Origin of the sequence: Achromobacter pulmonis (genome assembly GCF_902859765.1) — a bacterium.
GTDB lineage: Bacteria > Pseudomonadota > Gammaproteobacteria > Burkholderiales > Burkholderiaceae_B > Achromobacter > Achromobacter pulmonis.
The window spans coordinates 55,837-113,507 of sequence record NZ_CADIJV010000008.1; the positions used below are offsets into that span (position 1 = coordinate 55,837).

The 57,671-nt window shown below is 68.0% G+C and carries 44 protein-coding genes, 1 tRNA gene and 1 pseudogene (2 of these 46 only partly in view); 22 read left to right on the forward strand and 24 right to left on the reverse strand.

The features are described from left to right. The 4 genes in view from ltnD to otnC are tightly spaced (at most 31 nt apart) and all read right to left on the reverse strand, a layout consistent with a single transcriptional unit that may run on beyond the window. Nucleotides 1-132, reverse strand: the start of a protein-coding gene (ltnD, locus tag HV701_RS09310; RefSeq protein ID WP_175132789.1) for an L-threonate dehydrogenase. Its footprint begins 774 nt before the window's first position; only the first 132 of its 906 coding nucleotides appear in the window; its start codon is at nt 130-132; the stop codon falls past the left edge of the window. Beyond that, the gene (gene denD / locus HV701_RS09315; RefSeq protein ID WP_175132790.1) at nt 129-1,106 is read right to left on the reverse strand and encodes a D-erythronate dehydrogenase; all 978 of its coding nucleotides are present in this window, start codon (nt 1,104-1,106) and stop codon (nt 129-131) included. The genes ltnD and denD overlap by 4 nt, the downstream gene beginning before the upstream one ends. Continuing rightward, nucleotides 1,103-1,894, reverse strand: coding sequence for a 2-oxo-tetronate isomerase (otnI, locus tag HV701_RS09320; protein ID WP_175132791.1), 792 nt, complete (start codon nt 1,892-1,894; stop codon nt 1,103-1,105). The genes denD and otnI overlap by 4 nt, the downstream gene beginning before the upstream one ends. Nucleotides 1,895-1,925: 31 nt before the next feature. Continuing rightward, nucleotides 1,926-2,564: a 3-oxo-tetronate 4-phosphate decarboxylase gene (gene otnC, locus HV701_RS09325; protein ID WP_175132792.1), complete on the reverse strand. Its 639-nt coding sequence runs from the start codon at nt 2,562-2,564 to the stop codon at nt 1,926-1,928. A gap of 318 nt (nt 2,565-2,882) precedes the next feature. Between otnC and HV701_RS09330 the strand changes: the two genes are divergently transcribed. The 4 genes from HV701_RS09330 to HV701_RS09345 all read left to right on the forward strand — a co-directional run bounded on the left by HV701_RS09330 (nt 2,883) and on the right by HV701_RS09345 (nt 6,750). Next, on the forward strand, nt 2,883-3,317 hold the full coding sequence (locus HV701_RS09330) for a SecDF P1 head subdomain-containing protein (protein ID WP_175132793.1): 435 nt from the start codon (nt 2,883-2,885) through the stop codon (nt 3,315-3,317). Between the two features lie 284 nt (nt 3,318-3,601). Further along, nucleotides 3,602-5,047, forward strand: coding sequence for a gluconate:proton symporter (locus HV701_RS09335; RefSeq protein WP_175132794.1), 1,446 nt, complete (start codon nt 3,602-3,604; stop codon nt 5,045-5,047). Between the two features lie 11 nt (nt 5,048-5,058). Continuing rightward, nucleotides 5,059-5,922 (forward strand): serine hydrolase, encoded by an 864-nt coding sequence (locus HV701_RS09340; RefSeq protein WP_175132795.1) that lies wholly within the window; start codon nt 5,059-5,061, stop codon nt 5,920-5,922. A gap of 12 nt (nt 5,923-5,934) precedes the next feature. Next, nucleotides 5,935-6,750, forward strand: coding sequence for a carbon-nitrogen hydrolase family protein (locus HV701_RS09345; protein WP_175132796.1), 816 nt, complete (start codon nt 5,935-5,937; stop codon nt 6,748-6,750). Nucleotides 6,751-6,812: 62 nt separating this feature from the next. Here HV701_RS09345 and HV701_RS09350 read toward each other — a convergent pair whose 3' ends face one another. Beyond that, nucleotides 6,813-7,430: a class I SAM-dependent methyltransferase gene (locus HV701_RS09350; RefSeq protein WP_175132797.1), complete on the reverse strand. Its 618-nt coding sequence runs from the start codon at nt 7,428-7,430 to the stop codon at nt 6,813-6,815. Nucleotides 7,431-7,709: 279 nt separating this feature from the next. After that, nucleotides 7,710-7,976 (reverse strand): hypothetical protein, encoded by a 267-nt coding sequence (locus HV701_RS09355; RefSeq protein ID WP_175132798.1) that lies wholly within the window; start codon nt 7,974-7,976, stop codon nt 7,710-7,712. Here HV701_RS09355 and HV701_RS09360 point away from each other — a divergent pair. The 6 genes from HV701_RS09360 to HV701_RS09385 are packed head-to-tail and all read left to right on the forward strand — an operon-like array spanning nt 7,968 to nt 27,280. Continuing rightward, the gene (locus HV701_RS09360; RefSeq protein ID WP_175132799.1) at nt 7,968-9,338 is read left to right on the forward strand and encodes a TolC family protein; all 1,371 of its coding nucleotides are present in this window, start codon (nt 7,968-7,970) and stop codon (nt 9,336-9,338) included. The genes HV701_RS09355 and HV701_RS09360 overlap by 9 nt on opposite strands. Beyond that, a complete protein-coding gene (locus HV701_RS09365; RefSeq protein WP_254595148.1) occupies nt 9,335-11,515 on the forward strand; it encodes an ATP-binding cassette domain-containing protein in 2,181 nt (726 codons plus the stop codon). Before HV701_RS09360 ends, HV701_RS09365 begins: the two co-directional genes overlap by 4 nt. Further along, nucleotides 11,512-12,744, forward strand: a complete 1,233-nt coding sequence (locus HV701_RS09370; protein ID WP_175132800.1) for a beta-barrel domain-containing protein — start codon at nt 11,512-11,514, stop codon at nt 12,742-12,744. Before HV701_RS09365 ends, HV701_RS09370 begins: the two co-directional genes overlap by 4 nt. A 60-nt stretch (nt 12,745-12,804) precedes the next feature. Continuing rightward, nucleotides 12,805-25,038, forward strand: coding sequence for a hypothetical protein (locus HV701_RS09375; protein WP_175132801.1), 12,234 nt, complete (start codon nt 12,805-12,807; stop codon nt 25,036-25,038). 10 nt (nt 25,039-25,048) lie between these two features. After that, nucleotides 25,049-25,942, forward strand: coding sequence for a hypothetical protein (locus tag HV701_RS09380; RefSeq protein ID WP_175132802.1), 894 nt, complete (start codon nt 25,049-25,051; stop codon nt 25,940-25,942). Nucleotides 25,943-25,951: 9 nt separating this feature from the next. Then, nucleotides 25,952-27,280: a hypothetical protein gene (locus HV701_RS09385; protein ID WP_175132803.1), complete on the forward strand. Its 1,329-nt coding sequence runs from the start codon at nt 25,952-25,954 to the stop codon at nt 27,278-27,280. A gap of 247 nt (nt 27,281-27,527) precedes the next feature. Here the strand turns inward: HV701_RS09385 and HV701_RS09390 are convergent. Further along, nucleotides 27,528-27,604: transfer RNA gene (locus HV701_RS09390), tRNA-Pro, on the reverse strand. 184 nt (nt 27,605-27,788) lie between these two features. Then, on the reverse strand, nt 27,789-28,754 hold the full coding sequence (gene ispB / locus HV701_RS09395; protein ID WP_175132804.1) for an octaprenyl diphosphate synthase: 966 nt from the start codon (nt 28,752-28,754) through the stop codon (nt 27,789-27,791). Between the two features lie 483 nt (nt 28,755-29,237). Here ispB and rplU point away from each other — a divergent pair, with 483 nt between their 5' ends. From rplU to proB, 4 genes are all read left to right on the forward strand, one after another. Beyond that, nucleotides 29,238-29,549 (forward strand): 50S ribosomal protein L21, encoded by a 312-nt coding sequence (gene rplU / locus HV701_RS09400; protein WP_175132805.1) that lies wholly within the window; start codon nt 29,238-29,240, stop codon nt 29,547-29,549. 35 nt (nt 29,550-29,584) lie between these two features. Then, on the forward strand, nt 29,585-29,845 hold the full coding sequence (gene rpmA / locus HV701_RS09405; RefSeq protein ID WP_006216229.1) for a 50S ribosomal protein L27: 261 nt from the start codon (nt 29,585-29,587) through the stop codon (nt 29,843-29,845). Nucleotides 29,846-30,113: 268 nt separating this feature from the next. After that, entirely contained in the window at nt 30,114-31,250 is a 1,137-nt protein-coding gene (obgE, locus tag HV701_RS09410; protein WP_175132806.1) for a GTPase ObgE, read from the forward strand. A gap of 58 nt (nt 31,251-31,308) precedes the next feature. Then, nucleotides 31,309-32,445: a glutamate 5-kinase gene (gene proB, locus HV701_RS09415; RefSeq protein WP_175132807.1), complete on the forward strand. Its 1,137-nt coding sequence runs from the start codon at nt 31,309-31,311 to the stop codon at nt 32,443-32,445. Nucleotides 32,446-32,457: 12 nt separating this feature from the next. Here proB and HV701_RS09420 read toward each other — a convergent pair whose 3' ends face one another. Next, on the reverse strand, nt 32,458-33,099 hold the full coding sequence (locus HV701_RS09420; RefSeq protein WP_236755554.1) for a winged helix-turn-helix domain-containing protein: 642 nt from the start codon (nt 33,097-33,099) through the stop codon (nt 32,458-32,460). Between the two features lie 139 nt (nt 33,100-33,238). Between HV701_RS09420 and HV701_RS09425 the strand changes: the two genes are divergently transcribed. Then, nucleotides 33,239-33,688 (forward strand): helix-turn-helix domain-containing protein, encoded by a 450-nt coding sequence (locus HV701_RS09425; RefSeq protein WP_175132809.1) that lies wholly within the window; start codon nt 33,239-33,241, stop codon nt 33,686-33,688. Nucleotides 33,689-33,757: 69 nt separating this feature from the next. On the opposite strand, the gene HV701_RS09430 is transcribed toward HV701_RS09425, so the two are convergent. Then, complete coding sequence (locus tag HV701_RS09430; RefSeq protein WP_175132810.1) at nt 33,758-34,324, reverse strand: SecDF P1 head subdomain-containing protein; 567 nt, start codon at nt 34,322-34,324, stop codon at nt 33,758-33,760. Nucleotides 34,325-34,704: 380 nt separating this feature from the next. Here HV701_RS09430 and thiC point away from each other — a divergent pair, with 380 nt between their 5' ends. Then, nucleotides 34,705-36,618 (forward strand): phosphomethylpyrimidine synthase ThiC, encoded by a 1,914-nt coding sequence (thiC, locus tag HV701_RS09435; RefSeq protein ID WP_175132811.1) that lies wholly within the window; start codon nt 34,705-34,707, stop codon nt 36,616-36,618. A 172-nt stretch (nt 36,619-36,790) separates the two neighbouring features. Here thiC and HV701_RS09440 read toward each other — a convergent pair whose 3' ends face one another. The 7 genes from HV701_RS09440 to gpmA form a co-directional block, all read right to left on the reverse strand. Then, nucleotides 36,791-38,203, reverse strand: coding sequence for an FAD-binding oxidoreductase (locus HV701_RS09440; RefSeq protein WP_175132812.1), 1,413 nt, complete (start codon nt 38,201-38,203; stop codon nt 36,791-36,793). Further along, nucleotides 38,200-38,919, reverse strand: a complete 720-nt coding sequence (locus tag HV701_RS09445; RefSeq protein ID WP_175132813.1) for a FadR/GntR family transcriptional regulator — start codon at nt 38,917-38,919, stop codon at nt 38,200-38,202. The genes HV701_RS09440 and HV701_RS09445 overlap by 4 nt, the downstream gene beginning before the upstream one ends. An 88-nt stretch (nt 38,920-39,007) precedes the next feature. After that, a complete protein-coding gene (locus tag HV701_RS09450; RefSeq protein WP_175132814.1) occupies nt 39,008-40,198 on the reverse strand; it encodes a GGDEF domain-containing protein in 1,191 nt (396 codons plus the stop codon). Between the two features lie 127 nt (nt 40,199-40,325). Continuing rightward, entirely contained in the window at nt 40,326-41,081 is a 756-nt protein-coding gene (locus HV701_RS09455) for a HesA/MoeB/ThiF family protein (protein WP_175132815.1), read from the reverse strand. Then, nucleotides 41,078-42,523: a S41 family peptidase gene (locus tag HV701_RS09460; protein ID WP_175132816.1), complete on the reverse strand. Its 1,446-nt coding sequence runs from the start codon at nt 42,521-42,523 to the stop codon at nt 41,078-41,080. Before HV701_RS09460 ends, HV701_RS09455 begins: the two co-directional genes overlap by 4 nt. A 42-nt stretch (nt 42,524-42,565) precedes the next feature. Continuing rightward, nucleotides 42,566-44,146: a murein hydrolase activator EnvC family protein gene (locus HV701_RS09465; RefSeq protein ID WP_175132817.1), complete on the reverse strand. Its 1,581-nt coding sequence runs from the start codon at nt 44,144-44,146 to the stop codon at nt 42,566-42,568. A 3-nt stretch (nt 44,147-44,149) separates the two neighbouring features. Next, nucleotides 44,150-44,902 (reverse strand): 2,3-diphosphoglycerate-dependent phosphoglycerate mutase, encoded by a 753-nt coding sequence (gene gpmA / locus HV701_RS09470; RefSeq protein ID WP_175132818.1) that lies wholly within the window; start codon nt 44,900-44,902, stop codon nt 44,150-44,152. Between the two features lie 161 nt (nt 44,903-45,063). Between gpmA and HV701_RS09475 the strand changes: the two genes are divergently transcribed. From HV701_RS09475 to HV701_RS09495, 5 genes are all read left to right on the forward strand, one after another. Beyond that, nucleotides 45,064-45,486, forward strand: coding sequence for a rhodanese-like domain-containing protein (locus HV701_RS09475; RefSeq protein WP_175132819.1), 423 nt, complete (start codon nt 45,064-45,066; stop codon nt 45,484-45,486). 49 nt (nt 45,487-45,535) lie between these two features. Beyond that, the gene (grxC, locus tag HV701_RS09480) at nt 45,536-45,793 is read left to right on the forward strand and encodes a glutaredoxin 3 (protein WP_175132820.1); all 258 of its coding nucleotides are present in this window, start codon (nt 45,536-45,538) and stop codon (nt 45,791-45,793) included. 61 nt (nt 45,794-45,854) lie between these two features. Next, entirely contained in the window at nt 45,855-46,388 is a 534-nt protein-coding gene (gene secB / locus HV701_RS09485; RefSeq protein ID WP_175132821.1) for a protein-export chaperone SecB, read from the forward strand. Between the two features lie 18 nt (nt 46,389-46,406). After that, entirely contained in the window at nt 46,407-47,456 is a 1,050-nt protein-coding gene (locus tag HV701_RS09490) for an NAD(P)H-dependent glycerol-3-phosphate dehydrogenase (RefSeq protein ID WP_175132822.1), read from the forward strand. Between the two features lie 76 nt (nt 47,457-47,532). Next, a complete protein-coding gene (locus HV701_RS09495) occupies nt 47,533-48,528 on the forward strand; it encodes a Bug family tripartite tricarboxylate transporter substrate binding protein (RefSeq protein WP_175132823.1) in 996 nt (331 codons plus the stop codon). Between the two features lie 73 nt (nt 48,529-48,601). Here HV701_RS09495 and HV701_RS09500 read toward each other — a convergent pair whose 3' ends face one another. Both HV701_RS09500 and HV701_RS09505 read right to left on the reverse strand, forming a co-directional pair. Then, nucleotides 48,602-49,072, reverse strand: coding sequence for a tRNA (cytidine(34)-2'-O)-methyltransferase (locus tag HV701_RS09500; protein WP_175132824.1), 471 nt, complete (start codon nt 49,070-49,072; stop codon nt 48,602-48,604). A gap of 109 nt (nt 49,073-49,181) precedes the next feature. Next, nucleotides 49,182-49,742, reverse strand: coding sequence for a ComF family protein (locus HV701_RS09505; protein ID WP_419761599.1), 561 nt, complete (start codon nt 49,740-49,742; stop codon nt 49,182-49,184). 251 nt (nt 49,743-49,993) lie between these two features. Between HV701_RS09505 and HV701_RS09510 the strand changes: the two genes are divergently transcribed. Continuing rightward, nucleotides 49,994-50,926: a methyltransferase domain-containing protein gene (locus HV701_RS09510; RefSeq protein WP_175132825.1), complete on the forward strand. Its 933-nt coding sequence runs from the start codon at nt 49,994-49,996 to the stop codon at nt 50,924-50,926. A 66-nt stretch (nt 50,927-50,992) separates the two neighbouring features. On the opposite strand, the gene HV701_RS09515 is transcribed toward HV701_RS09510, so the two are convergent. The 5 genes and pseudogenes from HV701_RS09515 to HV701_RS09535 form a co-directional block, all read right to left on the reverse strand. Further along, nucleotides 50,993-52,237, reverse strand: a complete 1,245-nt coding sequence (locus HV701_RS09515; RefSeq protein ID WP_175132826.1) for a YbdK family carboxylate-amine ligase — start codon at nt 52,235-52,237, stop codon at nt 50,993-50,995. Nucleotides 52,238-52,624: 387 nt separating this feature from the next. Beyond that, nucleotides 52,625-54,094 (reverse strand): TrkH family potassium uptake protein, encoded by a 1,470-nt coding sequence (locus tag HV701_RS09520; RefSeq protein WP_175132827.1) that lies wholly within the window; start codon nt 54,092-54,094, stop codon nt 52,625-52,627. Between the two features lie 52 nt (nt 54,095-54,146). Then, nucleotides 54,147-55,524: pseudogene (gene trkA, locus HV701_RS09525) on the reverse strand (Trk system potassium transporter TrkA). Continuing rightward, nucleotides 55,521-56,210 carry a response regulator gene (locus tag HV701_RS09530; protein ID WP_175132828.1) on the reverse strand — a complete coding sequence of 230 codons (690 nt, stop codon included), beginning with the start codon at nt 56,208-56,210 and terminating at the stop codon, nt 55,521-55,523. The pseudogene trkA and the gene HV701_RS09530 overlap by 4 nt, the downstream one beginning before the upstream one ends. A gap of 11 nt (nt 56,211-56,221) precedes the next feature. Beyond that, nucleotides 56,222-57,671, reverse strand: the 3' portion of a protein-coding gene (locus tag HV701_RS09535) for a sensor histidine kinase (RefSeq protein WP_175132829.1). 872 nt of this gene lie beyond the right edge of the window; only the last 1,450 of its 2,322 coding nucleotides appear in the window; its start codon lies off the right edge, out of view; it ends in the stop codon at nt 56,222-56,224.

A 57,671-nucleotide genomic window follows, 5' to 3' on the forward strand; every position in this document is an offset into this window, starting at 1 on the left:
CGCCGCCACGCCCGGCCGGATGTCGTAGGCATGCACCCGGCAGCCGGCGCGCCGCAGGCTCTGCGCGATGCCCGCGCCCATCGCGCCCAGGCCGATCACCCCGACCGCGCGCGCTTCGTTGTCCTGGCTCATACCTTCCCCCGCAAGTCGTCAGCGATATAGGCGCGGATGATCTCGGCGAAATCGCCGTCGCCCGCCAGCCCCAGGCGCGCCGCGCGCGCCGTGTCCCAGCGCCCCGGCCAGCTGCCGACGATGGCCTGCACCCGCGCGTCCGCCTGCCAGCCGACACGGTCGGCCACCGCATCGCCCGCGATCTCGCGCAAGGCCTGCACCATTTCGGCCGCCGTCACCGACACCCCCGGCAAGTTGATGGGCCGGCGGTCCGCCACCGCCGCCGCGTCCAGCTCGCAGCCGGCGATCAGCGCCTGCACCGCGCGGCGCGGCGACAACAACCACAGGCGCGTATCCGCATCCACCGGGCACGCCGCCGGCTCGCCGTTGAGCGGTTCGCGGATGATGCCGCTGGCGAACGACGAAGCCGCCGCGTTGGGCCGGCCCGGCCGCACGCTGATGGTGGGCAGCCGCAGCGCGCGGCCATCGACGAAGCCGCGCCGCGTGTAGTCGGCCAGCAGCAGTTCGGCCATCGCCTTCTGCGTGCCATAGGAGGATTGCGGATTGAGCGCGGTGTCGTCGCGCACCGTTTCCGGCAGGGCGCCGCCGTACACCGCCACCGAACTGGTGAACACCACGCGCGGCCGGTGGCCGCGCTGGCGGCAGGCTTCCAGCAATGCGCGCGAAGCATCCAGGTTGATGCGCATGCCCAGGTCGAAATCGGCCTCGGCCTGGCCGCTGACGATGGCCGCCAGGTGGAAGATCACCGCCGTGTCGGCGCCGATCAGCGCTTGCAGGCAGGCCGGGTCCGCGACGTCGCCCTCGATCGACCGCACCCGCGTGTCGTTCAGGGCATCGGTCCGGGCCACATCGAGCAGGTCGATCTGGGTGATGGGCGCGGGCCCGCCCGCCAGCGCCAGGCGCCCCTGCTCCAGCAGCTTGCGCGCCAGGCGCTGTCCCAGGAAGCCGGCGCCGCCGGTGATCAGTATCTTCATCGCTCGCCTCCCGCGAGATAGGGTTTGGCCCAGCCCAGCCCCGCCGTGGTGGCGCCCCGGGGCCGGTATTCGCAGCCGATCCAGCCCGCATAACCCAGCGCGTCGATCAGCGCCAGCAGATAGGGGTAATTCAGTTCGCCCAGGTCGGGCTCGTGGCGGTCCGGCACGCCGGCGATCTGGATATGGCCGATGCCCGGCATATCGCGCCGCAGCTTCACCGCCAGGTCACCCTCGACGATCTGGCAGTGGTAGCAATCGAATTGCACTCGCAGATTGTCGGCGCCAACCTCGGCGCGGATGACCTGCGCCTCGTCCTGGCGGGTCAGGAAATAGCCGGGCATGTCGCGTGGATTGATCGGCTCGATCACGATGGTCACGCCGGCCGTGGCGGCGGCGCGTGCCGCGCGTTCCAGGTTGCGCAGATAGACCTGGCGGTGCGCGTCGCGGTCCTGCCCGGCCGCAACCAGGCCCGCCATCACATGCAGGCTGCGGTTGCCCAGTGCCGCCGCATACGCCAGCGCCTGGTCCAGGCCGCGCTGGAACTCGTCTTCGCGGCCCGGCAATGACGCGATCCCGCGCTCGCCGCCGGCCCAGTCGCCCGGCGGCGCATTGAACAGCGCCTGCGTCAGTCCATGGCTGTCCAGGCGCGCGCGGATCTCGGCGGCCGGATGGTCGTAGGGAAACAGGAACTCCACGCCCTGGAAGCCATCGCGCGCGGCGGCGGCGAAGCGGTCCAGGAATGGGTGTTCCGCATACATCATGCTCAGGTTGGCGGCCAGGCGCGGCATGTCGGCTCCTTCAGGTTGCGCGGGGCGCGGGTCAGTAGCGCGCCCCGAACACGGCGCGCAATTCCTCGATGGCGGTCTCGGACAAGGGCGCCGGGCGCGGCTCGGACATCAGCCACAAGCGCGCGGTTTCTTCCAGTTCCTCCAGCGCGTAAGCGGCGTGCGACACCGAGCGTTCCCACACCACTGGCCCCAGGCGCTCGAACAGCACCCCGCGCACCTGGCCGGCCAGCGCCGCCACCTGCGCGGCCGCCGCGGGATCGCCGGGGCGGCGATAGGCTATCAGCGGAATGCGGCCCACCTTCATCACCTGATAGGGCGTGATCGGCGGCAGCACCTCGTCCTGGCGCCAGACACCGGCCAGCGTCAGCGCCACCAGATGCGTCGAATGCGTATGCACCACGCCGCGCGCGGCCGGATCGGCCTGGTAGATGCCCTGGTGCAGCGCCAGCGTCTTGGATGGCTTGCCGCCCGAGACCGGGTTGCCGGCCAGATCGACCTTGGCCAGCTCGGCCGGATCGAGCCGGCCCAGGCAGGCGTCGGTCGGGGTGATCAGCCAGCCGTCATCGAGCCGGGCGCTGATGTTGCCAGCCGCGCCGACGGTGTAGCCGCGCTGGTAAAGGCTGGCGCCGACGGTGCAGATTTCCTCGCGGATACGGGCTTCCGGCGTCATCGCGCACCGCCCGCGACACGCTCATGGGCAATGGAAGGAACTTGCGGCATGCGAATCTCCCTGGAAATATTCATCGGGTCATCATACAAATTTTGCCGAAATTCCCGGTAGCGGGATTACCCGGTAAGACGATGCGCCGTTCCCCCGGGACGGACGCTCATGGCGCGTAGCGGGAATCGCAGCGCAAGGACGCCTTGAGCGAGTCACTTCCCGGCCGGCGGCAGACAATGCCAGCGTTCGCATACAAGTCGTAATATGCGCCCGCCCCGCTCGGGCTAGGATGCCATCACCAATCCGTCCGCCAACCGGAGCCCGCCCATGTCCACCTTCCGATCCTTCGCATGCGCCGTCCTGCTGCTGGCCGCCGCCGCGTCCCACGCCGAAAGCGTGGCCCTGCGGGCGGAGAAGGCCACCGCCGGCGTGGACCCGCAAACGTCCACACGCTACGTCGACGTGGTGCTGCACCCCGACAGCCGCCAGGCCCTGGCCGACTTCACCCGCGATCGTGTCGGCAAACGCATCCAGCTGCGCTCCAATGGCGTGCTGCTGTCCTCGGCCACGCTGCAAAGCCCGCTCGAAGGCGATAGCTTCCGCATCGTCGCGGGCCAACACGGCTTTGCCGGCAAATCCGCCGACGAGATCGCCCGCGGCATCATGTCCGGCGGCGGCCTCACGGTGGACGACGAAAGCAGCACGCCGGGCGACATCCCCACCCGGTCCGTCAAACGGCCCGCTCGACCCTCTGGCGGTTAAGCCGGCCCGCGCCCGATCGCGGCCAGGTCGATACGACGGACCTGAAGGCCATAACCAAAGGTTATGCCCGCACCCCGACCATGCATTTGAACCCGCCCCGCCTCGCGCCCACACTCTCACCGTCCGCGCCAGGCCATCCATTGCATGCCCGGCCGCTCGGACGGCAACCGCTGGAAACCCACGCCTGCAGCAATCGCAAGGCGGGGTCACAACAATAGGCCAACACCCGCCGGACGCGCAGCGCGCCACGGCCAGGCCACAGAGACGATAGGGACGGAGAAGACATGACCTCATTGGCACAGACGGCGGCGGCGCCACGCCCGCCCGCCGGCAACCCGCTGCACCCGCGCCGACGCAATGCCGCCATCGCGGTATTCCTCGTGGGGCTGGCCATCGCGCTGTACACCCACTATGCCCTGCCCGGCCAGACCAGCCTGTGGGGCCTGACGCCAGTGCTGGTGTTCGCCATCATCGCGCTGCTGGGCGTGGACATCGTGCTGTCCACCATTGCCGCCATCGTGCTCGGCGCCATCATGACGGGCACCACGCCCATCGCCATGAGCAAGCTGCTGGCCGAATCGCTGGGCTCCTTCATCGCGGTGGTCGGCCTGATCATCGTACTGGGCGCGGGCGTGGGCGAAGTCGCCTCGCGCACCGGCGCCGCCGAACAGATGGTGCGCGCCATCGTGCGCCGCATCGGCCTGTCGAACCAGGTGCGCGTGCGCCTGGGCATCATGGTGACCTCGACCCTGATCTGCGGCGCGCTGGGCACCCTGGCCGGCGGCAACGCCATCATCGCCGCGGTGGTCATCCCCATCGCCGCCGCCGTGCGCCTGTCGCCGCCCACGGTTGCCGCCTTGTTCCAGACCGCCGGTTCCGCCGGACTGGTACTCGGCCCCTTCACGCCCAACGTGGTCACGGTCACCGGCCTGACCGGACTGAGCTACCCGCAGTACCTGATGGTGGCCGGCATCCCGATGGCCGTGGCCACGCTGCTGGCCGGCTGGTTCATGTCGGGCCGCATCCAGAAAAAGACCGAGGCCCGCCACCAATACGAGGAGGCCGGCGCCGGCGCGGCCGCCTTCGACCTCGATGCCGCGCCCTCGCGCGGCGCCCTGCGGGCGGCGTGGGCATTCTGCCTGACCATCATCCTCCTGGCGGTCGTCGGCGTGCTCGCCAAGGCGGGCTATGCCTTCGCCATCATCGTCATGGTGGCGCTGGCCACCACCACCGGGCTGGCCGGCGGCATGGGCCCGCGCGCGATACTGCAAGCCATGTACGCGGGCGCCGGCAAGCTGATCTGGATCTTCTTCCTGTTCTGGCTATTCAACCCGGTGCTGGTGCTGGTGGACCAACTCAACGCCTATCACGCCGTGCTGGACCTCGCGACGCCGTACCTGGCCGGCATCAGCGGCGCCATGCTTTGCGTCATCGTGCTGTGGTTCAACGTCATCGGCCACATCCCCGGCGCGGCGGTCGCGCAGATGACCTTTACCGCCAAGATCTTCGGCCCGCTGCTGGCGGCCGCCGGCGTCGGCCCCGCGGCCACCACGGCGGTCATTCTCGGCAGCTCGCAGATCGATTGGTTCGGCCCCTTCCCCACTTCCGACATGTTCGGCCAGATGGGCCTGGCGCGCTCCGGCGAACTCAAATACATGCTCTACAACGGCTGGGCGGTGATCCTGGTGAACCTCTGCCTGTTCTCGTCGCTGTTCTTCTTCCTGGTCTGAGGAGATCAACCATGTTCCCCTTGGGATCGCAGCCGCTGGACCACGACGCCTTGCGCCAGCATCTCGACGCGACGCTGACGCCCTTGCTCGCGGCCACGCCCGCGCGGGTCTCGCTGAGCCTGCGCGATCTGGACGGCAGCGTCGTGCTCGCGCATCACGCCGAGCGCGCGCAACCGGCAGCCAGCATCATCAAGGTGCCCATCCTGCTGACGCTGCTCGCGGCGGTGGCCGAAGGCCGCTACACGCTCGAACAACCGCTGGCCCTGCCCGCGCGCGCCGACCGCGCCGGCGGCACCGGCATTCTTGCCCAGTTGCCCGGCGTCACCGCCCTGTCGCTGGCTGAACTGGCTCGCCTGATGATCGTGCTCAGCGACAACGTCGCCACCAACGCGCTCATCGATCTGCTGGGATTCGACGCGGTCAATCAATGGAACCCGGCCGCCGGGCTCACGGCCAGCCGCCTGCAGCGCCGCATGATGGACGCCGCTGCGCGCGAAGCCGGCCGCGACAATTTCACCAGTGCCGGCGATGCCACCGCCGCGCTCTGCTGGTTGCTGCGCGACGGCGCGCTGCCCGCGCCCTTGCGCGCCTTCGCGCTCGATGTCCTGGCCGACCAGCGCGAACGCGCCCACTTCGGCGCCGCGCTCCCCGCCGCGGCCCATCTGGCCAGCAAGGCCGGCCAATTGCCCGGCCTGCGCCATGACGCCGGCATCCTCACCGTCGATGACTGCAGCGTGGTGTTGGCGGTCCTGGCCGACGGCTTCACCGACTGGCAAACCGCGCACACGCTCCACGGCGGCGCGGGCGCCGCCCTGCTGGGCCAGATCGCGCGCGCGGTCGCGCTGGGGCTGAAGGCCCAGGCGCAGGCACACTGACAAGGAACCCGCATGTCCATCCGAGTCGCAGCCATCCAGCTCGACAGCCGCCAGGATCGCGCGGCCAATCTGGCCGCGCTGGAACGCGCAATTGCCGCCGCGGCCGACGACGGCGCGCAGCTCATCGTCACGCCCGAATACAGCGACTTGCGCGGCGTCACGCCCACGCTGCGCGCCGCCGCCAGCCCGATCCCCGGCGAAGTCACCGCGCGCATTGCGGCGCTGGCGCAACGCCACGCCTGCTGGATCCACCTGGGTTCGATGCATGAGCGCTTGGCCGGCGAGGACCGGCTCGGCAACACCGGTGTCACCTTCGCGCCGGACGGCGCCATCGCCGCCACCTACCGCAAGGTGCATCTGTACGACGCGGTGGTCGATGGCACGCCCTACCGCGAGTCCGCCGACTTCGCGCCCGGCGCGCACCTGCAAACGGTCGACGCGGCCGGACTGACGCTGGGCCTGAGCATCTGCTACGACCTGCGCTTTGCCGAGCTCTACCGCGCCCTGCGCGCGCGCGGCGCCAATGTGCTGGTGGTGCCGGCAGCCTTCAACCTGCACACCGGCCGCGACCATTGGGAACCGCTGCTGCGCGCCCGCGCCATCGAGAACCAGTGCTACGTGATCGCCGCCGCGCAGATCGGTGGCGACGGACCGGGCCTGCCGTGCCTGGGCCGCAGCATGATCATCGACCCCTGGGGCACAGTGCTGGCCTGCATGCCGGACCGCGCCGGCCACATCACGGCCGACCTCGATCCGCAGCGGGTGGCCACGCTGCGCGCCGCCCTGCCGGCCTGGGAACACCGGCGCATGGATCTCTACCCCGGTTGATTCGACGCCGGCCGCCGCGCCCGCGCGCGGCGCGTCCGCTCGACGGACCGCTGGCCCCCCCGTCAGCCAACCTTGCGGCAAAAGCAATAGATATGCCGGAAAGGGTCGTCCACCATATGGCGCGACGCGTGCACCCCCTCGATGTCGGGCACGAACTCCTCGAACCCGCCATCCACCACCACCGGAAAGGGCGTGCGCTCGGGTAGATCGTTGTAGCCCAGCAGCAGCACGCCGCCGGGCTTGAGCACCGTATGGCATTGCGCCAGCAGGCGGCGTAGGCCCGCCTCGCCGTCAATGCCCGCGCCCAGCACACCGTTGGCGATCACCACGTCGAAGCGTTCCGCGCCGTAGTGCGCCGCCATCTCCAGCGCATCGCCGACCCAATGCCGCCCAGGGCGCCCGTAGACGGCGTTGCGCGGCAGGATGTCGAGCGAATGGAAGTTCGCGCGCAGCAGCCGCGGGTAGTGCCAGTTGTGCTTGTCCAGGCCGAGGAACAGCAGGTCCTGTGATCCGCCCGCGCCTTCGGCCAACCGGTTCAGGTAGCCGAAGATGCGCTGTTCCAGAAATACCCGGTTGGGCGCATCCAGCCGGAAGTCGACCCCGCAGCGTTCGGCCAGCGCGGGCGACAGTCTGAACAGTCCCCGCTTGCCGATGTACTTCACCTTGCGTATGCCTTTCATTGCGTTCCCCCATTGATTCTCAACAGACGTGGGGGACCATGTTTGCCGACCCGGCGCGGCGAAATCAATATGTTTGACAACAATGCGCCCGACATTCCCGCTCACTCCGTCCGACATAACGCAAGCGTGCAATACGCAGCAAAAAGTGCGGCTGAAAGTTTCAATAGAGCCCGCTGCTATGGGTTCGCATCAAGATCGATTCAGTATCGGACTGATCTGCGGATTTTCCGTGCATTAATGAGCATAGACTCACTTCTGCCGAAAAATCCTGGCCGTTCTTCAGCAACGTTGAACGCGCCCGGCCATCGGCGCCAATTGCCGTTCGGCGACCTCGCCAGACAAAAACCACTTCAATGGCTGAGCGGCAAATGTCCAACCGTGGATGATCAAATCCACCCAACCAAAAAAGATCACTTTGTCCGTCAGAAGGTGGACCGGCACATGCATCAAGCCAATAGAAAAATACCTGGATGCAACCAGGAAAAAAAAGCGGTCCCATATCGGCGTCGTGATGATGTCTCGCGCTCTGAGTCCCTGATGGATCACGCGCCGCGCCCCGCCCGGCCCCGCCGGCCTGGCGACCGGCTGTGCAAGTGGGCGTGCTGCGCGCGCATTCTGGCGGCGCTGTCCGCGTCGGCCGGCGCGTGCGCCGTCCACGCCACGCAACCGGCGCCCGCGGCCCACGCCGCGACAGCCACGGCATCCAAGCCCGCCGTTACCTTGCAGGCCCTGGTCAACGCCGCCGTCACCGGCCATCCGCTGGCGCGCGCCGCCGCGCAGGAAGTGGCGGCCGCCAACGTCGATGTGGATGCCGCCCGGCGCCACTGGTGGCCAGCGGCCTCCGTGGTCATGGAATCGCACTCCACCTCGCCTAATTCCCCCGCCGCGCGTGGACTCCAGCTCGAACAGACCCTGTGGGACGGCGGCCAGCTCAACGCCAACATCGACCGCGCGCTGGCCGACGCCAGCAAGAGCGAAGCGCGCATCTTGTGGCAGCGTCAGCAACTGGCGCTGCAGGTGATCGGCGCCTGGCAGGCCCTGATCAGCGCCCGCGACAAGGTCGCGGTGGCGCGCGAAACCATCGCCCTGCTGCATGGCTACGAAGCACAGATCCGCCGCCGTGTCGCGGCCGACGCATCGCCTGCCGTGGACGTCGAACTGGCCTTGTCGCGCCTGCGGCAGACGGAAGTCGACCTGGCGGCCGCGCGCTCCAGCTTGCGCCTGGCCGCGCAACGCCTGGAACAATTGACCGGCTTGCCGGCACTGGACGAAGACGCCGACGCCTTGCCCCACTGGCCCGACCCGGCCACGGTCAAGGCGGTCGCGGCGCGCCTGCATGCCCAAGACCTCGCCACCCTGGCGCGTGACAGCGCCGCCGTGCAGATGGCGCGCAGCGACGTGGCGGCGATGCAGGCCCAGCTCGAAGCCAAACACGCGCAGCGCTGGCCCACCGCCTACCTGCGCGTCAACAAGCCCTTGGGCGATTCCTACCCCGGCGCCGGCACCGATCGCGGCACCTCGGTATTCGTGGGCATCCGCTATACACCCGGCGCGGGCTTCGCAACCGGCATCGAGGCCGATGCGATCAACGAACGCGTGGCCGCGGCCGGCCAGTCGGTCGAGGCGGCCTGGCTGGAGCAGCGCGAGGCCATGTACGGCGACGTCGACCAATACCTGTCAGCGCAACGCCAGCTGACGGCGCTGCAAAGCGCGGTCGCGGGCTCGCGCCACGTGCTGGACTCCTATTCCCGGCAATTCACCGCCGGCCGCAAATCCTGGATCGACCTGCTCAATGCCGTGCGCGAGCTGGCGCAGAACCAGTACGCCGCGGCCGACTCCCAGGCTGCGCTTGCCGCCTCGATCTATCGCCTGCAGGTGCGCCTGGGCGAAACGGAGTTGCAGCCTTGAGCCGACCCGCGCAGGTAAAAACCGCCCTCGACTCGCTCGCCTGGGCCTTGAGCCGGCTGGCCGCAATGCAGGGCACGGCGCTCGATCCCATGCGGCTGCGATCCGGCCTGCGGCTGTGCGAGGCCGCGCCGCTGGCGATCGGCCAGCTTGAACTGCTGTGCCGGCATCTCGGCGTGGACGCGCCGCAGCTGCTGGCCGCGCCCGATCCGGCGCACCTGCCGCTGCTGTGCCACCTGCAGGACGACCGCTGGGGCATCGTGACGGAACTGGCGCCCGGCGGCGATTGGACCGTCGATTGCGGCACGGGCGCCGTGATGGTCGCGGGCCCGGCCCTGGCCGACCGCTGCATGCGGCTGCGGCTGGCCGAAGCGCCGTCCGGCGCCGAGGCCGCAGGCGTGCATGCCGGCCCCGCCGGCAACGCGTCGGCGGCCTCCTTCGGCGCGCGCCGCAACGCGGCCATCCGGCCGCATCGCGGCGCGCTGATCGAGGCCTGCGCGGGGTCGGTCATGATCGGCCTGCTGGCGCTGGCTACCTCCATGTTCTCGATGCAGGTCTACGACCGGGTCATCCCCACGCGCGGCGAATACACGCTGTTCGTGCTGGCCTGCGGCGTGCTGGTCAGCGTGCTCATCGAACTGGCCGTCAAGATCGCCCGCGCCCGGGTCATGGACCACGTGGTTGTCGGCGTCGATGGCATGCTGTCGCGCGACATCTTCCATCGCCTGATGCAGGTGCGCATCGACCAGATGCCGGCCTCGGTGGGGTCGTTGGCCGCGCAGATCCGCGGCTATGAACAGGTGCGCGCCTTCTACACGGCGTCCTCGCTGTTCGCGCTGGTGGACCTGCCCATGGCGCTGGTGTTCATCGCCATCGTGATGGCGCTGGCCACGCCGCTGGTGGGCCTGGTGCTGCTGGCCTTCGCGCTGGCCGCGCTGTTCATCGGCCTGTCGTCGCAGCGCCGCGTGGCGCGCCAGGCCAAGGAAGGCGCCGGCTATGCCAACCTCAAGACCGGGCTGCTGGTGGAAGCGGTCGAAGGCGCCGAGACCATCAAGGCCGGCGCCGGCGGCTGGCGCTTCCTGTCGCGCTGGCTCGAAGTCAGCGCGCAGACCATCGTCAACGATCTCAAGCTGCGCCATCTCAGCGAAAACGTCGGCTACCTCGGCGCATCGGTGCAGCAGCTCAGCTACGCCTGCCTGATCGTCGCGGGCGCCCTGGCCGTCATGCATGGCGAGATGACCACCGGCGCGCTGATCGCCTGCTCCATTCTCAGCGGCCGCATCCTGACCCCGATCCTGCAGGTGCCCGGCCTGTTGGTGCAACGCGCCCACGCGCTGGCCGCCGAAGAGGGGCTGGAACGCCTCTATCAATTGCAGACCGACAACCACGGCGTGCGGCGGCCGCTGGTGCCCGAGCGGCTCGAAGGCCGCTTCCTGCTCGAGGACGTATCGTTTGCCTATGGCGACAATCCGCCCGCGCTGCGCGTGCCGCGCCTGCTCATCACGCCCGGCGAGCGCATCGCCGTGATCGGCCCCATCGGCTCGGGCAAATCGACACTGCTGCGCCTGCTGACCGGCATGTACGTGCCGCAATCGGGCCGGGTGCTGCTGGACGATCTCGACCTGTCGCACATCAGCCGCCAGGTGCTGAGCCGCCGGATCGGCTACCTGCAACAGGATCATCGCCTGTTCCAGGGCTCGCTGCGCGAGAACCTGTTGATCGGCCTGCCCGATCCGGGCGACGAGGAAATCCTGCGCGCCATGCGCCGCACCGGTATGGATCGCATCGTCGCGGCCCACCCCAAGGGCCTGGAGCGGCCCATCGTCGAAGGCGGCCGCGGCCTGAGCGGCGGGCAGCGCCAGTTGGTCGCGTTCACCCGCCTGCTGCTGTGCAAGCCCGGCATCATCCTGCTGGACGAACCGACCGCCTCCATGGATGACGACCAGGAGCGCCGTTGCCTGGGCGTGCTGGCCGAAGAGGCGCAGGCCGGCGCCACGCTGGTGATGGTGACGCACAAACCCACCGTGCTGTCGCTGGCCGACCGCATCGTGGTCATGGTCGGCCACGGCATCGTCAAGGACGGGCCGCGCGACGCGGTGCTGGCGGGCCTGGGCGTCAGGCGCCAGGGCGAGCCGCGCGTGACCGCTGTCGCGCCCGGCATCGCGGGAGCATCGTCATGAAGCGCGCAGCCATGGTGCCGTCCCGGCCCAAAGCCGGCGGCACGCCGGTGATCGTGGGCGAAGTCTGGCAGGCGCTGTCGCTGCTGCCGCCGCGGCAGCGCGCGCGCTGGTGCCTGCGCGCCATGTTCGCCGGGCTGTGCGTGCTGGTGGCCTGGGCCGCGGTGGGCAAGATCGACCAGGTCACGCGCGCGCCGGCGCAGATCATCGCGGCGGCGCGCACCCAGGTCATCCAGTCGCCCGACGGCGGCATCGTGACCGAGCTGCATGTGCACGAGGGCGACACCGTGCGCGCCGGCGACGTGCTGGTGACCTTGCAGGAAGCGCGCGCCCGCGCCGCGGTGTCCGACAGCAACGCCAAGGTGGCGGCGCTGCGCATCACCCTGGCGCGCCTGCACGCCGAGGTCTACGGCAAGCCGCTGGTGTTTCCCGACGACCTGCGCGGCTACGACGACTACATCCGCAACCAGCGCGATCTCTACAAGAAGCGCCGCACCGCGATCGAAGGCGACCTGGCCGCGCTGGGCAACATGCTGAAGCTGTCGCGCCAGGAACTGGCCATCAACCGCAAGCTGGTGGCCACCGGCGACGTCAGCCAGGCCGAGATCCTGCGGCTGCAGCGGGCCGTGGCCGACATCCAGGCGCAGATGACCAACCGCCGCAACAAGTACTTCCAGGATGCCCAGGCCGAAATGACCAAAGCGCAGGAAGACCTGACCACCCAGACCGAGCAGTTGCGCGACCGCAGCCAGGTGCTGGAGCAGACGCGCCTGACCGCCACCGCCGACGGCATCGTCAACAACATCCGCGTCAACACCATCGGCGGCGTGGTGCGCCCCGGCGAGACGGTCATGGAAATCCTGCCGACCCGCGGCGACCTGCTGGCCGAAGCGCGCGTCAGCCCGGCCGACATCGCCTTCGTCAAGGTGGGCCAGCGCGCCAACGTCCGCATCGACGCTTACGACGCCTCCATCTTCGGGGCCATGCAGGGCGAGGTCAGCTACATCAGCCCCGACGTGCTCCAGGAAGAAACCCGCCAGGGGCCGGCGCATTACTACCGCGTGCGCATCCTGATCCGCGAGGCGGAATTCAAACACCATTCGGCCGAGCAGATCCTGCTACGCCCGGGCATGACCGCCAGCGTCGACATCAAGGCGCGCGAACGCACGGTGCTGCAGTACCTCGCCAAACCCATCACCAAGGGATTGCAGCAGTCGCTGGGCGAACGCTGATTCCTACATACCGGGGCCGCCGTGCCTCGGGGCCATTCTTCAACCTGCCGAGACTTCTCAATGAAAAACGCGCTCAGGACCATACCCGTCACCATCAAGAACGGAACCATCTCGTTGAATCTAAAGCTGGCCGATGTCCAGAGCATGGCGATCGTCGGCGTCGACCTGGTCGCCCTGATGCGGGACGGCACCCGGTTGCTGTTGCCGGGGCTGGCCGTCAGGATTCTCGAACGGCCGTCGCCCACGTTGCAGTTCCTGGACCAGCAACTGTCCGGCGCCGACCTGTTCACCAAGGTCGATATCGACAGCACCGCGCTCAAGGACGCCACCGAGGCCTTGCAGGTGCCGGTGTCCGAGCCGACCTCATCCGATAACGTCGGCAACGCGCACGGCGCGACGGAAGAAGACGGCAAGGCCGGCGACGCGGCGGCCGGAGAAGGCACGGGCGACCTGTCGGCCGGCGCCGTGGACGGCCTGGATACCGGCGACGCATCCAAGGGCGAAAGCGACAAGAGCGGCGACGAACCACAGGCCTGGTACCAGGAATATGGCTGGATCCTGGGCCTGGTGGGCCTGGCCGGACTGGCGCTGGGCCTGTCCAGCAGCAAGAAAAAAAACAAGGACGAAGACAAACCGGCCGAAGCGGCGCGGCCGGACGCGCCCGCGGGCGACACCCCCGCCGCGCCCGACGACAGCAATACGCCGCCCACGCCGCCCGAGGCCGAGGGCGAAAAGCCCGCAGTGACCGTCACCGGCGGCATCGCCGCCGGCGTCTTCAACCACGCCGAAACGCTCTCCGTGACGCTGTACGGCGCCCAGGGCCAGGAACTGGCGCGCGGCGAACTGGTGGTCGGCCCGAACGGGCAGGTGCTGTCCTACCGCGCCGAACTGCCGGCCGACTATGTCGGGCCGGTGCGGGTCGTGGTCACCGACGGCGCGCGCGACGGCCTCGGCTTCATCGATGAATACCGTCAGGCCATGGCCCTCGGGCAGGGCATGACGGCGGAGCAGGCTGAACGCTTCGCCAGCGCCGACTTCGCGCCCCTGAGCGCCATCGCCTGGCGGGCGGAAGGCCAAATGGACATGCGCGTCTCGGTGACGCCGCTGACCGAACTGGCGGCACGGCTGCTGCAAGCGCCGGCCGACCCCACGCAAGCACTCGATGGCGTGACGGCCGAGCAGGTGGCCGCGATGGCCGCCGCCGTCGCCGATTTCGCCAAGACATTCACCGGCGATACGCAGATCAACGATATCCTCGGCCCGGTCATCGCCATCAACGCCGACAACTTCGGCGCCGGCGCCGCCGACGCGCAAGCCTATGGCCGGGCGCTGGCGGGCATGGCCGGCCTGGACGCGGTATCGGGCGCGCTGGAACAGACCCTGCGGCTGTTGACGCGCGGCCTGGAGCGCGCCGACGACGGCACGCTGCGGGTGGCGCAGTCGGTCGAGGGCGCGATCCTGCTGAGCGCGATGCAACAGGCCAATACGCTGTTGGCCGGGCTGGACGACCACTCGCTGTTCGACGCCTTCGTCTTGCCCGAGGTGCCGTGGAGCACGGTCACGGCCACCTTCGCCGATGCCGCCCCGTCCGAGGTCAGCGGCATCGACGCGCTGGGCTCGGCGACGCAGCCGTCGGTCACGGTATCGTGGGATGCCGACGGCGGCGCCCGCCTCGCCGCCGGGCAGACGGTGGCGCTGTACCTGCTCGACGGCCGCCAGGTCGCGGCGCACACGCTGTCGGACGAAGACATCGCCGCCGGCCACCTGACGCTGAACGCGCCCGATTACGGCGAACAGGCTCTGGGCGCCGATGGCGTCAAGCGGTTGTTCGTCACCGTGGCCGACGACGCCGGCCTGCTGATAGCGCGTTCCGAACTGCATACCTACGGCCTGGTCAGCGCCGAGGTTGACGCCATCACTGGCCTGAGCGCGGACACCGGCCTGTCGAACTCCGATTTCATCACCAATCAACCGGTGCAGGCGGTGTCCGGCACCTATCGCGGCACGCTGGGCGAGAACACCCACATCGAAGTGTCGGCCGACGGCGGCCGCACCTGGGTCGCCACCCGCGTCACTGCCGGCGCGGACGGCGCCGGCGGCACCTGGGTGTCGGAGTCGCTGCGCCTGGACGCCACCGCACAAGACGAGGACGCGCGCCTGCTGACGCGCGTGAGCGTGTCTGGCGGCGATGGCGAGCAGGCCTTGACGCTGGCCGGCGCCTCGCACGACTTCGTGCTGGACGTGACGCCGCCGGAAGCGGTGGTGGCGTCCATCGACAGCATCAGCGCGCCCCTGCCGGGCGCCCTCGACGGCTTCCTGTTCTCGCAGGCCTCGCAGACCATCCGCGGCACGGTCGACGGCACGCTGGCGGCCGATGAGCGGGTGGTGGTGTCGATCGACGGCGGCAACACGTGGATCGCCGGCGAAGCGGATGGCGCCAATTGGCAGGTCACGGTCGGCTTCTCCAAGCACGGGCCGGGCGAGATCCTGGCGCGCGTCAGCGACATGGCCGGCAATGTCACGGCCGCGCAGACACACCCCTATCAATTCACCGAGGCCTCGCTGGAGGGCGTGATACCGACCCAGGCGGTGGACGTGCAGGCCGTCACCGACCACATCGGCGACTCGCAAGCCGACCCCTACGATTTCATGGGCGAACTGCGTCCCGGCATGAGCACGGATGACCGCCGCCCCACCTTCACCGGCACGGTCAGCGCCGACCTGCAGGGCGACCAGGTGCTGGTGCTGGTCGACAGCATCAATGGCGGCCCCGAACGCCTGCTGGGCTACGCCAACGTAGCGCCCGGCGAGGACGGGCAACTGCCGCAATGGTCGTTCACGCCGGTGGCGGACATGGCGGTGGGGCGCCACCAGGTGTTGGTCAAAGTGTTCTCGCCCAGCCAGAACGCGTGGTCGGCGCCCTATCCCGAAGGCGTCGACGCAAACACCCCCGACGCTAAGTCCAACTGGGGCGCCTGGGACGTGAACGTGCAGTCCATCACGTTCGATGGCGTCATCATCCCCGGCGTGGATCCGCTGAACCTGTTGACCGCGCCGAGCCTGGTCACCGAAAGCACCCAGCCGATCCTGACCGGCATGCTGGGCAGCTTGCTCGGACCGGACGAGAGCGTGATGATCTACGACACGGCCGACAACGGCCGGACCATGCTGTTGGGCGCCGCCGACATCCTGCCGGAACAGAACGGCGCCGGCGCGCGCTGGCGCTTCGAGTTCCGCGACGATGCCCAACTGCGGGATGGCGCCCACACGCTGCGCGCCGTGATCCAGCAGCCGGATGACGACAACGGCGTGCCGCGTTCCCTGCTGAGCGCCGGCACGCCCCCCGTCATCGTCAGCACCGAGCTGCCCGAGCAGGAGGTAACCATCGCCCGCGTCATGGACGACGTCGGCATCTACACCGGCGAAATCACCAGCGGCACGTCCACCGACGACACCACCCCTTCGTTGACGGGCACGGTTTCCGCGGCCCTGCGGCCGGGGCAGACGCTGCAGGTGCGCGTCACCGACGTCACCGACCCTGAACAGGTATTTACCTACGAACCCGAGCTTGACCAGGACAGCCTGAACTGGTCGCTGGCGGTGAGCCCCGCGCTGCCGGTAGGCCACTACCACCTGGCCGCGGGCGTGGTCAATGGCGGCGGCGCAATGGGCGCGCGCAGCGCGCACTTCGATCTGCTGATCAATAGCCTGACCTTCACCAACCTGGACGATGCGGCCGGCCCCATCGTCGGCAACGTGTTCGCCAACGGCGAGCCGTTCGTCACCGATGACCGCGCGCCGGTGTTCGGCGGCCAGCTCGGCGTGGCGCTGGCCGATGGCGAAGTGGTGCAGGTCGTGGCGCGCCACGACGACAAGGAAACCGTGCTGGGCAACGCCATCATCAGCGCCGACGACGAGGGCGGCCTGACCTGGTACCTGGCGTTGGACAGCAGCCAGGGCCTGCAACTGGAGGATGGCCAGTCGACCTTGTCGGCGCGCATCGTCAACGTCGACAGCGATGAAGTGCGCCTGGCGGTCGACCGCGAAATCGTCGTCGATACCGCCATCCCCGATACCGCTGTCGCTATCACCGAGGTGCGCGACCAGGTAGCCGGCAGCAACGGTTTCGTCGGCCCGCTGGCCGCTGGCCAGAGCACCGACGACACGCGCCCGCTGATCTCGGGCATGCTGCTTGGAGCCACCACGATGCCGCTCTCGCGCGCGGTGCAGATCATCGACCGCATGACCTCGCCCTCCGGCGCCGTGACCGAGCAGGTGCTCGGCCTGGCGACCATGGACGAAGGCGAGGACGGCACATGGACGTTCACGCCGCCGGAGAACCTGGCGATTGGCTCGCACGCCTTCTCCGCCCGCGTCATCAATATTGCCAACGGCGAGCTGGGACCGGAAAGCGCCAGCATCGCCGTGCGCGAAAACCGCTTGTCGTTCGCTTCCGTCCTGGACCATGTCGGCGCGTTGCAGGGCAACCTGCTCGACGCCCGCATCTTCGCCCAGCCGGTCTCCACCGACGATAGCCGGCCCAGCATGTCCGGCGAACTGGGCGTGGGGCTGGGGCCGGACGAGCGCGTGGCGATCTACGATTCCCTCGCCGGCGGGCCTGCGACCCGGCTGGGCGTGGCCACGGTGACGGGTACCTCTTGGGTATTCACCCCTGAAAGCGTACTGAGCGACGGCGTCCACACCTTCCAGGCGCGGCTCGAACGTACCCAGCCGGGCAGCGCGCCGCAGGTCTTGCTGTCGGCCTCGACACCCTCGATCACCATCGACGGCACCGCCGTGCCGGTCACGCAGACCATGTTGGAGCTGCGGGTCAGCGACAACAACGGGGCCAATGGTTCGCAGACCGGCATCGTGACGTTCCGCGGCAGTACCGACGATGCCCGGCCGGTCGTCAGCGGCAGGCTCAGCGCGCCGCTCACGGCGGGGCTGCAGGTGCAGGTGTTCGCATCGTCCGCCGGCAACGCCGAGCGCCTGCTCGGCACGGCGGACATGAACGGCGTCAACTGGACCTATCGGGTCGGGCAGAATCTGCCGTTCGGGCCGTCCACGATCCTGGCGCGGGTGGTGGCCGCCAATTCAGGCCTGACCAGCAACACGCTGTTCACCACCGTCAACATCAATGGCATCACGCTGACGGAAATCGCCGAGACCTCCACCGGCCTGAATGTGCTGGACCGCGACGGCCATGGCACGGGCCTGAACGACGTGACCCTGCGCGGCCGGCTGTCTGCCCCGCTGCTGGTATCGACCGAGCGCGTGGCCGTCTACGCCAAGGATGGCGACGCCACCTTGTTCTCGCCGATCGGGCTTGCGACCGTCGCCAGCAATGGGATCGATTGGACTTTCCGTCTGCCTGAACGCCAGGGCACGGCGCAAACCTGGCGTGAAGGGCGCCATGAACTCTCGGTGCGCATCGAAGACACGGCCTCGCGTGTCGCGTACGCGCTGGCCATCACCGACTTCACGGTGGACTCCCAGCCGCCGACCCAGACCGCGTCGATCACCGGCTACGTGGATGGCGTAGGCACATCGCAAGGCGTGCTGACCGAAGGGGTCAGCACCGACGAGACCCGGGGGGTGGTCCAGGGCACGCTCAGCGCGCCGATCGACACCCATACCCGCCGCGTGATGGTGTACGCCCGTGCCGCCGATGGCGGCCTGGTGCTGCTGGGCGAAGCCGGGGTCACGGACACCGACTGGAAGTTTCAGGCCGTGCAGCACTTTGTGCCGGGCCTGCACACACTGGTGGCGCGGGTCGAGAATATCGCGACAGGCGGCGTGGGCGCCTCATCCGAGCCATTCGACGTGCGCGTGCAGCAGGTGAGCGTGGCGTCCATCACAGACTCGGCCGCGCCGGATGTCAACATCCTCGCGCCGGCATTCAACGGCGCCGCCAAGCACGGCGCTCTGGTGGTCGGCGGCCGCCTGGGCGCGGCGCTGGCCCCGGGCGAGGAAGTCAGGATCTTCATCGATGGCGAGGAACAGGCAGGCACGGCCACGGTGACCGAAAGCCTGGACTGGTCGTTCACGCTGCCGGCGGACACCCCGCTGGCCCAGGGCAGCCACACCATCGTCGCGCAGGTGGTTGGCGCCGAAGGCGCCGAGATACGGGTGGGCTCGACCGCCCGCACCGTCTATATCGACGACAGCGCGCCCGTCGAAACGGTGATCATCAGCTCCGCGCGAGACAACCAGGGCGCCGGCGGGCTGTCGTTCACCGGCGAAAATGTGTCGGGCGTTGCGTCCGACGACCCGCTGCCGCGCTTGCAAGGGACCGTCTCCGCGCCGCTTTCCGGCGGCGCGGCCGTGGCGGTGTACGGCCAGATGCCGGGGCAGGACGCGCCCGTGTTCCTGGGCTTCGCCACCGTGGCGGCGGACGCGACCTGGACCTTCCAGGTGGACCGCGAACTGCCCTTCGGCGACACGGTGTTCACCGCCAGGGCGGTCAACCGGGCCGATCCGCAGCATCTGCAGGGCGCCAGCTCGCCAGAGTTCGTCGTGCACGAGCAGGCGGTGAGCATCACCGCGCTGGTCGACCACCACGGCGCCGTGACCGGGGACCTGTTCCAGGCCCAGGCGCATGCGCCCGGCCGCGGCATCGCCCTGCTGAACACCGATGACCTGCGTCCGACGCTGTACGGCCGCGTGGCGGTGGCGCTCAAGGCAGGCGAGGTGCTGTCGCTGTTCCGCGGCAACGCCAAGCTGGGCGAGGCCGTGTTCGATTCGGACGGCCTGTCGTGGTCGTTCACGCCGCCCGCGGATGTGGCGCAGGGCACGGCGCCCTTCAGCGCGGCGCTGTTCGACTTTGCCGGCCGCTCGCTGATATCGGCGCGAACCCCGGACGTCACCATCGCCAGGCTGGGCGCCGACCACACCATCACGATCACGGCCGTGCAGGACGCCAACAACCGGCCGGTCATGGTCGACAAGGTAATCAGTACGGCGCCGGTCAATGTGCTGGCCGATGGCGTGCTCGATGACTCCCGCCCGATCCTGTCGGGTACGCTGGACCGGCCCTTGGCCACGACCGAGACGGTCCATGTCTATGCCATCGACAGTCAGGGCGGCAAGCATGACCTCGGTGCCGCAACGACGACGGGAAGCAACTGGTCGCTGACCCCGGCGATTTCCCTGCCGGCCGGCATGAACACGTTGCAGGCCGCGATCGAGAACAGCACCGACCGCAACGACGCCGTGCTGTCGGCGCCGGTCAAGGTCAACGTGGTGTCCCCCTCCGGCATCGAGCTGGACGATATGTCGGCGTGGGGCGCGGTGCCGTCGGGGCGCCCGACGATGCACGGTTCGGTGAACACCGATGCCATCGAGAACCTGTCGGTGCGCATCCTCATCGACGGGGTGGACGCCGGCACGGCCACGGTGGAGGCCGGCGGGAGCTGGACCTTCCAACCGGTCTTTCCGCTGACGGCGGGCACGCACCAGGTCGAATATGTGCTGCTGAACAACGGCACGCCGGTCGACGCGGTACAGACCGAGGCGCCCCGCGTCTTCACGGTAAGCAGCGCCGAAGCGCCGTCGTTCTCGGTGACCCTGGCCGGCGACGGCCAGCCGATCCTGACCGACCAGGGCCTGGTCGTGCTGTCCGGCACGGCCTCCGCGCCGGTGCCCGCGGGCATGGGCATCATGATTTCGGTCGATAACAAGGATGTCGGCCTGGCGGGCGTGGATGCCAGCGGCGAGAACTGGTCATACACCTTGTGGGCGCAGTCGCCGGGACAGCACGCCGTTGCCGCGCGACCGATCAACCTCGGCACGCTCGTTGCTTTCGAGGACGGCGTCGCGCATACCTCCATCTTCCAGAACCAGCTGACCATCGACACGCCGGCCGGGGCGCTGGCCTTGTCCGGCGGGATTTTGGCGATGTTGGCCGACAGCGACAAGGATGTGGCGCTTGCGGGCCGATTAACCAACGCGCTGCCGACGGGCTATTGGCTGCAAGTGCGGCGCGATGACGTCGTGCTCGGGAAGGCCGAAATCACCGAAGACGGCAATTGGCACTACGCCATCAAGCCGGATCAGCAGGCTATCGGCCTGCATCGATACAGCGTCCTGGCCTTGCCGTCCGATGTCGACGTCTCCGATGCACAAGCCGTGTCCTTCATGCGGGCCCAGGCGCGGCTGAACTTTACCGATATGCACAGCGGGCCGGACGCCCAACTTTACGTGGCGCTCACCAGCCTGACCGACGACCAGGGCGTGAACGTCCCAGCTACCAACGCGACGATCCACAATCCCTTGCCGGCGCTGCGCGGCACCATCAGCCAGGCCCTCGATCCGCTGGATCAGATCGTGGTGTATGGCCGCGGCCGCGACGGTCAGCAGACCCGGCTCGGCGAGGCCCGGATGCTGACCGCCACCACCTGGGAATTCCAGGTCAAAACCCCCTTGCCGCAAGGCGGCTATACCCTGATCGCCAAGCCCGAGAATCGCCTGACGCACGTGGCCAACGAGATCGGCAGCGCCGCCACGGATATCCAGCTTCAGGATGTGACGATCGTATCGCTGACCGACGCGGTCGGCACGCAGCGTGGCAATGTGCTCGACACCCCCGGGCATCTGACCGATGACGGCCTGCCCACCATCAGCGGCAGGCTCAGCGCGCCGGTGCGCGAAGGCGAGCAGTACCTGCGCGTGTCCGACACGGTGGGCGGAGTGACCACGGTGCTGGGCCGCGCCGAGATCGCCGACCCGCGCAATCCCCTGGCATGGCGCTTCCAGCCGACGGCGCCGCTGGCCAACGGCAGCCATACGATCTCGGTCGAGATGGTTGGCACCAATAACGACAGGGTGCAGGCCGGCGCCAGCGTGTCCATCATGATGGACGGCAGCACGCCGGGGCACACGGTGCAGATCACGCGGGTGCGTGACGATGACGGCCCGGTGGTGGGCAATGTGGCCGCCAACGGCGCAATCGCGTACCAGCGGCCGCTGGTGTCCGGCACGGTCAGCGCGGCGCTGTCCAATGCGCAGGTCGTGCGCATCTGGGGTGACGACGGCGCCGGAAACGTGGCTTATCTGGGCCAGGCCACGGTTAATGGCACCAATTGGACGTGGCGCAGCGATACCGACATGGACTTTGGTTCGGTCCGGCTGTTTGCCACGGTCGACAACGCCGCCAAGAGTGGCGTGGTCTATAACGAGGAAGGCGTTATCCATGGCCGACCGTCGGCGCCATTCAGTTTCCGCCTGCAGGACATCCAAGACGTCCAAGCGCTCGGCGCCGACGGCAAGGAGGTGGACGCGAGCACCAGTTCGCGCCAGTTCACGCTGAGCGGCAAGCTGGCCACGCCCCTGGTCAAAGGCGAATACATCGAAATCCGGGACGGCACCTCGATCTTGGGACGCGCCACCGTCGACGCGGACTTGAACTGGCACTTCCCCATCGGCGAATCGCTGACCAACGGCCAGCACGTCTTCAAGATCTCGATCCTGGGCAACGGCAACCCCGCCAATGTGCCACTGGTGTTCCAATTTGTTTCGATCAACGTCTACGAAGCGGCGTCCGATCCGTTGCAGGCGGGCCTGATCGAGGCCGTGATCGCCCTGCCGGGAACCCAAGTGCTGCTCGGCAACAGTCCCTTCGATACCTGGGCTGGCAATAGTGTCCGGCCCGGCCAGAGCGTGGACGGCGCACGGATCGGCATCTTCGGCTCGCTGGCCGTGGCGCCGCGCGCCGGAGACCAGGTGCAGGTCTATGACAACGACACATTGCTGGGCACCGCCAGCGTGTCGGGGCTGCGCTGGTGGTACAACGCTGACAAGCCCTTGTCTGCTGGCGAACATCGCCTCACTCTGACCATCAACGGGATGCCGGTGCCGCCCCCCGATTCGGTCCACGACGCCGTCTACCCGATCGAGGTGTTCGACGCCGACGCGATCCGGATTGACGCCCTCACCAGCCAGACCGACCGGACCCAGGCCTTGAGCGGCTCGTTGCAGCATGCCCTGGGGCGAGACGAGGTGCTGGGCGTGTATCGCACCCTGAACGGCGAGAAGGTCCGCCTGGGCGACGCCACGGTGCAACAGGCCGCGGATGCCGAAGGGCGCATCGGCTGGTCGTTCACGCCCACCGCCGGGCTCGGCCTGGGCCTGGGCGAACAGACGCTGACGCTGCAAGTCGAAGGCGCGACGCACACTCGCGTCGCGGCCTCGCAATCGGCCACCGTATCCCTGGACAAGGACGCCATCGACGCGGTCACGGCGATCCTGTCGGTGGCCACGCCGCGCGCCGACGGCCTGGCGGGCGTCGAACCCGGCGCGTCGGTGAGCAACGCGGCAGTGGTGGTGAGCGGCACGCTCGATCGCGACCTGGTCGGCAGCGAGCGGGTGGCGCTGTATGACGGCGACCTCCGTGTCGGCTACGCCACGCTGGGCGCTTCGGGCCGCAACTGGACCTACGTTTTCACCGGCATGAACAATGGTGCCCATAACCTGACGGCCGTGGTCGAGAACAACGCTGGCCGCAGCGGGACGCATTCCGGGGCGTTCGCGCTGAATATGGCGGCACAGTCGCCCGGCCAGCTCGTCACATTGACCAGCGGCATCGAGGAAGGCACGCCTCTGGGCAGCGCCGTGGGCGTGGATACCCACGGATTCTCGGCGTTCGCGTGGAACACCACCCGCGTGTATTGGGACATCAACCAATTGCGCAATACGGCGGACATGGTGCCCACCGGGAGCGGACAGGTGCCGGCGCTCAATTTCGCCAACTACAACAGCGCGTTCATTCCCGGCGTTCCCTACCAGGTCATCGCCAACTACCTGGGCGGCGGCTGGTTCCACGTCGATGCGCAGCAGGCGGGCATGTGGTCCTTCCGCACGCCGGTCTCCGACGATTTCGCCACGCTCAGTGTCGATGGCCAGGAAGTGTTTACCGCCGCCGGCTTCTATGCCAATGGCCGCGGCGGCAGCACCGAGCTGGCGCCAGGCTGGCACTATCTGCGCATGGAGGTCGGCAATACCGGGGCGTCAGGCTACTGGCGGCTGCAGTGGCGCCGCCCGGGGGAAACGGACTACACCGTGGCCCGCGAGGTTTACACCGGCCCCACCGAACACGCGCTGGCACTGGGCCCGACGGACAAGTCGCATCATGTCAAGCTGAACTTCGCGCTGAGCGCGCCGCTGGGCAAGGACGAGCAGTTGCAGGTGATCGACCTGACCGCGCACCGCGTCGGCGACGGCCTGCGGCTGCAGTTCTGGAACCTGCCGGCCGATGCCAACCGCAGCTTCGACGCCGCCCTGGCGTTGATGGCGCAGACCCCGGCCGCCGTGTCGCGCATGGCCGACAGCCTGCTGTACGACAGACAGCATCCGTTCGACACCGGCGTAATCACGTCGGCGGCGTCGATGCTGGGGCATGCCTCGGGCTGGTTCCACGTGGCGCAGAATCAGGCCGGCACTTGGCTGTTCCGCACCACCTTGTCCAGCTCCCAGGTGCAGCTCAAGATCGACGGCCATACCCTGCAAGCGCCGGGCGAAGCATTGGCGCACGCGCAGTACGCCACCACTCACCTGGAAGCCGGTTGGCATCACCTGGATTCCATCCTGTTCCAGGGTTCCGATACCGCCATCGATTGGCGAATCAGCGTGCTGCGGCCAGGCGACAACGCATATGGGCTGCTGACCGACTTCGCCCAGTTCGAGGCCGGCGTGCTGGGGAATGCTTCCCTTGCCGATGCGGCGCAGCCGACTGCCTACTCCTTCGACGCCACGGTGGACGACGGCGGCAGCCATACCCTGGTGGCCGTGGTCGACAACAACGGCGCCCACGTGGCCCCGGAAGACGCGAGCGAAAGCAGGGTGTTCCTGGCCAACGGCGCGTTCGGCATCGTCGACAAGGCGGTCGCGGTCACCGGAGACGGGCAGACCGTGGACTTCGCGGCGGTGCATGGCGCCATCAACCGGATCGACCTGGATGCCGACCATGCCACCCATACGCAGGGCAACACCCTCGTCATCGGTGCCAATGACGTGCGCCAGGCCGATATCGGCGCGGCCGCCGATATGCACAGCGATCTGCTCAATGCCGCGTTCCACCAGTTGATCGTGCAGGGCGGCCAGCACGATGTGCTGCGGCTCGCGGATGCCGCCAACGCCACGGCGTGGCAGGAAAGCGGCACGATCGCGGCGTCGACGGACACGCCCGCGTACACGGTATTCACCGCGCCCGACCAGGCCTTGCAGTTGATTGTCCAGACCGACATCGCGCTCGACCTGAACGGCGTGCTGCGTTCGACGGCCCATCCGGTTATCTGAGGAAACACGCATGGACAATTCTTCGGGAAAAATCAACTACTGGCCGGGCTTCGTGGATGCCTTCTCCAACCTGGTGCTGGCGCTGGTGTTCGTGATCGTTATCCTGGCCATGTCGCTGGGTATGTTCAGCGGCCTGATGGCCAAGATGGCGATTCAACGCGCCCTGGTCGAGCAACGCCTCAAGGAGTCGCAGGCGACGCCGGCCGCCGCGGCCGGAACGCCCGACCCGGCGGACGCGGTCGATCAGGACGACGCGGACGAGGCCGGCCAGGCCGGCGCGGACCCGACGCAGGACCTTGCCGTCACGCAGGACAGCGCCCCCGTGCCGCGCCACGACACGGCCACCGCCATGGCGCCGCCCGCGGAACCGGACGACGCCTGGACACCGGCGCCAGATGCGACGCATGCGGCCGCCGCGCCGGCCGCGCCCAAGGCGCCGGACCTGGCGGTCCAGGCCGAACTGCGCAAGGAAAACGACGCCTTGCGGCAGGAACTGGCGGCCCTGCGCCGCAAGCAGGCCACCCCGTCGCCGTCGCCCGCGGCGGAGGCCGGCTCGAAAATCGACAGCGCCACCGTGCCGCCGGACGCGCCCCGGCCGCAGGACCCGTTCGGGCCGATGATGCCCGGCGGCGATCCGAAGCTGCAGCGGCACATCGACGCCGACCTGCAGCGCGTGCTCAAGGAGCTCGACGCCCTGCACGACAGCGCCGCCATGATCCACGTGGCGATCCATGTTCCCAACTACGCGCTGACCGAGAACAAGCGCACCGCATTGTTCTACCTGATCTCAATCAAGGACTATCTGATGAAGAAAAACGTGTCTCCCGAACGCATCCAGATGCACATGGACCCGGCGCCCGCCGGGCAGAACGACATGACGGTCTCCATGTCCGTCGAGCGCTGAGGAACTGCCATGACGTTATTTCGATCCGTGCGCTGGAACGTTCTGAAAGTCGTTTCTCCCCTGATCGCGGCGGCCGCCGCGGTGGTCCTCTGGCCGGGCTTCTTCAAGCTGGCGCTCGGCTCCGGCCATGCGATCTCCTTCGTGATCCTGGTTGGCCTGGGCGTCGGCTCCGCGCTCATCATCTGGCAAAGCCTGCGCGTCAACTCGCGCTGGGAGGCGCTGGCCGCCTTCATCGCCGAAGCCAACGTCGAGGGGCGCGATTGGCGCTCGCTGGGCTACGTGCGAACCACCCTGGGCCAGATGATGCTGCGCCAGGAGTCGCTGGGCCTGAGCCAGGAGGCCATCGAGCGCGATGTGGAAAACCTGCGTATCCGGGTCTACCAGCAGCAGATCCTGCCGGAATTCCTGGTCGGCCTGATGGTGGCCCTGGGGCTGGTCGGCACCTTCGTCGGCCTGATCTACACACTGGGCGACGTCGGCACGATGCTGTCGCAACTGAACTCCGGCTCCGTCGATGGGGCCGAGGTCGAGCAGGTGTTCGGCCGGCTGGTGGCCCAGTTGCAGAGCCCGCTCACCGCCATGGGCACCGCCTTCGCGGCCTCGCTGTTCGGCTTGGTGGGATCGATCCTGCTGGGCCTGATGATGGTGTTGCTGCGCAACCAGGTCGAGGACTACATGCGCACCGTGCGCAAGTTCATGCTGCAGCGCCTGGATGTGCGCAATAACCGGCTCAGCCTGACGGCCTCGGAAAGCGTGAACGAAGACATGCTGGCGCGCCAGGTGCACCACCTGGGCGAACTGGTCGAGCGGCTGGGCGAACGCCAGGCCGATTCGATCCGCGCGCACGACGCGCTGCGGCAGCAGCTTGCCCAGGCGAGCGAACAGGAAGCGCGCAACCGCGCCCAGCTTGACGCGCGCTTCGAGCAGATCGGCGACTGGCAGGACGCCACCATCGCGCAGGTCCAGGACGCCAAGGAACGCGCGGCGTCGATGCAGAACACGCTGATGGCCTTGTTCGAGCGCGGCGACGCCGCCATCCAGGCCATGCAGGTGCTGACGGACTCCTCGGCCACCAGCGTGACCACGCTGCAGCAAACGTCCGGCCTGCTGGCCAACCTGTGCGAGACGCAGGGTACGCAGCGCGAGGCGCTCGACCGCTGCGTGCAGGGGCTGGCCCAGGCGCCGGCGATCCTGGAGACATTGCAGGCGTGGAACCAGGCCGTGGATGCGCACCAGGACGCGCGCCTGCAGGCCCTGGAAACCCAGCTGAAGATGATCCGGCTGCTGCTCGAACGCAACCCCGGCATCGCCGCCCGCGAAGTCGCCGCGACGGCCTGACGCACTATCGCCCGAAGGCGCGGACATGCTTGTCATGTCCGCGCTTTTTTTTGCGCGAAGCCGCGCATGCAAAGAATCCAGACCCAAAGCAATCCAGACTCAAAGCGTACAGACTTCAACGCGTGCAGACCTCAAAGCGTACGGGCCTCCAGGCGTACAGACGCAAAAAAGCCGGCAGCGCTTGCGCGATACCGGCTTTCAGCCAAAGGTGTCGGGAAACACCTTCAAGAATTCGACCACAGATAAGTGGTCGGGGCGAGAGGATTCGAACCTCCGACTCCTGCGTCCCGAACGCAGTACTCTACCAGGCTGAGCTACGCCCCGAGTCTGGACATGGGGGGTTTATAGCTTGCGCGACCCCACGCCCTACAACTGCTGACTTCGTTGCGCTCAGTGCAACCAAATCATCTTTCCGCTTCGGCCTGAAGGGTTTGACCTTGAAGGTCTGACCTGCCTGCCTGGTGAACTTCAACGCTGCTGCGATACCGTTTTCAAGCACCGTTTTCAGCTAGCGATCTCTATTCACCGCGAAAGCGCAGAATTCTAACAGAGAATTTAGAAAAGGGGAAATGGGATAAGCAGAAAGCGCTTCGCGCGCCCGATCCGCCTCGGCCACGGCGGCCAGCCGGGCGTGTTCCAGTGCGTCCGTCGCCTGGATGGCGGCGGCCACGGCGGCGAAGTCGGCGTCGCCCGTCTTGATGGCGTCGCGGATCAATTGCTGCTGCTGCGGCGTGCCCACTTCCATCACGCGGATCAGCGGCAGCGTGGGCTTGCCCTCGCGCAGGTCGTCGCCCACGTTCTTGCCCAGCGCGGCGGCATCGCCGCTGTAGTCGAGCACGTCGTCCACCAACTGGAAGGCCGTGCCCACATGGCGGCCATAGGCAGCCGCCGCGGCTTCCTGCTCGGGCGTGGCGCCGGCCAGCACCGCCCCCACCTGGGCGGCGGCCTCGAACAGCTTGGCGGTCTTGTAGCGCACCACCTGCAGGTAGCGTTCCTGCGAGACATCCGGATCGTGCACGTTCAGCAGCTGCAGCACCTCGCCTTCGGCGATCACGGTGGTGGCCTCGGACAGGATGCTCATGATGCGCATCGAGTCGGCCTCGACCATCATCTCGAACGAACGCGAATACAGGTAGTCGCCCACCAGCACGCTGGCGGCGTTGCCGAACACCGCGTTGGCGGTCTCGCGGCCGCGGCGCAGGTCGGACTCGTCGACCACGTCGTCATGCAGCAGCGTCGCGGTGTGGATGAACTCCACCACGGCGGCCAGCAGTTGGTGATGCGTCCCTTGATAGCCAAGCGCGCGCGCCACCATCAGCACCATCGCCGGGCGCATGCGCTTGCCGCCCGCGCCAATGATGTAGTCGCCGATCGTACGGATCAGCACCACATCGGAATTCAGCCGCTCGCGGATAACCGCATCGACGGCCTTCATATCGTCAACTATGGGAGCAATGAGCGCGGGGAGATTCAAGACGTATCCGGAGTGTGAAACGAGCCATTCGTGACGGCTCTTACCGCTGGGCCGCCGGCAGGGCGGAGGGATTCGACCAGCGATTATACGGGCTGTCAGGAACGAAAGCCGGGCGCGGTGGCGCCCGGGACCCGGACACGCCGCCCGGCGGTCCGGCGCGCCCCCCAGGCGACAGCTAAGCCCTTAAACCGCAAGCGCTTTTTGACTTTTCCCCAACCCCGGGCTAATATCCCGGATTCGGTCAGTGATGGCCGAATTACGTCGGTGAATTACGCACTACGCGCCTTGCGCAACCGATGTGGCGGCAACCGCTATGGGCACCCGGGTTCCGGGGCAATTCCCGTAGGGCGCGCCAGCCCACATGCGACGCGGCCCCGAACATCCAGGGCCGTTGTCCGGCAGGTTTCCAACGCCAGGCAAGTACCGCCAGCCCCGCAGGGCTGGCAAGCGAATGAACCCATTTACCCATTTAAGGAATACCCCATGTACGCGGTCGTAAAAACCGGTGGCAAGCAGTACCGTGTTGCCATTGGCGAAAAACTCAAGGTAGAACAGATACCGGCTGACATTGGGCAAGAAATCACCCTGGATCAAGTGCTGTCCGTGGGCGAAGGCGACCAACTGAAAGTTGGTACGCCCCTCGTCGCCGGCGCCGTGATCAAGGCAACGGTTCTTGCGCAAGGCCGCCACGACAAGGTCAAGATCTTCAAGATGCGCCGTCGCAAGCACTATCAGAAGCATCAGGGCCACCGTCAGAACTACACCGAAATCCGCATCGAAGCCATCACGGCTTGAGACGCGACTCGGCACCACATTAGCAGGAGCTAAAAATGGCACAGAAAAAGGGCGGCGGCTCTACGCGAAACGGACGCGACTCAGAATCGAAGCGTCTGGGCGTCAAGGCTTTCGGCGGTGAACTGATTCCCGCTGGTTCGATCATCGTGCGTCAGCGCGGCACCCGTTTCCACGCTGGCGTGAACGTCGGCATGGGCAAGGACCACACCCTGTTCGCGCTGATCGACGGCAAGGTTCAATTCGGCTTCAAGGGCGCGTTGAACAAGCAAACCGTTTCGATCGTCGCCGCCGAGTAATTCTCGACGCAGCACGGTCCGGCCAGCGGCGCGGTCGCCTCAGCGATCCGCCGCCGGCCAGAACGGCAAAGCCCTGTCGCATGCGGCAGGGCTTTTTTCCTTCCCGGCCACTGCCAATGCGCAGTGTCCTTCGCCACCCGGTGGCGAGCCCGCCGGCCGCGAGGCCCGGACGGTTTTCAGGCAGAATAAGCGGAATGTTCCGCCCTGCCCTCCCGGCAATGCCCCGTCACGGCGGCACGGCCCTCTAATACAGACACGCGCAGACATCATGAAATTCGTAGACGAAGCCACCATCGAAGTCGTCGCCGGCAAAGGCGGCAATGGCGTGGCGAGCTTTCGCCGCGAAAAATTCATCCCCAAGGGCGGCCCGGACGGCGGCGACGGCGGCCGCGGCGGCAGCATCTACGCGGTGGCCGACCGCAACATCAACACGCTGATCGACTTCCGCTATGCGCGCCTGCACCGCGCCAAGAACGGCGAAAACGGCCGCGGCTCGGACCAGTACGGCGCCGCCGCCCCGGACATCACGCTGCGCGTGCCCGTCGGCACCGTCATCCATGACGCCGACACCGGCGAAGTCCTGTTCGACCTGAACCGCCACGACCAGAAAGTCGTGCTGGCGGCCGGCGGCCAGGGCGGCATGGGCAACATGCACTTCAAGTCCAGCGTCAACCGCGCCCCGCGCCAATGGACGCCCGGCAAGGAAGGCGAACACCGCTATCTGCGCATGGAACTGAAGGTGCTGGCCGACGTCGGCCTGCTGGGCCTGCCCAACGCCGGCAAGTCCACGCTGATCACCCGCATCTCCAACGCCAAGCCGAAGATCGCCGACTACCCGTTCACCACGCTGCACCCCAACCTGGGCGTGGTGCGCACCTCGCCGTCGCGCAGCTTCGTCGTGGCCGACATCCCCGGCCTGATCGAAGGCGCCTCCGAAGGCGCCGGCCTGGGCCACCTGTTCCTGCGCCATCTGGCGCGCACCCGCGTGCTGCTGCACCTGGTGGATGTATCCACGCCCGATCCGGATGCCGATCCCGTGGAACAGGCCGTGATCGACGCCCGCGCCATCGTCGAGGAACTGCGCCGCTACGACCCCGAGCTGGCCGACAAGCCGCGCTGGCTGGTGCTGAACAAGCTCGACATGGTGCCTGACCCCGAAGACACCAAGCGCCGCTTCCTCGATCTGTACGACTGGAAGGGTCCGGTATTCGGCATCTCCGGCCTGTCCGGCGAAGGCACCCAGGACCTGATCTACGCGCTGCAGGACTACCTCGACGCCGAACGCGAAAAGGAACAGCTGGCGCAGGATCAGGCCGACGGCACCTACGTCGCCGAAGACCCGCGCTTTGACGACACCCGCGGCGATGCCGACAAGAAGCCGGCCGCGCCGCGCGGCGACGAATAAGCCATAATCGCAGTCTCGTTCGATTACGCCTTTTCTCGCGCCGCAGCCCGCCGCCATCATGTCTGCCGAATCACCCGCCGTTTCCGTTGTCGCCAACGCCCAGCGCCTCGTCGCCAAAGTCGGCTCGTCGCTGGTCACCAATGAAGGCCGCGGCCTGGATCGCGCCGCCGTGGCGCATTGGGCTGCCCAGATCGCCGCGCTGCACAAGCAGGGCAAGCAGGTGGTGCTGGTATCGAGCGGCGCCATCGCCGAAGGCATGGCCCGCCTGGGCTGGCGCAAGCGCCCGTCGGTCATGCACGAACTGCAGGCCGCCGCCGCGGTGGGCCAGATGGGCCTGTGCCAGGCCTACGAGGCGGCATTCGCCGAATACGGCCTGCGCACCGCGCAGATCCTGCTGACCCACGAAGACCTGGCCGACCGCCACCGCTACCTGAACGCGCGCAGCACGCTGTTCGCGCTGCTGCGCCTGGGCGTAGTGCCCATCGTGAACGAAAACGACACCGTGGTCACCGACGAGATCCGGCTGGGCGACAACGACACGCTGGGTGCGCTGGTCACCAACCTGATCGAAGCCGACACGCTCATCATCCTGACCGACCAGCGCGGCCTGTACGATGCCGACCCGCGTAAGAATCCCGGCGCCAGGTTCATGGCGCACGCCCAGGCCGGCGACCCGGCGCTGGAAGCGATGGCCGGCGGCGCCGGCAGCGGCATCGGCACCGGCGGCATGCTGACCAAGGTGCTGGCTGCCAAGCGCGCCGCGCGCAGCGGCGCGCACACCGTCATCGCGTCTGGCCGCGAACGCGACGTACTGACGCGCCTGGCGCAGGGCGAATGCATCGGCAGCGAGTTGCAGGCCACCCTGCCGGTGTGGTCGGCGCGCAAGCAATGGCTGGCCGACCACCTGCGCCTGCGCGGCCGCGTCGTGCTGGACGACGGCGCCGTGCAGGCGCTGCTGCGCGAAGGCAAGAGCCTGCTGCCGATCGGCGTGATCGAGGTGGAAGGCGAATTCGGCCGCGGCGACGTGGTTGCCTGCGTCGACGGCCAGGGCCGCGAATGCGCGCGCGGCCTGATCAATTATTCATCGGCGGATACCCGCCGCATCCTGCGCCAGCCGTCTTCGCAAATCGCGCGCATCCTGGGCAGCATGACCGACCCCGAGCTGATGCACCGCGACAACCTGGTCGTGCTCTGACGCAGACCGGCTTCAGTCCGCCCCGGCCGCGTCCAGGCCGGCGCCATCCTGCGGCATCAACATATAGCCCCACCCGCGCACCGCCAGCACCGGCAGGTCGATGTTGAGCCTGCGCGCCTTGGAGCGCAGGCGCGAGACCAGCACGTCGACGCGCCGCGCGCTGTCCATCGGGTCGCGCATGGCATCGGGGAAGAAGCCTTCGCGCGGCAGGCATTGATGCGGCGCGTTCAACAGGCTGACGAAAAAGGCGCGCTCGGTGTTGGTGAGAGGCATGCGCTCGCCCGAAGGCCCGGCCAGCATGCGCGCGCGGCCATCCACGCGCCAGCGCGGCAGGTTGTCGGTGGTGGGATGCTGGCAGCGGATCAGGTTGCGCAGCACGGCATCCCATTCGGGAATGCTGGCCAGCGGCGGCACGCACACATGGGCGCCGGCATCCAGCGCTGCGATGCGCGCCTGCGGCGAGTCGTCGAGCGATTGCCAGACCACCGAGCACCCCGGCGCGGTGCGGCGCAGCGCGGCGATCAGGTCGGGCAGCCCGTCATCCGAGCCGCGCAGCACGACCACATCGGCGGGCTCGTTGCGCAGCCGCGCCAGCACGCCATCCGGCGACCGGCACAAGCCGACTTCCCACTGGAATTGGCGTAAGGTGTGCACGAATTTATTGCACGCCATTCCACCAAGTTGCACAACCAGGACGTAACCTCTTTCCTGCATGGGATAGCCTTTCTGAAGTTATCACTTAAGTAATATTTATATCCACCAAAGTGCCTAAGGCGCAAGCTTCAATCGACGCGTGAAAACTTTTTCAGACCGACTGAAGCACGCCCGTCTTCTGCGTGGCTACACGCAGAAAACGCTCGCGCGCATGGCCCGCCTATCGCAAAGCGCGATCGGCAGCTATGAGAGCGGACTGCGCCATTCGAGCCGTTCACTGCGCAAGCTGGCGCAGGTGCTGAAGGTGGAACTCGAATGGCTGGAGACCGGCAAGGGCCCCATGGAATTGCCCATGGAAAGCTACGACCTGAGCGATACGCTGCCGGCCACGGGCGTGGCCGAGCCGCCGCCCCGCACGATGACGCGGCGTTCGCGCCCACTGGCGCCATGGCCCTTTCCCAATATCTCGCCCGCGCAGTTCGACACGCTCACCGCCGACGACCGGGTGACGCTGGAAGCCCTGGCCCTGACCTTTATTGAATCGGCGCTGGCGCGCCGCGGCATCAAGCCGCGGGGCCGCAAATCCTGATACCGGCGCGCCCGCGATAGAGATAAAAAAAGCCCGGCATGCCGGGCTTTTTGCTGTTGCCTGCGCCGCTCAGGGCTTGGCCGGCGCCGGAGCCGGCGTGGCGCCGGCGGCCGGGGCGCTGTCACCGCGGATCTTGGCGGCGATGTCCGAGGCGGCCTTCGCCGAGGGCACTCCGAAGGCCAGCACGCCGCGATTGAGCGGCTCGCCGATGCGCGGCGCGGCGATCAGTTCACGATCGATGACCAGCGCCAGCATGTTGCCGACGTTCTTGCTGCTGATTTCGTTCAGCTTGCGCGCGCCGGCTTCGGAAAAGCGCAGGCCGACGAAGTTGGCGCCCTGGCGATCCACCAGCGCGGCGGCCTCGGTCAGGTCGGCGCGCGTCAGCACCGGCTGCTGCTGCATGTAGATCTTGCCGTCGGGCAGGCTGACTTCCACCAGGCCGGGGCCAGCCTGGGTCTGGGCCACGTAGAACTCGACCACCGACGCGGTGGCCGGCTGTTGGCTGGACGGCTGCTGCTGACCGCTGGCGTCGGGCGTGGCAGCGGCGCCGGACTTGGTCGGGGCGGTCTTGCAACCCGCGAGCGCAAGGGTCATGACAACCAGGGCGGGCGCCAATTTGCGTAGGGTCAGTTGCATACACGTTTCCTTCTTGAGTGGACTGGGGCCGGCGGGCTGACCGCAGGCTGACGTGAAAAAGTGTACAGAACCTGTATGGCAGTGTCTCCCCAGACTGATTCCAAATGTAAACCGGTACTACCATTGCCGGCCGGCATGGCGGCGCACACGGAATTGCGCTGCCGCGCCGCAGCATCGATCGCCATTCGCGTGGCGGCCAGGCAGGCTCTATACTTCGCTTTCGCGCAGGGGTACTCGTCGCGCCGAACCGGCCCGACGTGTTGAGAGAGTCCCTTCGTACCAGTACGGATAATGCCGATGCTGGGAGCCGTATTCCCGCCATGCCCGCATGGCGGGAGTCCATTCCCGATCGGCTCCAAACCATTCGCTTGGAGCTTTCCATGAACGCCAATCCCAAATTCCTGGCCGCCACCGCCGAAGTCGACGCGGCCGCGGTCGCCCCGTTGCCCAAATCCCGCCGGGTCTACGAGGTCGGTTCCCGTCCCGACATCCGCGTGCCGTTCCGCGAGATCGAGCAGGACGACACGCCCACCATGTTCGGTGGCGAAAAGAACCCGCCGCTGACCGTCTACGATTGCAGCGGCCCGTACACCGACCCCGATGCCAAGATCGACATCCGCCGCGGCCTGCCGGAAGTGCGCCGCGCCTGGATCGACGAACGCGGCGATACCGAGGTGCTGTCGGGCCCGACCAGCGAGTACGGCAAGCAGCGCCTGACCGATCCCAAGCTGACGGCCATGCGCTTCGACCTGCAACGCCCACCGCGCCGCGCCGTGGCCGGCGCCAACGTCTCGCAGATGCACTACGCGCGCCGCGGCATCATCACGCCCGAAATGGAATACGTGGCGATCCGCGAAAGCCTGCGCCGCGAGCATTATCTGCAGACGCTGCGCGACAGCGGCCCGGACGGCGAGAAGATGGTCAAGCGCCTGCTGCGCCAGCATCCGGGCCAGTCGTTCGGCGCCGCCATTCCCGCCGTCATCACGCCGGAATTCGTGCGCGACGAGATCGCGCGCGGCCGCGCCATCATCCCCGCCAACATCAACCACCCGGAAGTCGAGCCGATGGCGATCGGCCGCAATTTCCTGGTCAAGATCAACGCCAACATCGGCAACTCGGCCGTCAGTTCGGGCATTGGCGAGGAAGTCGAGAAGATGACCTGGGCGATCCGCTGGGGCGGCGACACGGTCATGGACCTGTCGACCGGCAAGCACATCCACGAAACCCGTGAATGGATCATCCGCAATTCGCCGGTGCCGATCGGCACAGTGCCGATCTACCAGGCGCTGGAAAAGGTCGACGGCAAGGCCGAGGACCTGACCTGGGAGATCTTCCGCGACACGCTGATCGAGCAGGCCGAACAGGGCGTGGACTACTTCACGATCCACGCCGGCGTGCGCCTGCCGTTCATTCCGATGACGGCGGACCGCATGACGGGCATCGTCTCGCGCGGCGGCTCGATCATGGCCAAGTGGTGTCTGGCGCATCACAAGGAAAGCTTCCTGTACGAGCGCTTCGAGGAAATCTGCGAAATCATGAAGGCCTACGACGTCAGCTTCTCGCTGGGCGACGGCCTGCGTCCGGGTTCGGGCTATGACGCCAACGACGAGGCCCAGTTCGCCGAGCTCAAGACGCTGGGCGAGCTGACGCAGGTGGCCTGGAAGCACGATGTGCAGGTGATGATCGAAGGCCCGGGCCACGTGCCGATGCAGATGATCAAGGAGAACATGGAGCTGCAGCTGGAACACTGCCACGAGGCGCCGTTCTACACGCTGGGGCCCCTGACGACCGACATCGCGCCGGGCTACGACCACATCACCTCGGGTATCGGCGCGGCGCTGATCGGCTGGTACGGCACGGCGATGCTCTGTTATGTGACGCCCAAGGAGCACCTGGGGCTGCCGAACAAGAAAGACGTGAAGGACGGCATCATCACGTACAAGATCGCGGCGCATGCGGCGGACCTGGCCAAGGGCCACCCGGGCGCGGCGATCCGCGACAACGCGCTGTCGAAGGCACGTTTCGAGTTCCGCTGGGACGACCAGTTCAACCTGGGCCTGGATCCGGATACGGCCAAGGAATTCCACGACGAGACCCTGCCGAAGGACTCGATGAAAGTGGCGCACTTCTGCTCGATGTGCGGGCCGCATTTCTGCAGCATGAAGATCACCCAGGACGTGCGCGATTATGCGGCGTCGCAGGGCGTGAGCGAAAAGGAAGCGCTGCAGAAAGGCATGCAGGAGAAGTCGATCGAGTTCGTGAAGAAGGGCGCCGAGGTCTATCACCGGCAGTAATCTTCCGAACCGATTGCCCGGACGCCGGGCCGCCGCGCATGGCGGCGCTCCGGCGAATCGGCGGTAACAGACAAGGCCTGGAGCGACCGCTCCAGGCCTTTTTCCTTATCTGCTTTTTTTTTTGCAGAGTTAGTCCGATCTTGTATCGCGGGCTTGGGGGGCGGGACGCGGCCTACAGCAGCTTGCCTGGATTCATGATCCCCTTGGGGTCCACCACCCGCTTGATCTCCCGCATCAATCGCAGTTCGAGCGGGTCCTTGCTGTGCAGGAAATGGTCGCGCTTGAGCTGCCCGATGCCATGTTCGGCGCTGATGCTGCCGCCGTAGCGGTTGACCTCGTCCAGCACCGCGTCCGTGATCGCGGCGCCGTGCTCGGCCACCCAGCCGCGCTCGGCGCTGGCGGGACGCGACAGGTTGTAGTGCAGGTTGCCGTCGCCGAAGTGGCCGAAGATGAAGGGGCGGATGTCCGGATACAGCGCGCGCACGCGCGCTTCGGCCGAGACCATGAAGTCGGGAATGCGCTCGATCGGCAGCGACACGTCATGCTTGAGATGCGGGCCGTCGGCGCGCTGGGCCTCGGAAATCTCCTCGCGCAGTTTCCACAGCGCCTGCAACTGCGCCAGCGATGCGGACACGACGGCGTCCAGGCACAGGCCGCGCTCCAGCGCAGTGCCGATCACGTTTTCCAGCAACGCGTTCAAGGCGGCTTCGTCGGCGGTGTCGGCCAGCTCGACCAGCACGTAGGCGGGATAGCGCTGCCCGAACGGCTCCTGCACGCCGGCGGCATGAGCCAGGACCAGGTCGAGGCAATCGCCGGAGAAGTACTCGAAGGCCTGCAGGCGCGCGCCGCATTGTTCGAACAGAATCTCGAACAGTTGCAGGGCCTGGGCCGGCGATTCGACGGCGGCCAGCACCACCGAGCGCACGTCGGTGCGCGGAAACAGGCGCAGCGCCACGGCGGTGATGACGCCGAGGGTGCCTTCCGAACCGATCAGCAATTGCTTGAGATCGTAGCCGGTGTTGTCCTTGCGCAGCGTGCGCAGGCCGTTGAAGACTTCGCCGCTGGGCAGCACCGCTTCCAGACCCAGCACCAGTTCGCGCGCCATGCCGTAGCGCACCACATTGACGCCCCCGGCGTTGGTGGCGACGTTGCCACCGATCTGGCTGGAGTCTTCCGCCGCCAGGCTCAGCGGCAGCAGGCGGCCGGCGTCCTGGGCGGCGCGGCGCAGATTGCCGAGGATGCAGCCGGCTTCCGCGACCAGGGTGTTGGCAACCGTGTCGATGGCGCGCACCGCGTTCATGCGGTCCAGGCTGAGCACGACGTTGGCGGCGGCGGCGTCAGGCGTTGCGCCCCCGCACAGGCCGGTATTGCCGCCACGCGGCACCACCGGCACGCCGGCGTCGTTGCACAGCGCCAGGCAGGCGGCCACGTCGGCGGTGGTGCGCGGGCGGACCACCGCCTGCGCGTGGCCGTTGTACAGGCCGCGCCAATCGGACAGCCAGGGGGCGATGTCCTCGTGGCCGGTGAAAACGGTATCCGGACCCAGGGCCTGGACCAGGCGCTGGGCGATGTCGGTTGTGCTCATGATGTCTGCCTGGAAGCGGGAAAAAGGGAATCGAGGCGCAGGCGATTGGCCGCCTGCCGCAGATGGCCTTCGGCCATGCGCCGCGCGCGGGTCGCATCGCGGTCGCGGATGGCGTCGAACACGGCAACGTGCTCGTGGTGTACGGCGTCCGTCATGCCGGCCAACTGGCGGCTGTGGGCGCGCGCGGTGGTGACGGCCAGGCGCAATTGCAGGTTCAGGTATTGCAGCAGGTCCTGGTAGAACGGATTGTGGGTCGCGGCCGCCACCGCCAGGTGAAAGGCGATGTCGTGCTCGACGCCCTGTTCCGGATGATGCTGGTGGCGCTCCAGGTCGGCCAGCGCGCGCGCCATGGCGTCCAGGTCGGCGGCGCTGCGGCGCTCGGCCGCCAGCGCCGCAGCGCCGCCCTCCAGCTCCATGCGCAGTTCGTAGACGTTGGCCAGCTGCTCGCGGCTGACGGCGATATCGGCGGGCACCTGAAAGCCCTGCGCGCCGGTGCGCGCCAGCACCACGCTGCCCGACCCCTGGCGGCTCTGGATCAGCCCCTGGGCGCGCAGGCGCTCGGTCACTTCGCGGATGACCGCGGCACTGACGCCATACTGGTCAGCCAGAATGCGGCCGGACGGCAACTTGGCGCCCACGGGGTAGACGCCATGGGCGATGTCGCCCGCGATCTGGCGGGCGACCTGTTCGGTCAGGGTCAGGCTCTTGGTCAGCATAGCGGCCAAGTATAGCCGAAACCTTTCAGGTTATCTGATAACTTTGAGCAAGGAACCCCGCGCAGGCGCTGTCGCCCCCCCCCGCCGCTCAGGCCGCCGCTTCGGCGTCGCCGGTCGTGCGCGCGCCCTCGCCGTCCGGCATGCCGGCAACGGAGCAGCAGCGCCCGCCACGCGCCTTGGCGCGGTACAACGCGGCATCGGCTGAATCCAAGATGGCCTGGGCCTTGCGGTTGGCGCCGGAAATGATGGCGATGCCGATCGACAGCCCGACGCTGACGCGCGAGCCATCGGTCAGCACGATCGGCTGGCCGACATCGCGCAACAGATGGTTGCCCAGGCGCAGCGCGGCCGTGGCGTCGATGCCGGTGGCCAGCACGATGAACTCATCGCCGCCGATACGGGCGGCGACATCATCGACCCGCAACATGCCGCGCATGCGCTGCGCGATCGTCTTCAGGACATGATCGCCGGCCGCGTGGCCGTGGGTGTCATTGATGATCTTGAAGTCATCCATGTCGATGTAGAACAGCGCGGCGGCGCTGTCATGCGCGCGGGCGCCCGTGCAAATGCGATCGAGCGCCGCTTCCAGCCCGGCGCGGTTGGCCAGGCCGGTCAGCACGTCCAGGCTGGCGCGGCGCTCGTTCTCGCGTTCGGCCAGCATGGTGGACACCAGGATGCGCCGCAGCCGTTGCGACGCGATGCTCATGCTGACCAGGTAGAACGGAATCTGGATGAACACGATGGCGGTGACGTATTCCCCGGAGAACAGCGCGCCCAGGCCCATCGGCCCCAGGCTCAGGAAGATCATGGCGGCCACCAGCCGCGGCGCGCCGTAGTTGCGAAAGCAGATGCCGCCCGCCATGGCGCCGCAGGACACGCCCGCCAGCGTGGCGGCCAGCCAGTCCTGGTTGAGGAAGGTGACGAGCACGCCGTAGCCGACGCTGCAGGCCCACAGCAGGGCCAGCACGATGTAGATGTCGGTATGGGTCTTGGCGCCGCGCGCGGCGTTGCGCAAGGCCGACCGCAGAACCATGACGCGCACGACGGCCAGCAGGATCTCAAGGAGCAGCCAGGATATGTAGAGCGGCTCGGGACGGCGCCAGGCCACGACGCCCGCGATCATCAGGGTATTGATGACGCCGCCGGCAAAAATCGGCAGGGTGCCGAACAGACTGGCGATCAATGCGGCGCGGATATCCGCCGGCGTATCCTGCCCGGAATCCGTCAACCAGCGGGTCAGCCGCCATGTCGGCAGGCTGAATCTCAGTCCTCTATCCACTCCGTCCCATCCAAAGCTGCCCGCCATGGCGCGGCCGACTGGCTGGCGTTATAGCAGGTATTTCAGGCCTTTAATATTGTCCGCGAGGGCAATAACCGGCGATTTTTCAGGGACGGGATAGCGTGACTCAGCGGTCACGCGCGCCGCATACGGCGCATTCGGGGTCGCGCTGCACGTTGACGCTGCGCCATTGCATGGTGCGCACGTCCAGCCACAAGAGCCGGCCCGACAGGCTTTCGCCCACACCGGACAACAGCTTGAGAGCCTCGGCGGCCTGCATGCTGCCAATGATGCCGACCACCGGCGCAAACACGCCCATGGTGGCGCAATTGGCCTCTTCAACGTCGTCCGCCTCGGGAAACAGGCAGTGATAGCACGGCGCGTCCGGGTCGCGCAGGTCGTAGACGCTGACCTGGCCGTCAAAGCGGATGGCCGCGCCCGACACCAGCGGCTTGCGGTGCTGCACGCAGGCGCGGTTGATGGCGTGACGCGTGGCGAAGTTGTCGGTGCAGTCCAGCACCAGGTCGGCTTGCGCCACGGCGTCGGACAGGGCCTGGCCCTGCAACCGTTCGACGCGGGCATGCACGCGGGTCTGGGGATTGAAGGCGGCCAGCATGTCGCGGCCGGACTCGGCCTTGGGCCGGCCGACGCTGGCGGTGGTATGCAGGATCTGGCGTTGCAGGTTGCTCAGCTCGACGACGTCGTCATCGGCCAGCGTGATGTCGCCGACGCCGGCGGTGGCCAGGTAGAGCGCGGCGGGCGAACCCAGTCCACCCGCCCCCACGACAAGCACACGCGCCGCCAGCAGCCTTTCCTGCCCTTCGATGCCCAGCTCGTCGAGCAGGATATGGCGGGCGTAGCGCAGCAGTTGCTCGTCGTTCATTTGCTCTTGCTGGGCTCGACTCCGGTCGGCGTGATCTTCAGGCGCTGGGTCGGACCGGTGCCGGGCTTGGCGTCGGCCTTGGCCTGCGCGCGGGCCGAGCCCTTCTGCACCGGTTTGCCGGCCAACAGGTTCAACGCCTGCTGCAGTTGGAAGTCGTCCTTGCCGCCGAACTCGAAGATCTTGGTCGGGATGTCGACGTTGTCCTGGTTGGTGTTGGACTTGATCTCGTTGGTCGTGCCCGGATTCGACAGGTGGCGTTGCAGGTCGGCTTCGCGCGGCAGGCGGAACAGGTCGCCGTCGGCGGTGTCGGCCACGACATAGTCGGGCTCGATGCCGGTGGCCTGGATCGAACGGCCGCTGGGCGTGAAATAGCGCGACGTGGTGAGCTTGACCGCGGTGGTTTCCGACAGCGGCAGGATCACCTGCACCGAGCCCTTGCCGAAGGTACGGTTGCCCAGCACCTTGGCGCGCTTGTGGTCCTGCAGCGCGCCGGCCACGATCTCGGAGGCCGAGGCCGAGCCGACGTTGACCAGCACCACCATCGGCACGGTCTTGGTCCAGGCCGGCAGGCCCGCCAGGTAGTTGCTTTCGCCACGGGCGTATTCGGACGGAGTGGCCAGGTACTTGTGACGGGCGTCGGGCGTGCGGCCGTCGGTCGACACCACCAGGGTGTCGGCCGGCAGGAACGCGCCGGACACGCCGATGGCGCTGGTCAGCAGGCCGCCCGGGTCATTGCGCAGGTCGAGCACCAGGCCCTTGGGCGTTTCCTTGGCGCCCAGGTCCTTGAGCTGCTTGGCCAGATCGACCCCGGTCTTTTCCTGGAACTGGGCGATGCGCACGTAGGCCACGCCGTTATCCAACATCTTGCTGCGCACGCTGCGCACCTTGATGATGTCACGCACGATCTTGAGCACGATCGGCTGGGGCCGGTCGGCGCGCATGATGGTCAGCGTGATGGGAGACTTGGGCGCGCCGCGCATGAGCTTGACGGCGTCGTTCAACGACATGCCCTTGGTGGGCGTGTCGTCGATCTTGATGATGAGATCGCCCGCCATGACGCCGGCGCGCGCGGCCGGCGTGTCTTCGATCGGCGAGATGACCTTGACGAAGCCGTCCTCGGCGCCGACCTCGATCCCCAACCCGCCGAATTCACCCTGCGTGGCCGTCTGCATTTCGCGGAAAGCGTCGGCATCCAGGTAGGCGGAGTGCGGGTCCAGATTCGACACCATGCCGGATATGGCGTTGTCGATCAGCGTCTTGTCATCGACCGACTCGACGTAGTTGTTCTTGATGGCCGCGAAGACGTTGCTCAACTGCCTGAGTTCATCCAGCGGCAAGGGGCTGCCGCGCTGGGCGACAGCGGTGACGCCCACGCTGAGCAGGACACCTGCCACCGCACCGATGGCAATCAGACCGAAACCGCGAAACTTGCGAGTGCTCATGCACACTTCCCGAATGGTTTTCGCCCTTGAGGGTTTTTGGCTTTACTGGGCCAGCCACTGGGCTGGGTCCACAGGAGCGCCGCGATGGCGAATTTCAAAGTATAGGCCGGATTCCACTTGGCCGCCGGTTGCGCCTACGGTGGCAATAGTATCCCCCGCCGCGACGGAATCGCCCACCCGTTTGAGCAGACTTTGGTTGTAAGCATAGACGGTCAGGTATTGCTGGCCATGATCCACAATGATGAGATTGCCAAAACCCCTCAGCCAATCGGCATAGACCACTGTGCCGGGGGCCACCACTTTCACGGGCGTGCCTTCGGGGGCGCGCAGCACCACGCCCCGCCAGACACCGCCATCCGGGCGGTCCACGCCGAAACGGCCCTGCACCGGCCCGCGCACCGGCGCGGCCAAACCATGGCGCAAGCCATTGCCACCGCCGACCGGCACCGGACGCTGGGCCGATGCCGTACGGGTTGGAGTGGTTCCCTGGTCGTCGGGTTCCGCCTTTTTTGGGGCGTCCGCGGGTTTTACCGGGGGCGGCGTCTCGGCCGGCCCGGTCAGACGGGGATGGCGGCTGTCGGCCGGGCGCAGGCCAGCGGCGTCGGGATCGGCCACCACCACCGGTCCGCGGCCCTGGCGCGAAGCGGCTTCAACCTGTTCGCGCGCCGCGGCGGCCTCGCGCGCCTCGCGGTCGCGGCGGGCCGAATCGGCCACGGCCTTATCGGCGGCCTTGCGCTCGGCCTCGGCCTGGCGGCGGGCCGCTTCGGCGCGGCGGTCGGCCTCGGCCTGCTTGCGCGCCGCTTCGGCGCGCCGGGCTTCCTCGGCGCGGCGCGCTTCCTCGGCGCGGCGGCGCGCTTCTTCGGCCTTGCGGGCTTCTTCGACCTGTTTGGCGATGGCCGCGTCCAGGTCGGTGATCAGGCGCGACAGGCGCTGGTCGTCGCGCCCCAGCTTGCTGGCTTCGGCGCGCTGGGCGGCGATCTGCCCTTCCAGGCGCGCCAGCAGCGTCGCGCGTTCCTTCTGCTGGGCCACCAGCGCGGCCTTCTGTTCGGAGGTCTCGGCCACCAGCTTTTCAAGCTCGGCGCGGCGGGCATCGGCACGCCCCTGCAGCGCCGCCAGGCGATCGATATCGGCCCGCAGCGCCTCGACGGCGCGGGCGCGGGCCTGGGAGACATAATCCAGGTAGCCGAGGTTGCGGCCCAGCACCTGGGGATCGTCGCCGGACAGCAGCGCGGTCCAGGGCGACAGCCCGCTGGTGTACTGGGTACGCAGCTGGTCGGCCAATTCGATCCGGCGCTTGGCCAGCACCGCCTGCTGCGCCGTGATCTGCTTTTCCAGGCCCGCCAGGTCGGCGCTTGCCTGGCGGTTGGCCTCGGCCAGTTCCTTCAGGCGCAGGTTGATCCGGGAAATCGCCGATTCCGACTGCTTCAGGGCGTCGGCGGCCTCCTTGCGGGCCGCTTCGCGCGTATCGATGTCTTTTTGCAGATTCTCGATACGGTCGCGCAGCTGGGCCTGCTGCCTTTCGGCCTCGGACTGGCGGTCGGCGAGATTGTTGGGCGCGGCGCCCGCCGGCAGCGCTCCGCCAGCCAGCACCACCGCCACCAACCATCCCGCCATGCGCGCCATGTATCAGTCCTTCTTTGCCTTGCCTTGGGCCGCGACCGCGGCCATGGCCGCCTCAATCTCGGCGGCATCGCCCAGATAATAGTGGCGGATGGGACGCAGGTCATCATCCAGTTCATACACCAGCGGCTGGCCGGTGGGGATGTTCAGGTTGACGATGTCGTCGTCCGAGACGTTGTCCAGGTGCTTGATCAGGGCGCGCAGGCTGTTGCCGTGGGCGGCGATGAGCACCTTGCGGCCGGCGCGGATGGCCGGGGCGATCGACTCGTTCCAGAACGGCAGCACGCGCGCCACGGTGTCCTTCAGGCACTCGGTGGCCGGCAACTGGTCGGCCGGGATCTTGGCATAGCGGCTATCGAAACGCGGGTGGCGCTCGTCGTCCAGCGACAGGGGCTCGGGCGCGATGGCGTAGGCGCGGCGCCAGATCAGGACCTGCTCGTCGCCGTACTTGGCGGCGGTCTCGGCCTTGTTCAGGCCCTGCAGGGCGCCGTAGTGGCGCTCGTTCAGGCGCCAGTTCACGCCCACCGGGGTGTACATGGCGTCCATGGCGTCCAGCGCGATCCACAGGGTGCGGATGGCGCGCTTGAGCACCGACGTGTAGGCCAGGTCGAAGGTATAGCCTTCTTTCTTGAGCAGTTCGCCCGCCTTGCGGGCCTGTTCACGGCCGGTTTCGGTCAGGTCGACGTCAGTCCAGCCGGTGAAACGGTTTTCCAGATTCCACTGGCTTTCGCCGTGGCGCATCAGAACGAGTTTGTGCATGGTTTGGCAGGCGTGTAACGCGGGTTAAAGTTGCGGAATGCGCTCATTTTATAATTGAGCGATTTTGCCCTTGATTTTGCCCCGGCGCACCCGTCGATTTCCCGGCGTGGCGCTTGAGGCTTCGCCGTTACCAGGCTAGACGCCGCTCTTCAGGATGCCCCGTGGACCTTCTGCAATTCTTGCTCGATAAGAACAACATCTTCATTGTCGCCGTAACCATCGTTTCCGGGGTCATGCTGGCGATTCCGGCCCTGCGCAAGGGCCGCACCGGCTCGGCCGTCAGCACCGGCGAGGCCATCCAAATGGTCAACCAGCGCCAGGCCGTATGGATCGACGTGCGGCCCGCCGAGCAGTTCCAGGCCGGCCACATCGCCCAGGCGCGCAGCGTGCCCGCCGCCGACCTGGAACAAAAAGCCGCTTCGCTGCCCAAGAACAAGCCGCTGGTCGTGGTTTGCGACAATGGCCGCGAATCCGCCCGCGCCGCCGCCAAGCTGCGCGCGCAGGGGTTTGCCGACGCCGTGCCGCTCGAAGGCGGCATGCGCGCCTGGCTGGCCGCCAGCCTGCCGGTCACCCAGAAGGGTTGAAGCGGCGCGGCGCGCCCCCACCTACCCATAGAATCCGCCTGGAGCGCCTATGAACAAAGTTGTCATGTACAGCAAGGACTATTGTCCTTATTGCGCCCGCGCCAAGGCGCTGCTCGAGCAGCGTGGCGTGACCGACCTGGAAATCATCCAGATTGACCGCGAACCCGGCCAGCGCGACCGCATGATCGAGCGTACCGGCCGTCGCACGGTACCGCAGATCTTCATCGGCGAGACCCACGTCGGCGGTTGCGACGACCTGATGGCGCTGGACCGCTCCGGCGGCCTGACGCCCCTGCTCAACGGCTGAAATCCCGGCATGATGCCTGGCCGACCGCCCCTTTTTGCCCCTCCCACCAACGGAAACACTCATGGCTGATCAAGACCAAAACACCCAGCAAGAAGGCGGCAACGACGCGCCCTCGTTCAATCTGCAGCGCGTCTACCTGAAAGACCTTTCGCTGGAAATGCCGAACGCGCCCCACATCTTCCTGGAGCAAGAAGCGCCCCAGGTTGAAGTGAGCATCACCGTGGGCGGCCAGCGGCTGGCCGAAACCGTGTTCGAAACCACCGTCACCGTCACCGTCACCACCCGCGTCAACGACAAGGTCGTGTACCTGGTCGAAGGCACCCAGGCCGGCATCTTCGAAGCCGCCAACATCCCCGAAGAACAGCTCGACCCGCTGCTGGGCATCGTCTGCCCGACGATGCTGTACCCGTACCTGCGCGCCAACATCGCCGATGCCATCACCCGCACCTCGATGCCGCCGCTGCACCTGACCGAAGTCAACTTCCAGGCCCTGTACGAGCAACGCCTGGCCGAACTGCAACAACAGCAAGGCAACGCCAACGGCAATGGCGGCGATTCGGGCATCATCCTGCCCGCCAGCGCCACCCGCCAGTAAGGCAGACCGCGACGCCCCATGAACCAGCCCATTCCGCCCGGCCTGCGCATCGCCGTCCTGGGCGCGGGCAGCTGGGGCACCGCGTTGGCGGCGGCCGCGAGCCGCCGCCACCCCACCGTCCTCTGGGCGCGCGATCCGGCGCAGGCCGCCGACATGGCCGCCCGCCACGAAAACACGCGCTACCTGCCCGGCATCGCCTTGCCGCAGGCCCTGACCCTTTCCGCCGATCTGGACGCAACGCTGCGCAGCCTCAAGCAGGATGGCGCGAGCAGCCTGATCATCCTGGGCGTACCCGTGGCCGGCCTGGCCGCCACCTGTGCCGAACTCGCCCGCCGCCTGCCCGCCCTGGGCCTGCAGGACACCCCCATCGTCTGGACTTGCAAGGGCTTTGAAGCCGATACCGCGCGGCTGCCGCATGAAATCGTGCGCCAGGCCTTTCCCGGCGCCATCGGCGGCGTGCTGTCCGGCCCCTCTTTCGCCCGCGAAGTCGCGCAGGGCCTGCCGGTGGCGCTGACCGTCGCCAGCGACCATGCCGGCTTGCGCTCGGCCACCACCCAGGCCCTGCACGGCGCCGCGCTGCGCGTCTACGCCAGCGACGACCTGACGGGCGTCGAAGTCGGTGGCGCCCTCAAGAATGTCATCGCCGTGGCCTGCGGCATCGGCGATGGCCTGGCGCTGGGCACCAATGCCCGCGCCGCGCTCATCACTCGCGGCCTGGCCGAGATGACCCGTTTCGGCGTCGCGCTCGGGGCGCGGGCCGAGACCTTCGCCGGCCTGACCGGCCTGGGCGACCTGGTGCTGACCGCGACCGGCGAACTGTCGCGCAATCGCCGCGTCGGCCTGGAAATCGGCGCCGGCCGCAAGCTGGCCGACATCCTGGCCAGCGGCATCACCGCCGAAGGCGTGCGTTGCGCCCGCGCCGCGCGCGACCGCGCCCGCGCCCTCAACGTCGAGCTGCCCATCACCGAGGCCGTGTGCGCCGTGCTGTTCGAAGGCGTGGCGCCCATGACGGCCGTGTCCGCGCTGCTGGCGCGCAACGCCCGCGACGAACACGCCAGCGACGGCTGAAGCCCGGCGCGCCAGCGAATCCACTTCTTTCCCTCCCCATAACAACACCACGCCCGACATCCAGGAGACATCCTTCATGACGCATACCCGCAAGTTCCGGGTCGGCCGCCTGCTGCGCGGCCTGTGCCTGAGCCTGGCCGCCATCCTGCCCGCCGCCGCCCACGCCGACTGGCCCGACCGGCCCATTCACCTGGTGGTGCCGTTCCCGCCCGGCTCCTCGCCCGACATCCTGGCGCGCACCATCTCGGAACCGCTGTCGCAGGCGCTGGGCCAGCCCATCGTCGTCGACAACAAGCCGGGCGCCGGCGGCAATATCGGCACCCGCATCGTGGCCCAGGCCAAGCCCGATGGCTACACCCTGCTCTACACGATCAACGGCCCGCTGGTCACCGCCCCCACGCTCTACAAGAAGACGCTGGGCTACGACCCGCTGCAAGACCTGGCGCCGGTCACGCTGGTGGGCACCAGCCCCAACGTGCTGACCGTACCCGGCAACCTGAAGAACGTGAACTCGGTGCAGGACTTCGTCCGCATGGTGAAGGAACACGGCAGCTCGCTGAACTACGGCTCGGTCGGCCCGGGCAGCTCGGCCCACCTGGCCATGGAAATGTTCAAGGAACGCGCCGGCATCGACATGGCGCACATCCCCTATGCCGGCTTCCCGCAGGTCATCAGCGCCATCATTGGCGGCGACATCCAGGCCGGCTTCATGGTCCCGGCCATCGCCATGCCCCAGACGCGCGACGGCAAGGTCAAGGTGCTGGCCGTGACCAGCCTGCAACCGAGCGACACCCTGCCCGGCATCCCCACCATGGCCTCGCAGGGTTATCCGGGCTTCGAAGCCATCTCCTGGAACGCCATCCTGGCTCCCGCCGAGACACCGATGCCCATCATCGAGCGCCTGAACAGCGAGCTGACCCGCATCATCACCAGCGACGCGGTGCGCAAGCAGATGGCGCTGCAGTACTTCACCCCCGCGCCCTCCACCCCCGAAGCCCTGACCGTCCGCATCCAGGACGAAAAAGCACGCTGGGACCAGGTCATCCAGAAGCTCAACCTGTCACTCGACTGATGCCGCAAGCGGCGCGGGCGGGCCTCGGCCGGCCCCGCGCCGCGCGGTCCGTCAAGCTGGCAGCGCCCGGGGCTTAGACGCCGCCTTCATACCCAAGCTGGCGCCAGGCCTCGAAGACCGTGACCGCCACGGCATTGGACAAATTCAAGCTGCGCTGCCCCGCGCGCATTGGCAGCCGCAGCCGCTGTTGGGGCGCGAACATCGCATGATGCTCGTCCGAAAGCCCGGCGCTCTCGCGTCCGAACACGAACACATCCCCCGCCTCGAAGCGCACATCTCCCACGCTGCGCTGCGCGTGCGTCGTCAGTGCATAGATATGCGATGGCGCCGCGCCCGTATCCGCCAGCGCCTGCGGCAGGGAATCGTGCACCCGCACCGGCTGCCACTCGTGGTAGTCCAGCCCCGCCCGCCGCATGCGCGCATCGTCCAGTTCGAACCCCAGCGGGCGCACCAGATGCAATTGCGCGCCGGTGTTGGCGCAAAGGCGGATCGCATTGCCCGTGTTGGGCGGAATCTCGGGGCAGACGAGGATGACGTGGAACATGGCGCGGGCTGCAAGACGTTGAAGGGCGGGCGGCCGGGAACGGCCGCGCAGCAGCGATTGTCGCCGATTTGGCCGGCCGGTCCGGCGCACGGGGAGCCGGCGCCATGGCTCACGCGGCAGGCGGCGTGCGCGCCGCCACCAGCACCGTCACGCTCGCCGCGCCCGCTGCCAGCAGGGCGCGCGCCGCGGCATCCGCCGTACTGGCCGTGGTCATGACATCATCGACCAGGCCGACATGGCGGCCCGACAGATCCGCGCGGCAATGGAATACCCCTTGCGCGCCCTGTTGCCGCGCCCGGCGTCCCAGGGTGGTCTGCCGGGGCGTTTCGCGCCGCCGCCGCAAGGCCCCGCGCAGCAGCGGCCAATCCAGGAGCGCCGCCAGGCTGCGGGCGATCTCGGCCGCCGGATTCAGGCCCCGCCGGCGCAACGAGGCGCGACTGGCCGGCACCGGCACCAGCAGCAGCCTGGCCTGCGGCAGCGGCTCGCTCCACACCGCATGCGCCAGCAGGCGCGCCAATACGGGCGCCGCGCTCAGCCGCAACTGGGTCTTGAGCTGACGGATCAGCGTATCGGCGGGTGCTTCGTAATCGAAGGCGGCGACAGTGCGCGCGAAGGCCGGCGGCCGTGCCAGGCAACTGGCGCAGTACGGGGCGTCCGGCGACAACCGCACGGCACACCGCGGGCAGCGCGGCTCTCGCGGCGCCTGCGACGCGGCGGCAAGATCGACCTCGCAGCCCTCGCACAACCTGGCCCCGCCGACGCGGGCGCCGCATAGCGGGCAATCGCAAGGGACACGGGCCAGCAGCCACCGCCCCATCGCCTGTAGGGACAATCGGCGCCCCCGGCCGGGATCGGCAATAATGTGGGTCATCCCCCATGAAATCATGTTCCGCCCGCGGCACCGGCCCGGGCGCGACCGAAATGTCCCTGCCCGCACCCGCCAGCCCCCCCTCGCTTCCGCTCGTCGCCGCCGACGTGCCCCGCCAATTCGCCCGGCGCGGCGATCTGGCGCAAGCCCAGTTCCTGTATGGCGAAGTCGCCCGCCGCATGCTTGGCCGGCTGCAGTACATCCGCCTGCAGCCGCAGGCCATGCTGGATGCCGGCTGTGGCGCCGGCGACAACCTGGCCCTGCTGCGCGAGCGCTATGCCGAAGCCGGTTATATCGGCCTGGACAACTGCGAAAGCCTGCTCGACATCGCGCGCAAGCGCCATGCGCCCGCCGGCCTTGGCGCCTGGATCGGCAAGCTGACGCGGCGCGGCGCGGCCAACCGCTACGTCAACGCCGACCTGGCCGCCACCGGCCTGGACCCCGAATCGCTGGAACTGGTGTGGTCCAACCTGGCCTTGCACTGGCACCGCGAGCCGCACGCCGTGCTGGCCGAATGGCGCCGCATCCTCAAGGTCGGCGGCCTGGCGATGTTCTCCTGTCTGGGGCCGGCCACGCTGCGCGAGCTGCGCCAGGCGCTCGACGATGCCGGCCTGCGCACCGCCACGCCGGCCTTCGTCGACATGCACGACTTCGGCGACCTGCTGGTGGAAAACGGCTTCGCCGATCCGGTCATGGATCAGGAAATCCTCACCCTGACCTATCGCACCCCGGAAAAACTGCTGCAGGACGTGCGCGCGCTGGGCGGCAACCCCGCGGCAGGCCGCCGTGGCGGCCTGGTGGGACGCGACTGGCGGGCTCGGCTGTGCGCGGCGCTGGAGGCCCAGCGCCGTCCCGATGGCGTCATCGCCCTGAGCATCGAAGTGGCCTATGGCCATGCCTGGCGCGCCGCCACGCATCGCGGCAGCGCCGGGGAAACCCGCCTGTCGGTCAGCGCCATCGGCGGCCGCCAGCGCGGCACGCCCTGAACAACAACCGCGCCCCGGCCGGCGGCCCGCCTGCGCGGAACGCCCGGCCGGGGCGCGGGGCCGCGATCAGTGCAGGCGTTCGGGCAACGCCGGCGTCACGCCCGGTTCCGCCGCCGACAAGGGCTGCATGGGCTCGGACGTGGCGCGGATACGCCGCCGCAGCACCGCGGTCGGCTCGGCCGGCGCGGCCACCTGGGGCGCTTCGCCGCGCCAGGCATGCGCCATCGATTCCACCACCAGCGGCAGGTCGCGCAGGCGATGGAACTGGTTGCGCAGCCAGCGCGCGTCGTTGCCGCTGCGCATGGCGTCGTCGCGCAGCGTGGCGATCATGTCGCCCGTGCCGAGCTCCTCGGCCACCGGCATCAGGCGCTGGAACAGCGCGCGCAGGTGGTCCATCAGGCGCAGGCGCTGGCCATCCGGCGTGACATAGCTGCCCTGCAGGCCGAAACGGCAGGCCTGGAAGTGGTTGCTGCGATAGGACAGCCAGGCCTTGTCGCTGGGATCGTCCTCGCGCATCAGCAGCACCGACAGCGCCTGGGCGAACGCGGCAATCTGGCACGCCCGCTCCACGGTCAGGGGGGTATCGCAGACGCGGATCTCGACCGTGCCGAATTCCGGCTTGGGGCGGATATCCCAATACAGATCCTTGATGCTCTCGGCCAGACCATAGGCGCGCAACTGCGCCAGGTGCGCCTCGAACTGGTACCAGTCCTTGACCTCGGCCGGCATGTGGCCGGCCAGCGGAAAGCTGTTGACCGCGTTCAGGCGCGAGCACGAGAACAGGGTATCGACCCCCTCGCAGTACGGCGAGGAGGCCGACAACGCGATGAAGTGCGGCACATAGGGCGACAGCCGGCGCAACAGTTTGATGGATTCGTCGCCGCTTCTCACGCCCAGGTGGATGTGCTGGCCGAACACCGTAAATTGACGCGCCAGGTATCCATACATTTCGGCGAGGTACTGGAAGCGCGGCGTATCCGAGATGGAGCGCTCCTGCCAGCGCATGAACGGGTGGGCGCCGCCGCCCGCCACCGAGACGCCGACGGCATCGGCCGCCTCGACCAGCGCGTCGCGCATCTCGCGCATCTCGGCCAGCAGGCCCATCGGGTGCTCGTGCACCGAGGAATTCAGTTCAATCATGGACCGCGTGATTTCCGGTTTGACGCGGTCGGCGATGGGGTGGTTGGCCATTTGGGCCAGCAGCTCGTCAGAGGCTGCGGTCAGGTCGAAACTGCGGGGGTCGATCAGTTGCAGCTCGAGTTCGATGCCCAGGGTGTTGGGGGCCGACGAAATGAACGGGATCTGTTCCATCTCGGACTCCTTTGGATATTTTGATGAGGGGGTGCGCCGTTCGACCTTGAAGCCCGGCAACTTCCCGGGGGGCGCTAGACGGCGGCTTGTGAACGCATAATAGCCGCATGTTTGTGGCAAAACGATTGAAAATCGTGACATTTGTGCGCAACATTCCGACGCAATCCGTTTTACCCGATGGCACAAGGTGAGCGAGCACTCACAACGCAGGAACGGCGCGGCCTGGCGGCCCGCGAAGGGCGCAAGAACAGGCTGGACAAGGCTTGCGACGAGGGACGGGAAAACCCTGATCCGGGTTTTCCCCAGGGCGGATGACCCGCTGCCGAAGGCGGCCCGCGCCGGGCGCCGCGGCCCCCGACACGGTGGCCGGCGGGCCGGCCGTGGCGCCTATTTGCGCCAGAAAGCGGGCGTGAACAGCACCAGCACCGTCAGCAATTCGAGACGGCCAATGAGCATGGCAAAGGTGCACACCCAGATCTGGAAGTCCGACAACACCGCGAAGTTGCCCATGGGGCCGACCGGCCCCAAACCGGGCCCGGTGTTGTTGATGCTGGCGAACACGGCGGAAAAAGCAGTAATGGGGTCCAGCCCCGACAACAGCAGCAGGCTGGTGAAGACCGCGATGGACAGCCCATAGATCAGCATGAACGCCAGCACCGAGGACATGGTCCGCGCCTCGACCGCGCGGCCGCCGATGCGCACCGGGCTGACCGCATGCGGATGCAACATTGTTACCAGCTCGTTGCGCGCCTGCTTGACCAGCAGAATGGCGCGGATCATCTTGATCCCGCCGCCCGTGGAGCCGGCCGACGTGGCGAACCCGGACAGCAGCAGCATGGTCAACGGCGCGAACAAGGGCCATTGGGCGAAGTCGGTGTTCGCGTAACCGGTGGTGGTGCCCATGGAGATGGTGTTGAACATGCCATACCGCAACGCCTGCAGCGGGTCCGGGTACACGCCCTTGACGTACAGGAAGCCCGAAATCACCAGCCCCACACCCACCACGATCACCAGATAGGGAATGGCCTGCGGGCATTGCAGGTAGGCGCGCACGCTGCGCAGGCGCAGCGCATTGAAATGGGTCGCGAAGTTGATGCCGGCGATCAGCATGAACACCATGGCCACCATTTCGACCGCCACCGAATCGAAGTGCGCGAAGCCGTCGTCCCAGGTCGAAAAGCCGCCCAGGCCCATGGTGGTGGCCATGTGGCACCATGCCTCGAACCACGACAGGCCGACCGCGCGGTACGCCAGGAAGCACAGGATCGAAAAGGCGAAATACACCGCGTAGAGCGCCTTGGCGGTACTGGCGATGCGCGGCGTCAGGCGTTCGTCCTTCATGGGGCCGGGCGTCTCGGCCCGCACCACCTGGTGGCCGCCCACGCCCAGCAGCGGCAGAATGGCCACTGCCAGCACCAGGATGCCCATGCCGCCGACCCACACCAGGGTGGCGCGCCACAGGTTGATCGAGGGGGGCAGCGCGTCCAGGTTGGCCAGCACGGTGGCGCCCGTGGTCGTCAGCCCCGACATCGCTTCGAAGTAGGCCGCGGTGAACGACAGCGGCAGGCCGGCGCGGTGGAAGTAGATCAGCAGGGGAATCGCCGCCAGCAGGGGCAGGCCGGCCCACACCGCCGACACCAGCACGAAACCGTCGCGCGCGCGCAATTCGCTGCGGGCACGCCGGGTCAGCGCCGCCAGGGCAACGCCTATGCCGATGGACAGCAGGAAGCCGTGCAGGAACGCGCCGCGCGCGGCGTCGGCCCCGACATAGGCCACCCCCAGCGGGATCAGCATGGTGAGGGCGAACATCACCATGGTCAGGCCCAGGATGTGCAGGGTCGCCAGGACGCGCCTCATGCGGCCTCCCCGGCCGCCGCCGGTCCGTCGGGATGCGGGAAGCGCGGGCTCATCAGAAGAACGACGCCGACACTTGGAACAGTTTTTCCACGCGCGGCATCTGCTTGCGCGAGGGCACGAAGACGATGACGTGGTCGTCGGTCTCGATCACGGTATCGGCATCCGGCAGGATGATCTCGTCCTCGCGCACCAGCGCGCCGATGCTGGCGCCCTTGGGCAGGCTGATCTCGCCCACCTTGCGGCCCACCACCTTGGAAGTGGAGCGATCGCCATGGGCGATGGCCTCCAGGGCCTCGGCCACGCCCTGGCGCAGCCGGTGCACCGCCGCCACGTCGCCGCGCCGCACGTGGCGCAGCAGTTCGCTCATGGTGGCCTGCGACGGCGACACCGCGATGTCGATATGGCTGCCCTGCATCAGTTCGCCATAGGCCTGGCGATTGATCAGCGCGATCACCTTGCGCGCGCCCAGCCGCTTGGCCAGCAGCGACGACATGATGTTGTCCTCGTCGTCGCTGGTCAGGGCCAGCCAGGTGTCCATGTCTTCGATGTTCTCGCGTTCCAGCAGGGCCTCGTCGGTGCCGCTGCCGTGCAGCACCAGCACGCTGTCGGGCAATTGCGTGGCCAGGTACTCGCAGCGCTTGAGGTCGCGCTCGATGATGCGCACGCTGTAGTTTTCCTCGGCCAGCGCGCGCCAGCCGCAGGCCGATGTTGCCGCCGCCGGCGATCATCACGCGGCGCACGGCCTTTTCGGCTTCGCGCAACTGCCGCACGGCGCGGCGCGCGTGGCGCGTGTCCACCACCAGCACCGCCTCGTCGCCCGGCGCGAGCACGGTGCCGGCCCCGGCCCGCAGCGGCCGGCCGCCACGCAGCACGTCGATCACGCGGGCGGTGACGTCAGGCCAGACCTCGCGCAGCTTGTCGACGGGATGGTGCGCCATGGGGCTGCCATGCCCCACCCGCACGGTCACCACGCTGACCCTGCCCTCGGCGAATTCGACCACCTGCAGCGCCTCTGGGAATTCGATCAGGCTCTGCAGGTAGGTGGTGACGCTGCGCTCGGGACTGATGATGGCGTCGATGCAGAAGCCTTCTTCGCTCATCAGTTCCGGGTATTCGGAGAACTCGCCCGAGCGGATGCGCGCGATGCGGCGCGGGATGTTGAACAGCTGGCGGGCGATCTTGCAGGCCACCATGTTGGCGGCGTCGGACGCGGCGCAGGCGATCAGCAGGTCGGTGTCGGCCGCGCCGGCGCCTTCCAGCACCGACACCTGCGAACCGTCGCCATGGACGACGCGCAGGTCGAAGTGTTCTTGCAGGTATTGGAGCTGGGAGGGATCGGAATCGATCACCGTGATGTCGTTCTGCTCGGACACCAGGTTTTCAGCCACGCTGGTGCCGACACGACCAGCGCCGATGATCAGGATCTTCATGCGCCTCGCTTGCGCGCGGACTCGATGCCCAATTGCTTGAGCTTGCGATAGAGATGGGTGCGCTCGAGGCCGGTGCGTTCGGATACCCGGGTCATGCTATGGCTTTCGCGGACCAGGTGATATTCGAAATAGATGCGCTCGAACTCGTCACGCGCCTCACGCAGCGGCTGGTCCAGCGAGATGCTGCCCAACTGGCCATTGGCGGTGACGGGGATCTCGTTGACGGGCGCGGCCGACAGCGTCGGCGGGTCGAGCTCGTCTTCGAGCGCCACGGCGGCGCTGGCCGTCGCCGGCGCCGCCACGGGCACCGGATGCGGCACCCGGCCGCGGGCCAGGCCGGCGGCCACGGTCTTGAGCAGGCGTTGCAGCGTGATCGGCTTTTCGAGGAAATCCATGGCGCCGATGCGGGTGGCCTCGACCGCCGTGTCGATGGTGGCGTGGCCGCTCATCATGATGACGGGCATGTCCAGCAGCCCCTGCGAGCCCCATTCCTTGAGCAGGCTGACGCCATCCGTGTCCGGCATCCAGATGTCCAGCAGCACCAGATCGGGACGCATGCGAAGGCGCGCGGCGCGCGCCTGCGCCGCGTTTTCGGCCAATTCGACCGTGTGTCCTTCGTCGTAAAGGATTTCCGACAAAAGCTCGCGAATACCGACTTCGTCGTCAACCACCAGAATTCTGGCCATAAAGCATCCACCTATTGCGTAGCCGCATTATCCTTTTCTTGCGCGGTCGCGCCCATAGTATCGGCCCCGGGCGCAAGCCGGGTCAACAAGATGGAAATCCGCGCGCCTCCTTCCTTGCGATTGGCAAGGTCGATCCGACCGCCGTGCTCTTCCACTATCTTGCGCACGATTGCCAATCCTAACCCAGTCCCGTGGGACTTGGTGGTGACGTAGGGCTCGAAGGCGCGCTGCATGACCTGCGGCGGGAAGCCCGGGCCCGTATCGGCAACCGTGAAACGCAGGGCCTGCTGGTCGGCGCGGTCGGGCTGCTCGCTGCGCATCAGCTGGGTCGTGACGCTGACCCCGCCCTTGCCGCCCTGCTCGGCGATCGCATCGCGGGCATTGGACAACAGGTTGTGGATCACCTGCCGCAACTGGGTCGGGTCGCCTTCGATGGCCGGCAGCCCCGCGCCCAGATTGACGTCCAGGTTCAGCGCCTGGCCGGGCGCCGATCGCACCGAGGTGCCGCCATCCGGCTCCCACCCATACAGCGACAGCACGTCGGCCACCAGCGCGTTGAAGTCGATGCGCTGCATCACCGCGGGCGGCGTGCGGGCGTATTCGCGGAAATCGTCCACCATCTGCTTGAGCGAGGCCACCTGGTTGACGATGGTGTTGGTGGAACGCTCGACGATCTGCGCCTCGGCCGGCGGCAGCTTGCCTTCCAGCTTCATCGCCAGGCGCTCGGCGGACAGCTGGATCGGCGTCAGCGGGTTCTTGATTTCATGGGCCAGGCGGCGCGCCACCTCGCCCCAGGCTACCGTGCGGTTGGCCGAAATGACTTCGGTGATGTCGTCGAACACCACCAGGTAGCCGTTGCCGCGGCCGTCCACCCGCAGGTGGGTGCCGCGCGCCAGCAGCGTGAGCGCCTGCGGTCCGTTGGGCGTGTCGCCCTGCTTGGGCGCGATCTCGAACTGCTGCTGCCAGTGCTGGCGCTCGGAGCCCACCGCCGCGTGGGTGGAAAACGCCTGCCGCACGATGTTGGCGAATTCGAGCATGCCGTCCACGGTCTCCAGCGGCCGCCCGATCACCGAGCGCAGGTCGGCCTGCAGGATGGTCTGCGCGCCCTGGTTGACGGTGGTGACGCGGAACGCCTCGTCAAACACCAGCACCCCGGAGGACAGGTTCGACAGCACGCTCTCCAGATAGACGTTGGAGCGTTCGAGTTGCTGGCGGTTGCTCTCGACCATGCGGCGGGCCTCGTCGAGCTGGCGCGTCATGGCATTGAAGGAGCGGGTCAGCTGGCCGACTTCGTCGCGCTCCGGCGGCTCGGGCAGCGGCCGGTAGTCGCCCACGCCCACGGCCTGGGTGCCGCCGGCCAGGCTGAGCAGCGGCCGCACCAGCCGCTTGGACAACGACAACGCCACGGCGATGGCGCCGAACGCGGCCAGCAGCAGCGCCAGCGTCAGCGTGATGCCATAG

Excerpts from the sequence above, each read along its gene's own strand:
- secB (WP_175132821.1), top strand. The coding sequence starts at position 45,855 with ATGGCTGATCAAGACCAAAACACCCAGCAAGAAGGCGGCAACGACGCG.
- HV701_RS09455 (WP_175132815.1), bottom strand. The coding sequence starts at position 41,081 with ATGAACGACGAGCAACTGCTGCGCTACGCCCGCCATATCCTGCTCGAC.
- HV701_RS09385 (WP_175132803.1), top strand. The coding sequence starts at position 25,952 with ATGACGTTATTTCGATCCGTGCGCTGGAACGTTCTGAAAGTCGTTTCT.
- HV701_RS09350 (WP_175132797.1), bottom strand. The coding sequence starts at position 7,430 with ATGAAAGGCATACGCAAGGTGAAGTACATCGGCAAGCGGGGACTGTTC.
- rpmA (WP_006216229.1), top strand. The coding sequence starts at position 29,585 with ATGGCACAGAAAAAGGGCGGCGGCTCTACGCGAAACGGACGCGACTCA.
- HV701_RS09380 (WP_175132802.1), top strand. The coding sequence starts at position 25,049 with ATGGACAATTCTTCGGGAAAAATCAACTACTGGCCGGGCTTCGTGGAT.
- HV701_RS09530 (WP_175132828.1), bottom strand. The coding sequence starts at position 56,210 with ATGGCCAGAATTCTGGTGGTTGACGACGAAGTCGGTATTCGCGAGCTT.
- HV701_RS09490 (WP_175132822.1), top strand. The coding sequence starts at position 46,407 with ATGAACCAGCCCATTCCGCCCGGCCTGCGCATCGCCGTCCTGGGCGCG.
- HV701_RS09460 (WP_175132816.1), bottom strand. The coding sequence starts at position 42,523 with ATGAGCACTCGCAAGTTTCGCGGTTTCGGTCTGATTGCCATCGGTGCG.
- rplU (WP_175132805.1), top strand. The coding sequence starts at position 29,238 with ATGTACGCGGTCGTAAAAACCGGTGGCAAGCAGTACCGTGTTGCCATT.
- gpmA (WP_175132818.1), bottom strand. The coding sequence starts at position 44,902 with ATGCACAAACTCGTTCTGATGCGCCACGGCGAAAGCCAGTGGAATCTG.
- denD (WP_175132790.1), bottom strand. The coding sequence starts at position 1,106 with ATGAAGATACTGATCACCGGCGGCGCCGGCTTCCTGGGACAGCGCCTG.
- HV701_RS09465 (WP_175132817.1), bottom strand. The coding sequence starts at position 44,146 with ATGGCGCGCATGGCGGGATGGTTGGTGGCGGTGGTGCTGGCTGGCGGA.
- HV701_RS09495 (WP_175132823.1), top strand. The coding sequence starts at position 47,533 with ATGACGCATACCCGCAAGTTCCGGGTCGGCCGCCTGCTGCGCGGCCTG.
- HV701_RS09520 (WP_175132827.1), bottom strand. The coding sequence starts at position 54,094 with ATGAGGCGCGTCCTGGCGACCCTGCACATCCTGGGCCTGACCATGGTG.
- HV701_RS09430 (WP_175132810.1), bottom strand. The coding sequence starts at position 34,324 with ATGCAACTGACCCTACGCAAATTGGCGCCCGCCCTGGTTGTCATGACC.
- HV701_RS09360 (WP_175132799.1), top strand. The coding sequence starts at position 7,968 with ATGGATCACGCGCCGCGCCCCGCCCGGCCCCGCCGGCCTGGCGACCGG.
- proB (WP_175132807.1), top strand. The coding sequence starts at position 31,309 with ATGTCTGCCGAATCACCCGCCGTTTCCGTTGTCGCCAACGCCCAGCGC.
- HV701_RS09445 (WP_175132813.1), bottom strand. The coding sequence starts at position 38,919 with ATGCTGACCAAGAGCCTGACCCTGACCGAACAGGTCGCCCGCCAGATC.
- HV701_RS09370 (WP_175132800.1), top strand. The coding sequence starts at position 11,512 with ATGAAGCGCGCAGCCATGGTGCCGTCCCGGCCCAAAGCCGGCGGCACG.
- otnI (WP_175132791.1), bottom strand. The coding sequence starts at position 1,894 with ATGCCGCGCCTGGCCGCCAACCTGAGCATGATGTATGCGGAACACCCA.
- HV701_RS09510 (WP_175132825.1), top strand. The coding sequence starts at position 49,994 with ATGTCCCTGCCCGCACCCGCCAGCCCCCCCTCGCTTCCGCTCGTCGCC.
- HV701_RS09500 (WP_175132824.1), bottom strand. The coding sequence starts at position 49,072 with ATGTTCCACGTCATCCTCGTCTGCCCCGAGATTCCGCCCAACACGGGC.
- HV701_RS09440 (WP_175132812.1), bottom strand. The coding sequence starts at position 38,203 with ATGAGCACAACCGACATCGCCCAGCGCCTGGTCCAGGCCCTGGGTCCG.
- HV701_RS09515 (WP_175132826.1), bottom strand. The coding sequence starts at position 52,237 with ATGGAACAGATCCCGTTCATTTCGTCGGCCCCCAACACCCTGGGCATC.
- HV701_RS09345 (WP_175132796.1), top strand. The coding sequence starts at position 5,935 with ATGTCCATCCGAGTCGCAGCCATCCAGCTCGACAGCCGCCAGGATCGC.
- HV701_RS09330 (WP_175132793.1), top strand. The coding sequence starts at position 2,883 with ATGTCCACCTTCCGATCCTTCGCATGCGCCGTCCTGCTGCTGGCCGCC.
- HV701_RS09340 (WP_175132795.1), top strand. The coding sequence starts at position 5,059 with ATGTTCCCCTTGGGATCGCAGCCGCTGGACCACGACGCCTTGCGCCAG.
- HV701_RS09335 (WP_175132794.1), top strand. The coding sequence starts at position 3,602 with ATGACCTCATTGGCACAGACGGCGGCGGCGCCACGCCCGCCCGCCGGC.
- otnC (WP_175132792.1), bottom strand. The coding sequence starts at position 2,564 with ATGACGCCGGAAGCCCGTATCCGCGAGGAAATCTGCACCGTCGGCGCC.
- obgE (WP_175132806.1), top strand. The coding sequence starts at position 30,114 with ATGAAATTCGTAGACGAAGCCACCATCGAAGTCGTCGCCGGCAAAGGC.
- HV701_RS09375 (WP_175132801.1), top strand. The coding sequence starts at position 12,805 with ATGAAAAACGCGCTCAGGACCATACCCGTCACCATCAAGAACGGAACC.
- grxC (WP_175132820.1), top strand. The coding sequence starts at position 45,536 with ATGAACAAAGTTGTCATGTACAGCAAGGACTATTGTCCTTATTGCGCC.
- thiC (WP_175132811.1), top strand. The coding sequence starts at position 34,705 with ATGAACGCCAATCCCAAATTCCTGGCCGCCACCGCCGAAGTCGACGCG.